Below are 57,347 nucleotides of genomic sequence, written 5' to 3'. Positions count from 1 at the left end.
GGCATTCGGGATGACCGCGCCCTTGACGTTGGTCGCCGCAGCACTCGCGACCGTCGCCATCATCGTCGCAAAAGACTTCTCGCCGCCAATGGCCAGCACCGGCATGGGGAGCGGTCCTTTGGCGAGGAAGGCCTTGTTGTCGATGGCGTCCTGATCGAAGGCGTGGAATTGCTCGAAGCCGGAGTGCATCGCACCGGGCAGGGCGTAGAAGCGTGTGTAATGCCGACGCGACGCTTCATCGAAATGCTTCGGATCCGCGGAGAACTCGTTCCAGAAGCGGTCGAGGTAAATGCGTTCGCGGCCTTTCACGAGACGTTCCATATCCGGGCCACCAAAGCGGAAGTGCCAAAGCAGCGGATTCTTCAGGATCTCTTCCCACGGGCCGACGCCGGGAATCGGTGCGTCCATCAGCACCAGTTTCGTCACCCGGTCGGGCTGCTCGGCGGCGAAGGCATACGCCACCATGTTGCCGATGTCGTGCGCGACGACATCCACTTTGCCGATCTTGAGCGTATCCAGAACGCCCGCGATATCACGCGCTTCGTTCTTCTTGTCGTAACCGTTCGCCGGATGATCGGACAAGCCCATACCGCGAAGATCGGGCACGACGACGGTGTGAGTCTTTGCCAGCCTCGCAGCCAGCGGTGCCCACATGTCGCCCGTCTCGCCGTATCCGTGCAGCAGCACGACCGCCGGTCCGTGGCCGCCGACGCGCACGTAGATCTTCGCGCCATTGGTGGCGATGGTCTGCTGTTTGAAATCCGGAGGAAACGAGAATTTGTCGGCGAACGCCGGCAAGGCATGGAGGGACGCAAGCAACAACACAAACGAAAGCAACTTTCGCATTTCTGACTCCCGTGGATGGATCGGATCGATCTGCTGCAGGTGCGGGTCGTGCCAGTGGTGCCGATGATGCGGATGGCGCGGATGTTCTCACACTTTATTTGGATTGTGCGAAGTCCGCGCCGACAGTGGGTTGCCACGGGGTTTCTTTTTCAATGGATGGAATAAGTCGAAGTCCTCCGACGTTATGTGAGTGAGACGGCGCTCGCAACTGCGCTCTCGATCCCCCCAAAACGAACTGGAAATGACTATGTCCAACACGCTCCTGTCTCGCCGTCAGATGCTCGCCAGCGGTTCGCTCGGCGGTGCCGCACTCGTCATGTCGAATCTTGGTTTTGCTGCGACGTCTTCGCAGAAGACCGCCAAGTCGCAAGGCAAGACGATTGACGAGGCGGCGCTACTCGCCTATCTGGGCGCGTCGCCGCAATCGCTGCCGAATCTGCCCTACGCGCAGGACGCGCTGGAGCCCGTGATCTCGGCACGCACCGTCGGCATTCACTATGGCAAGCATCATCAGGCGTACTTCACGAATCTGCATAAGCTGCTCGCCGACACGCCGCTCGCCACCGCAACGCTCGAACAGCTCATCCTGAAGTCGCACGGCCGCGAGGATATGGAGGACATCTTCAACAACGCCGCGCAAGCCTGGAATCACAACTTCTACTGGAAGTCGCTCAGCCCCGTACAAACCACGCCGGACGAGCGTCTCGCCCGCGCCATCGTCGGCAAGTTCGGCTCAACGGAGGCGCTGTCGAAGCAATTGCTGACGGTCAGCGCATCGCAGTTCGGTAGCGGCTGGGGATGGCTCGTCGTCGACAAGGGCGAACTGGCTGTCGTGAAGACGGGCAACGCCGAGACGCCGTTCACGCGTAGCGGTCAGTTGCCGCTGCTGACGGTCGATGTCTGGGAGCACGCGTATTACCTCGACTACCAGAATCGTCGTCCCGACTATCTGGCGGAGACGATTGCGAAGAAGCTGAACTGGACGTTCGCCTCGGCCAATTACGCGCGGATCTGAGATCGGGATTCAGCCGCGCACGATGCTTCCGCCGCAAATAGAGAGAGCCCTGACGTGTCAGGGCTTTCTTTATTTGCGTTGGCCGTCGGGCGGTTATTGCCAGAAGGGCGATGCGGCGCAGACGAGGCCAGCGAGGTACAGAGCGCCTTCGGCGAGCAGGGGCAGCAGGGGCATGGTGTTTCTCCTTGGGTGGGGCTCGTTGCGGTGTTGCGTGAGCCGTTGAATGAAGTATCCGAGTTATGGTCTCGCGGCGAAACTGAGACAAATACAAGTGCGTTTCAAAGGCCCCGTGCAACATGCCCATCAAGGCGAAAATCATCCGGCTGGTAAAATGCGCCTCCGCTGCAATTCGCTGCATCTCCGCTTCAACGTCATTCATGAAGTCTCAAACGCTTCGGGAACAGTGGCTCCCGAACCTCCCCGGTAACGTGCTTGCCGGGCTCACCACCGCCTTTGCGCTGGTGCCCGAGTGCATCGCCTTCGCGCTGGTCGCGCAGGTCAACCCGCTGATGGGCCTTTACGGTGCTTTCATCATTTGTGCGCTCACGGCCATCTTTGGTGGACGTCCCGGCATGATCTCCGGTGCGGCCGGGTCGATGGCCGTGGTGATCGTCGCACTCGTCGTCGAGCACGGCGTGCAGTATTTGCTCGCGACCGTGGTGCTCGGTGGGTTGCTGATGATGCTGTTCGGCCTGCTGCGGCTCGGCAAGCTGATTCGCATGGTGCCGCACCCGGTGATGATCGGCTTCGTGAACGGACTCGCGATCATCATCGCCATGGCGCAGCTCGAACACTTCAAGCAGGCGACGCCGCAGGGCACTGTGTGGTTGCACGGCGCGCCGCTCGCGATCATGTGTGCACTGGTCGCGCTGACGATGCTGATCGTCTACGTACTGCCGCGCTTGACGAAGGCGGTGCCACCCGCGCTCGTGGCCATCGTCGGCGTCGGAGTGCTCAGCCAACTGCTGAACCTTCCGACGCGCACGCTCGGCGACATGGCTCACATCGCGGGCGCGTTCCCGACGCTGCATCTGCCGCAAGTGCCGCTTACGCTGGAGACGCTTCGGATCGTCTTCCCGTACGCGCTGCTGATGGCCATCGTGGGCTTGCTGGAGACGCTGCTGACGTTCAACCTGACCGACGACATCACGCAGACGCGCGGACGCCCCAATCGCGAATGTCTCGCGCTCGGCGTGTCGAACGTCGTCTCGGGAATGTTCGGCGGCATGGGCGGCTGCGCGATGATCGGGCAGACGATGATCAACCTCAGCTCAGGCGGACGCACCCGTGTCTCGGGGGCGACGGCGGGCATCATGATCCTGCTGTTCGTGTTGTTCCTGTCGCCGCTGATCGAGCGGATTCCGCTTGCGGCGCTCGTTGGCGTAATGTTCGTCGTCGCGCAGCAGACCTTCGCGTGGGGATCGCTACGCGTGCTGGGCAAGGTGCCGCGCAACGACGCGCTGGTGATCGTCGCGGTGACGGTGATCACCGTCTTCACCGATCTTGCGGTCGCCGTGATGTGTGGCATCGTGATTGCAGCGCTGAACTTCGCCTGGCAACATGCGCGCGAGATTCGCGCCGAAGTGGTGGAGGGTGCAGAGGGTGTCGACGGCCAAGCGGTCGATGCACGCACGTATGTGCTACACGGTACGTTGTTCTTCGCATCGACGGCCAACTTTCAAGATCTGTTCCGACCGCTGTCGGACGTGCATGACGTCGTGATCGATTGCCGTCATCTGCACGTGGCCGATCACTCGGCCATCGTGGCGTTCGAGACGTTGCGTGAGCGCTATAGGAAGGCTGGCAGGAACCTGCGTTTCGTCAATCTTTCTTCACGTAATCAGCACATGCTTGAGCGCGCAGGTGTGCGTCTCGCCGAGGCCTGATGCGACGCCTCGCTTCTGCGTCATTTGAACGTGTGGAGGTACGCGATCAGGTCGGCGACCTTGCGTTCGTTGCCGATGCCCCAGAAGCGCATCTTGGTACCCGGCACGGTCTTTCCGGGATTGGCGATGAAGGCGGCGAGCGTCTTGTCGTCCCACAGGAGGCCGGATTGCTTCATCTCCTTCGAGTAATCGAAGTCCGCGAGACTGCCCGCGCGACGGGCCGCCAGCCCGTTGAGTTGCGGCCCGAAGCCTGAGGCTGCCATCGGGCCGACCGAATGACATGACGCGCAACGCGAAGCGAACAGCGCCTTGCCCGCTTCGATATCTCCCGCCGCGATGGCGGGCGCCGTGACGGCGGCCAGCGTCAGCGCAAAGAGACCGCCGCGCAGGCGTGCGGTGAACGAGAGCGATAGAGCGGGGCGGCAAGCGTGCGCGGTCATTGGATCGAGTAAGGAGAAGTGAGACGAAGCGGTGACGAAAGCAAGCCGCTAACTTACCCCTTTCCGTGAACCGCTGCCAGTGAATCAAAAGGGGGGGCGGTGCGGCATCGTGTCGCGCGTGTCGCGAGCGACGGGCTGTCCCTGCCGAGGCAAGGACGGCCCGTCGCATTACGCTATCGGCCCGACAGTGCTGCGAGTGTGGCGTGTGCCGTGAGCCTTAAACCGCGCCCTTGGTCACGCTGTCCGGCAGATCGCGGCCGTGGTACTTCTTGTAGATCTCGTTGAGCTTGCCGTTTTTCAGATTGGTCTTGACCCAGTTGTTGACCCAGTCCTTGAGCGCCGGTTGATTCTTGTTCAGCGCGATGCCCAGATCGAACTCCTTCTGCGCGAACTTCAGTTCGAGGTTCTTCGCCGGTGCGCGCTTCTGCATTTCGCCGAGATTCGACGGCGTGCTCGAGAAGATGTCCACCTGACCCGTCACCATCGACGTGATCAGCGTGGCGTCGTCTTCGTAACGCACGATCTGCGCGCCCTTGGCGTTCGCCGTGGTCAGCGTGTCGTTGACGGTCGCGCGCGTGAGGCCGATGCGCTTGCCGTCCAGATCGGCGTAGCTCTTGATGTTCATGCTCTTCGGTCCACCCACGATGATCGAGATCACGGCGTAGGGAATCGAAAAGTCGACCACCTGCGCACGCTCCGGCGTGATCGACAGGTCGGCCACCACGAGGTCGGCGCGGTTCGCTTGCAGCGTCGGCACGCGTGCGGCGTTCGTCACGGACACGATGTCGAGCTTCACGCCCAGGTCTTTTGCGAGCAGCTCAGCCGTCTCGACGTCCGAGCCGACCGGCTTCAGATTGGCGTCGGCGTACGAGTAAAGCGGCGTTCCCATGGCGATGGCCACACGAATCTTGCCCGCCTTCTTGATGTCGTCGAGCTGATCGGCAAGCGCTGCGTGGGCCATCGCGCCAAGCGCAACGGCGGCGCAGACCTGGGTGAAGAACGTCTTGAGTTTCATGCAATGGTCTCCTTCGGGTGATTGTTGTCTTGCAATGTGGACTGACGGGTTCCGGTGGGCTGCTTACAGACCGTTCGCGAGGAACGCGCGCAGTTCGGGGGTCTTCGGGTTGTCGAGCATCTCGCCGGGGCCGACTTCCCAGACCTTGCCCTGATGCATGTAGATGATCTGGTCGGCCACGCGCTTGGCAAACGCCATTTCGTGCGTGACGAGCAACATCGTCATGCCGTCTGCCGCGAGGTCTTCCATCACGCGCAGCACTTCGCCCGTGAGTTGCGGGTCGAGTGCGGACGTCACTTCGTCGAACAGCATGACCTTGGGCGACATGGCGAGCGAGCGGGCAATCGCCACGCGCTGTTGCTGTCCGCCCGAGAGTTGCTCGGGATAGCTGTCGGCCTTGTCCGAGAGACCGACCTGCGCGAGCACGCGCTTGGCAACTTCCTCGGCTTCGCTGCGCGCCATGCGCTTCACGTGACGCAGCGCCAGCATGATGTTCTCGCGCACGCTCAGGTGCGGAAACAGGTTGTAGCTCTGGAAGACGATGCCGACTTCGCGACGCAGCTGATGCAGATCGATGGATGGATCTTCCACGCGAATGCCGCACACTTCGATGGAGCCTTCGTCGATGGTTTCCAGACGGTCGATACAACGCAAGGCCGTACTTTTGCCCGAGCCGCTGGCGCCGATGATGGCGACCATCTGACCGCGCTCTACTTCGAACGACACGCCCTTGAGCACCGGGTTGTCGCCGAAGCGCTTGTGAATTTCATTGACCTTAACGATTGCCGACATTGAGCCTGTCCTCCAGTGATGCGCTCCAGCGGGAGAGTGGGTAGCACAGCACGAAATAAAACACCCCCACCAGCGAGAACACGAGGAAGGGCTGGAAAATCGAGTTGTTGATGATCTGTCCTGCGCGGGTCAGCTCGACGAAGCCGATGACCGAGGCGAGCGACGTCATCTTGATGATCTGCACCAGAAAGCCGATGGTCGGCGGCAGCGACAGACGCACCGCTTGCGGAATGATCACGAGGCGCAACGTCTGCCAGCGGGTGAACGACAGACACTCCGCCGCTTCCCATTGCGCACGCGGCATGGCTTCGACGCAACCGCGCCAGATGTCGCCCAGATAAGCGCTCGTGTAGACCATCAGCGCGAGGGCGGCGGCCACGATCGAAGGCAGCTCGAAGCCGTACACCGACAGACCGAAGTAGACGATGAACAGCAGAATCAGCAGCGGAATACCCTGAATCGCTTCGATGAACACTTGCGTGGGCAAACGCAGCCAGCGGCGCGGCGAGATGCGCCCAAGCATCACCAGAAAACCACCGGCCATGCCGAGCACGAAGGCCAGGGCAGAAAGCACCAGCGTCCAGCCGATGGACTGCACCATGTACCCGAGATAGGTGAACGAGAAATTGCCGATCATGAAGCGCTCCGTTGCGCGGTGTTGCCAGCGGACGTACCGGAGGCGTTCTGAGCTGCGCTGGCAGCCCCTGCTGCACGCGAGGCGGCAGCGCGGCGACGTGCGGCCTGAGCGGTTTGCGCGGCGGCGCGTCGCACGGTGCGGCGGCGCTTGAAGAAGTATTCGCCCGCCGCCCACGCCACGAGCTTCACGAGCAGCGACAGCGCCAGATAGAGCGCAGCCACGACGATGTAAGTCTCAAGCGAGCGGAACGTGTCCGATTGCACCGTATTCGCGACGGCGGTGAGTTCTTCTGCGGAGATCTGCGACGCAATGGCCGACGCCTGCATCATCAGAATGAACTGGGTCGTGAGCGACGGGTACACCTTCTCGATGGACGGCTGAAGCATCACGTGCCACGCAATGCGCCACTTCGAGAGCCCCAGGCACTCGGCTGCTTCGATCTGACCGCGCGGCACCGATTCGAGACCGGCGCGAATGATCTCGGCTGCATAAGCGCCGATGTTGATCACCATGGCGAGCACCGACGCCGTGAATGTCGGCAAGTGCACACCGATGCTGGCGAGACCGAAGTAGAGCAGGAAGATCTGAACGAGGAACGGCGTATTGCGGACCGACTCGATATAGATGCCGCACACACGCGAGAGCAGACGGTTGGGACTGCGTTTGGCGAAAGCGACCAGCGTGCCCAGCACGGTGCCGATTACGACCGAGAAGACGGTCATCTTCAGCGTGAGCCACGCGCCTTCAAGGAAAACCGGCCAGTAAGGAACCAGTGGGGCGAAATTCAACGAAAAATGCATGGCAAACGCCTGTCTCCGGTGACGTTCGGGGCCGACGCGCCAGGCAGCTATCGTTGCGGTTATGACTTCCGCAGCAGCCGTGGTGGGTCTTTCTTGTACGTCGTCATATAAGTGATGTGATTTTGCGCATCGCCCATCGGCGTTGTCAATAGCAATCCCTTGGGGGGATACCCTTGGCTATTGCCTTGATAGGACAAGGGTTAAAGCCGGTTTTAGACGGTGTGGCGGGGCGTCGCGGGTTGCGTGAAGTGCCCTCAACGTCGGGTTGATGGCGGGCGCACTGAAACCCTTGTCATCGTATCTCTTGATGTGAACATGGAGGGCGGCATTGCGGGACAAGCGGGCAGGGGTGCCGCATTGCACTGCGCCAGCGCTCTATAATCTCGCATCGCCGAAAACGCGGATCGATCGTCGTTTGACGGTTCACTGCCCGTACGTCCCGCTCGATATCACAACCATGACAGAGAGAAAACCGCTCGTGCTGCCCGCTGGTCGCTGTCCTGGAGAGGCCCGATGACGCTCTCCGCTACGGCGCTCGACGAACTCGACCGAAATCTGCTCGCGCTGCTGCGAGTGAATGCTCGTGAGAGCACGGCGAATCTGGCGCGACGTTTGGGCGTGGCGCGCACCACGGTGGTCGCCCGGCTCGGTCGGCTGGAGCAGGCTGGCGTGATCGCCGGTTATACGGTGCGCCTGGGGCAGGACGCCATTGGCGGCGGGCTGCAAGCCTGCGTGAGCATCAGCGTCCAGCCGCGCTCGGGGCGCGACGTGCTGCGACGCCTCAACAAGATGCCCGAGATCCATCTGCTGTGTTCCGTGAGCGGCGAGTTCGACTACGTGGCGTGGCTGCATGCCGCGTCGGCCGATCAGCTCGACGCCTTGCTCGACATCATTGGCGAGATCGACGGCGTGACCCGGACCACGACATCGGTGGTGCTCGCGCGCAAGATCGATCGGGGTGGGGTGCTGCCCTGAGCGACTTCCGTCCCTAATTCTTTCCTAACAATCGACGGTTATGGTGTCGGCCGCGTGGCAGATCGGTCCGTCACCGGGGCGTTAGGTAATTTTCCGTAACCGGATGCTAAGAATCGCCGGGCACCCCCGCCGGGGCTTACGCAAGCCTCAAAATTCCCCCATTTTTCCCGTTTCTCCCCGAGTTTCCTTGACATCGCCGGTTTGTCTGCCTGTGGCGATAGTGCTAAACTTATTGAGAATTGTTTGCATTAACTTCTCGACAAAACATTGGAGTGTGTATGCGCGTGAAATCCCTCGTGGCAGCGGTGCTGCTTGCCGGTGCGGCCACTATGGCTCAGGCCGCCGAATTCCCGATCGGCAAACCGCTCAATACAGCGGGCATGGAAATCAACACCGTGTACCTCCAGCCGATCACGATGGAACCGGCCGGCATGATGCGCGACGCCGCGAAGTCGGACATCCACCTGGAAGCCGATATTCACGCGATCAAGAACAACCCGAACGGTTACGCCGAAGGCGACTGGATCCCGGGTCTGGAAATCACGTACAAGCTTCAGAAGATGAAGGCGGACGGCAAGACGCCGGACGGCGCAGCGGTTGAAGGTCTGATGATGCCGATGGTCGCGAGCGACGGTCCGCACTACGGCGACAACGTGAAGCTGACGGGCATCGGCAAGTATCAGCTGACGATGGTCGTGAACGCACCGGGCACGCTGCAAGAGTTCGGTTGCAAGATGGGCGGCACGCCGGCAGCCGGTGCGCACGCAGCACATGGCGGCATGGGCCCGTGGTGCTTCGGCCGTCACGTCGACAAGGAAACCGGCGTGGGTCCGTGGTTCAAGCCGATCACGAAGACGGTCGATTTCACGTTCTCGGGTATTGGCAAGAAGGGCGGCTACTAAGCCGGGATAACCTGATGCAGCGTTGGTCAGCCGACCAGCGCTGTTTTCATTTGGAGCAGAAGGATGAATCAGCGCATCGCGCGCCTGCTGGCCACGATGGCGGCCGTGGTGGTGACCTTGTTCGGACTGGGCGCAGCGCAAACCGCGCGTGCCGACGACCTGCCCACCTTTAAGCTGGAAATGAACAACGGCAAACTCAATCCGGCACGTATCGAAGTGCCGGCCGGCAAGCGCATCAAGATCGAGGTGCACAACACCGGGACGAATGCCGTCGAGTTTGAAAGTCTGCAACTGCGCAAGGAAAAGGTGCTCGCACCCGGCGCGCAGTCGTTCGTCGTGATCGCCCCGTTGCAACCGGGCGAGTACAAGTTTTTCGATGACTTCCACCAGCAGGCGCAAGGCGTGATCGTCGCCAAGTAAGCCGGCAAGCGGAACGTTGTCGTTTCAGTCATACGGTAGTACACGCATTACAAAAGGAATCACACGATGGGTCAGGTCATGTTCATCGTCTGGCGCGAAAGCGTCGAGGCATTGTTGGTGGTCGGGATTCTGCATGCCTGGCTGGCCAACCCGGATCACGGTGCGAAGCGCGGCCTGCCCTATCTGTGGGCGGGGGTCGTGCTCGGCATCGCCGCAGCGGTCGGTCTGGGCGCCGCGCTCGTCGGCTTCACCGAAGTGCTTTCGGGCGACGCGCAGGATTACTTCCAGACGGCCATGGTGCTCGTGGCCTGCGTGCTGATCGTGCAGATGGTTTTCTGGATGAAGCGCAACGGGCGAACGCTCAAGCGCGACATGGAATCGTCGCTGCAGAAGAATCACGATCAGGGCACCTGGTGGGGCGTGCTGGTGCTCGTCGCGCTGGCCATTGCCCGCGAAGGCAGCGAAACCGCCATCTTCCTTTACGGTCTGGGCTTCGGCCAGGGCGGCAACGTGCCGATGTCGATGTGGCTCGCCGTGGCTATCGGCTTCGCGCTGGCGCTCGTCACGTTCTGGTTGCTGCAACTGGGCGGCAAGATCTTTTCGTGGCGTCTGTTCTTCCGCGTCACCGAAATCATGCTGCTGTTCCTCGCAGCCGGTTTGCTGGAGTCGGGGCTCGATCGCCTGATCTCGCTGGAGCTTGTACCGACGTTGGTCGACCAACTGTGGGATACTTCCGCGATTCTGGATGACGCCAGCCCGTTCGGCAGCCTCGTGGCTACACTGACTGGCTATCGCGCGCATCCGTCCGGCATGAATCTGTTGGTGTATGCGGTGTATTGGCTGTTCATGTGGGTGCTGCTCAAGCGGACAGGCGCACCGTCGGCCAAGCAGGTGAAGCCCGCGTAAGCGGGCGGTGCAAGCCGGGTGGCATTCCTCCCGGTGATGCACGTGAGTGCACATTGAAGCAGCACCGGACTGAACGGACACGCCGCACATGAGATCCGTCAATCCGCAAAGGTAATCCCCCGACGCAAGACCCGAGCAAGAGCTACGCATGAGCATCGCCATCACTGTCCCGAACCGACTGGCCCGACTGGGCCTCTTGATGCAACGCCACGGCAAGTTGATACGTGGCGTGCAGTGGGTCATCGTGCTGGTCTATGCGTTCCTGATCTGCGTGCCTGTCCTCATGCCGTTGCCTGACGAGACGGCGCACATCCTCAACAACCTCACCGTTTTCGCGCAGTTCACCTTCTGGGGCATCTGGTGGCCGTTCGTGCTGCTGAGCATGGTGCTGATGGGGCGCGTGTGGTGCGGTGTCCTGTGTCCGGAAGGCACACTCTCCGAATTCGCAAGCCGACACGGCCGGGGCCGCGCGATCCCGCGCTGGATGCGCTGGGGCGGCTGGCCGTTCGTCGCCTTCGCCGGGACCACGCTGTATGGCCAGATGGTCAGCGTCTACCAGTATCCGAAGGCGGTGTTGCTGGTGCTCGGCGGCTCGACCATCGGCGCGATGGTGATCGGTTATTTCTACGGACGCGACAAGCGCGTGTGGTGCAAGTATCTGTGCCCGGTCAACGGCGTGTTCGCACTGCTGGCGCGTCTTGCACCGTTCCACTTCAAGGTCAACGAAGACGCCTGGCGTCGGTCGTACAACACCAAGGGTCACAAGATCATCCCGATCAATTGCGCGCCGCTCGTGCCGCTGCGCAATATGAAGGGCGGTGCGCAGTGCCATATGTGCGGCCGCTGCGCCGGGCATCGCGACGCCATCGAACTCACGGGCCGCTCGCCCAGCGAAGAGATCGTGAAGTACGGCGCGACGGAGAACAACAGCGTCTGGGATAGCGTGCTGGTCAATTTCGGTCTGCTCGGTGTGGCCATCGGCGCATTCCACTGGACGGTGAACCCGTGGTTCGTCGCGACCAAGACGGAACTGGCGACGTGGCTGATCGACCGCGGCATCATGTGGCCGTTCGAGACGAATGCGCCGTGGTTCGTCTTCACCAATTACCCCGAACAGAGCGACGTTTTCAGCTGGCTCGACGGCGGCATGGTCGTGACCTACATTCTCGGCAACGGTCTCGTGCTGGGGCTGGCGTTCACGCTGATTTTCGCTCTGGCCAACCGGGCGATGGGCGCGTGGCAGACGTCGCGCTTCAATCATCTGGTGCAGTCGCTGATTCCGATTGCCGGTGCGGGCGTGTTCATCGGCTTGTCGGCGACGACGGTCAGCCTGCTGCGTGCCGAACACCTGCCGATCTACTGGGCGAACGACGTGCGCGCCACCATCCTCGCCGTGACCACGTTGTGGAGCCTGTGGCTGGGTTGGCGCGTGACCGGACGTCATGCGACGTCGATGGTGCGGCGTCTGGCGGGCATGGCCGGCATCGTGGCGGCGCTCGCGCTCGTCAACTGGCTCTGGCTGCTGATGTTCTGGATCTGGTAACGATCCGGAGCGGCTGGCGCCACCCGAACGAATCGCAGGGGCCGGAACGCCAATTGGCGAGCCTTCGGCCCGTGGCCTACAATAGCGCCACAAGTCTTCCTGTGTGACGCCCGCCCATGTTGCTCGCTCAACGTCTTCCGCTGTATTTCCGACTCGTTCGCCTCGACAAGCCGATCGGCACCGTGCTGCTGCTTTGGCCGACGCTTTGCGCACTATGGATCGCATCGAACGGACATCCCGATCCGCTGCTGATCGTGATCTTCACGCTCGGCACGTTTCTGATGCGCTCGGCGGGTTGTGCCATCAACGATTACGCCGACCGCGACTTCGATAAATTCGTCAAACGTACGAAAGAGCGTCCGATTACGTCGGGACGCATTCGCGCCTGGGAGGCGGTGGCCGTGGCCGCCACGCTCGCCCTCGTGAGCTTCTTGCTGATCCTGCCGCTCAACGCTCTGACCAAGTGGATGTCGATTCCGGCATTGTTCGTGGCGGGCACGTATCCGTACACCAAGCGCTTTTTCGCGTTGCCGCAGGCCTATCTCGGCGTAGCGTTCGGCTTCGGCATTCCGATGGCGTTCGCTGCCGTGCAGGATCAGGTGCCGGTGCTCGCATGGGTGCTGCTGCTCTCGAACGTGTTCTGGTCGCTCGCTTACGACACGGAATATGCGATGGTCGATCGCGACGACGATCTGAAGATCGGCATCAAGACGTCGGCCATCACGTTCGGACGCTTCGACGTGATCGCCGTCATGCTCTGCTACGTGGGCGCGCTGGGCATTCAGGCAGGCGTGGGCGTGTACCTCGGCTTTGGCTGGCCGTTCTGGCTGGGCATGGCGGTAGCCGTCAGCTTCGCCATCTATCACTACTTCCTCATTCGTGGCCGCGAGCGCATGCCTTGCTTCGCCGCGTTCCGTCACAACAACTGGCTCGGTGCTGCGGTCTTTGCCGGTATCGCCGGGCACTATTTGCTGACGGCGTAAGCCATCCGGTCGGCGCGAGAATGAAAACGGCGCGTGATTCGCCGTTTTCATGTCTCGTTCTCGTTCCTCGTTCTTCGCATCGCGATCTCACGCGGTGTCACGCGGCTTCGCGCGCTCCCGCCTCGCACGGTCTGGGCCGGTTTCGATACTTCTCGAGCAGTGCGTCGAGTACCGCCACCGTTGGCGGATCGGGTTCCCCATCGTAGCGCGCCGACGCGCAGAAATGCATCTGGAACGACTCGATCACGTTGCGCGTTGCCGTGTCCAGCTCACCGGTTTGCGGCGTGTCATAGCCGTACTCTCGCAACTTGGCCTGTAGTGCAGCGATGTTCCCGGTAAACGGTCGACGTCCCACATACCAGTCCACTGTGTCGGCGTCCGGCCACGCGCCGATGCCGTACTTAACGTGCAGATCTTTCCACGGAAACAAAGGGCCGGGATCGGTCTTGCGTCCCGGGGCAATGTCGGCGTGTCCGACGATCCGATCCGGTGCGATCTGATAGCGCCGCACGATATTCGCGACCAGTTCCGCGACGACGGCCACCTGAGCCTCCGGATATTCGTACCATTGCCGTCGCTCGAGTGGCGTTCGGTTATCGCTTGCCGGGAACCCCGGATTGACGATTTCGACGCCAATCGAGGAACCATTGAGCAGGCGCTCCCCCAACCACCAACTCACCCCCGCGTGGTGAGCGAGATGCGATTCCGGGACGAGATTAAAGACGGTAAAGCGACCGTCTTCACCCGCGGCGTCCGGGACAAGGTAATGCGAACTCACGGCGACCTTTCGATTGGGGTCGGTCAGGATTTCCAGCGCCCGGGCCAGATTCACCGCGGTGTAGTGCAGCACCAGCGTACGGATGCGAGGCGCTTGATTGGGCGAAGCGATCGACGTATCGATGTTGTAGCTCGACGGCGTGCAAGGGAGGGAGCCGCTGGCATGCAGCGTCCATGGAGATGCGGTAAGCGCGGCGGAGATGGCCGTCGCCCCGGTGAGGAATTTGCGGCGTGGGGACGGTACGGACGTCTCAAACGTGTCGTCCGGCGTCTGTCGAAAGTGAGGCATTGGCCTTCGGCATGACGTTGTGACGCTGGCAGTGTGGCCGTCGTCCCAGGCCGAAGACTTCTAGGAAACGCTCACGCCGGTATCGCGTTGTGCGATACCGGCGTGCGGATCGTACTCAGGCGACGCTGAGATGGCCACGCGGCCCATCGCAGGTACATCGCCTGCATGCCATCAGGCATCGCCCAGTTCGTCGCCGAGTTCCTTGGCGCGGGCGTTGGCGGCCTTCACGCCGCGTACGATGGCGGCCTTGATTGCGTCATTCTCGAACGAGGTGAGGGCTGCGAAGGTGGTGCCGCCCTTGGACGTCACGCGCTCACGCAGCACGCTGGCCGGTTCGGTGGAGTCGGCCGCGAGTTGCGACGCGCCCGTGAACGTCGCGATGGCAAGCTGACGACCCTGCTCGGGCGTGAAGCCCAGCTCGTGCGCCGCCTGCTCCAGCGCTTCGATGAAATAGAACACGTAGGCCGGGCCGCTGCCGGAGATGGCAGTGACGGCGTCGAGCTGGCTCTCCTTGTCGACCCACACGATTTCACCAGCGGCGCTCAGCACGCTTTCCGCACGCTTGCGCTGATCCGAATCCACGCCGGAGAGCGCGATTAGACCGGTGATGCCTTTGCCGATCAGCGCAGGCGTGTTCGGCATGCAGCGCACGATCTGGTTGTGGCCGCCGAGCCAGCGGGCCAGATCGGACGCGCGGATGCCCGCTGCGATGCTGATGACCAACTGGCCGTTCAGATGCGGCTGAAGCGCTTGTGCGACATCCTTGAGCACTTGCGGTTTGACGGCCAGTACGAGCGTGTCGAAGTCGCGCAGGCGGTCGTTCGGCGCGCTGGCGGTGTCGATGCCGTGCTGCTTGACCAGGCCCTCACGGGTCGATTCGTTGACGTCGATCGCGAGAATGTCGCGCGGTGCCGTGCCGCGCTTGACGAGTCCGCCGATCAGGGCATTGGCCATGTTGCCGCCGCCGATGAATGCAATTCTCATAACCATCCTTTGCGTTGCGTATGTCGTTGCGTGTAGTTCGTTGCTGCTGTGTTCGCGCCTCGCGTTTCAGGCCCGTGAGCCGTAATCGCGTGCGCCGAAAATCGCGGTGCCGATGCGCACCATTGTCGCACCCTCTGCCACGGCCGCTTCGAGGTCGCCCGACATGCCCATCGAAAGTGTGTCGAGCGCCAGACCCTCTGCGCGCAGGGTGTCGAAGAGTTCGTGCACCGCTTTGAATGGCTCGCGCTGACGCGATGGATCGTCTTCCGGTTCCGGAATCGCCATCAGGCCGCGCAGCGTGAGATTCGGCAGTGCCGCGATGGCGCGCGCGACAGCGGGCACCTCGTCGGGCGTCACGCCGCTCTTGCTCGCTTCGCCGCTGATGTTGACCTGAAGACAGACCTGCAATGGCGGCAGATCCGCCGGGCGTTGCGCACTCAGGCGTTCGGCAATCTTAAGCCGGTCGACGGAGTGGACCCAGTCGAAATGCTCTGCCACCGGACGCGTCTTGTTGCTTTGCAGCGGCCCGATGAAATGCCATTCCAGTGGTTCGCCTTCGACGCGGGCGTCGTCCGTCGCCGCGATCTTGTCGAGGGCTTCCTGCACGTAGTTCTCACCGAACGCCCGCTGACCGGCGGCGACCGCTTCGCGCACGGCATCCGCGCCGAACGTCTTCGAGACAGCAAGCAGACGCACGCTGCCTGCCGGTCGTCCGGCATCGGCGGTCGCGCGGGAAATCCGGGAGAGGACGTCGTCGAGATGTGCTGCGATGGTCGACATAAGACAAGTTCGGCGGGTTCGGCAGATTCTTCGGCAGGATCGGCGGGATCGGGGTTGAGCGAACGATTATAGCCGTGCACGCACCTGAGGTGCTACCCGGCAAATAACTAGGTGCTACCCGTGGCGGGTGTCCGACAAAAGCGCGAGGCAGACGCGCTGAGCGCCCGCCGGACCGGCGTTGTGGCAGACTGCGCGGTGCCAACATCCAAAGGGAGACGCCGATGAGCGCCCAACCGCAGCGCGTGTACGATTTTTCCGTCCAGACGCTCGCCGGCGAGTCCGTGAGCCTGTCGCAATATCGCGGCAAGGTCCTGCTGATCGTGAATACGGCCAGCGAATGCGGCTTTACGCCGCAATACGCCGGTCTTCAGACGCTCTACGAGCAACTCGGCCCGCGCGGCTTCGAGGTGCTGGCGTTCCCGTGCAACCAGTTCGGCAAACAGGAGCCCGGCGACGCGCAGGCGATTCGCAGCTTCTGCGATCTGCGCTTTCATGTGAGCTTTCCGATGTTCGCCAAGGTCGACGTCAAGGGCCCTCAGGCAGCGCCGCTCTACGACTATCTGACGCAGGAAAAGCGCGGCGTGCTCGGAACGAAGGCGATCAAGTGGAATTTCACCAAGTTTCTCGTCGACGCGTCGGGTAATGTGATCGCGCGCTATGCGCCGACCGCCAAGCCCGAAGCGATTCGTGCCGACATTGAGAGGTTGCTACCGGCTTGAGCCGTCGTTGGCCGAATCTGCCTGTCGACGCAGCGTTTGTCGGGGAACGGCCGGTCGCTCGCCGTGGATTTACCGGAAATGAAGTCCAAACCGCCAGAACAGGCGTTCGAGACGTCCTGCCAACTGCCGTCCCGGTGCAACGCCGGACGGTGACGCCGCCACTTCTTCCCGGCATGCGACTCGCGCGCCCACATCGCTCGCGAGCGTGATCCAGCCGCCGGTCTCCGTGACAAAGACGTGGCCCGCTGCCAGCGAGACATCGGTGCGCCAGACACTATTGGCCAGCCAGCGCGACGCCGGTGTGAGCACCACCCGGCCTTGCCCGACGTGCAGCACCGTGCCCTGGCTCACGTATCCGTGAAACGACTGGCCCGGCGCGAGCGTGACGTCGATGGGCAGAGGGGGCTGAGATGTGGAAGAGGGCTTGGCCATGATGGACTCCGGTGCAGTGAACAGACGACTACAGCGTATCGGCCGCGCCGCCGCCCCGGTAGGCACACAGTCCGGCTGTTTCGCCCGTAACAGATGGGCGTGAGGCAATCTGTTACGATCCCGAATCAGTAAATCTGTATCTGTTCTGGTGGTGCCTGATGCCGGATCATCTGCGCATGGACGCCGCCCGCTCAAACCTCTCCGACCCTTCTGTCTCCGACGAGACACCTGCCATGTCTTTGACGTCAGTTGCCCCGACGCCTGGCCTGACGCCCGCGTCGACACCTGAATCGACAGCGCCGTCTGCCGCCGCCGAAGAGCGCACGCCCCTCTACCGCCAACTGGCCGATCACTACCGTCACGCCATCGAAGCGGGCACGCTTGCCCCGGGCGCGCGCATGCCCAGCGTGCGTGCGCTCATGGAGCGCCATCAGGTCAGCCTGTCGACGGCGTTGCAGACGTGTCGTCACCTCGAAGCGCAGGGCTTGCTCGAAGCGCGTCCGCGTTCCGGCTACTTCGTGCGCACGCCCGCACGGGCGAGTGTCGTGCCGGTGGCTGAGCCGCGTCCTTGGGTGCCTGACCTGATGCAGTATGTGGGGATTAATCAGCGCGTGTCGTCGATCCTCGCGCGCGGTCTCCAGGCAGACGTCAAAGTCAATCTCGCGGTCGCGCACGGCTCGCCGTCTCTGTATCCGGTGAACGAACTACGGCAGGCGACCATGCGGGCGCTGCGCGATCACCCGTTGCTCTACGGCACCCCGCCGCCGGGCGGCGGCGAAGCGCGTTTCCGTTCGGCGATTGCCCGTCGGGCGCTCGAAGCGCGTATGAACATCAATCCGGAAGAGATCGTCGTCACGCACGGTTGCATCGAGGCGATCAACCTGGCGCTGCGCGCTGTGGCGAGTGCGGGCGATGTCGTCGCGGTCGAATCGCCCACGTACTACGCGCTGTTGCAGACGCTGGAGAGCATGGGCATCCGGGTGCTGGAGATTCCAACGAGTCCGCAAACCGGGATTTCGCTCGACGCATTGGAGCTAGCCAGTCAGACCTACGACAACATCAAGGCCGTGATTGTCGTGCCGCATTTCCAGAACCCGCTCGGTTCCGTCATGCCAGACGCGCACAAGGCGCAACTGGTGAAGTGGGCCGAATCGCGCGGTATCGCCATCATCGAAGACGACACCTACTCGTCGCTCGGCGACGACGGCAACATTCCCGCCGCGATTCGCTCATGGGACACGACGGGCAACGTGATTCACTGCGCGTCGCTGCACAAGACGCTCGCGCCCGGCATGCGTCTGGGCTGGATCGCCGGTGGCAAATGGCAGTGGCGGGTGGAGATGCTGAAGTACGCGCAGACGCGTCCGAACGAAGCGCTGGCGCAGATCGCGATGGGCGAATTCATGGATTCGCCGCGTTTCGACCGTCATTTGCGACGCCTGCGCGTGCAGTTGCGCGAACACCGCGGGGCGATGGCCGAAGCGATCGCCACGTACTTCCCGGCGGGCACTCGTCTGACGCAACCCGCCGGTGGCCTGAGTCTGTGGGTGGAAATGCCGGGGAGTGTGAGTTCCGAAAAGCTGTTCGACGCGGCGCTGGCGAAAGGCATTCGCGTCGCGCCGGGCAGCCTCTTTTCCAACTCGTCGCGCTATGACAACTTTTTGCGCATCAACGGCGGACAACCGTTCACGCGCGACGTCGACCGCGCCGTACGCACACTGGCATCCGAAGTCATTCGACTGCTGGACGCCACTGGCTGACGCGACCGAACGACTGAGCCTGTCAGAACTCGGAGTACATCCGTCCCGGATTGAAGATGCCAGCGGGATCGAACACGGCTTTCAGATTCCGATGGATGCGCATGACCGGTGCGGGCAGCGGCGTGAAGACACTCACGCCCGGCTCGCCGTAGCGGAACAGCGTGGCGTGTCCGCCATCCTGACGCGCGGCCGAGCGCACGATTTGCGCGTCGGCGTCCGTAATCCACCAGCGCTGCGCGCCGCCCCACTCGATGAGTTGCTTGCCGGGCAGACGGTGAGGTTCCGCTGTCGACGGCACCGCCAGACGCCACAAGGCTTGTCCGGGGCCCGCATCGGCAAAGAAGTTGTCGGTCTGCTCGCGAATGGCGTGCCAGAACTTCGCTGCATGAATGGCGTCGACCAGTTCGCCGCCCATCTTCACGCGCGCCGCCTTGATCGCTGCCGATGCCCCCGCCAGTCGAATCACCAGCAGATCGCTGCGCCACGCGCTGCCCGTGATCGGCAACGGCTGACCGCCCCATTCGTTGAGCTTGCGCACCGCGTCGATGGCGTTCATCTCGAATTGCAGGGTGAGTTCCGCGAACGGCTGCGGCAACACCTTCAGCGACACTTCCAGAATCAAGCCCAGCGTGCCGAGCGAGCCGGCGAGCATGCGTGAGACGTCGTAACCGGCGACGTTCTTCATGACCTGTCCGCCGAAATTCAGCACATGCCCGCGGCCGTCCATCAGCTTCGCGCCGAGCACGAAATCGCGCACCGACCCGACAGCGCTGCGACGCGGCCCCGCAAGCCCGGCGGCGACGGCCCCGCCAATGGTCGCGCCCGGGCCGAAGTAGGGCGGCTCGAACGGCAGCAACTGGTTGCGCTCGGCAAGCGCGGCTTCGATCTCGGCCAGCGAGGTGCCGCAACGCGCGGTGATGACCAACTCGGACGGGTCGTACGCGACGATGCCGCTGTAAGCACGCGTGTCGAGGACTTCACCGACGCGCTGCTGGCCGTACCAGGCTTTGGTGCCGCCGCCGCGAAGCTGGAGAGGTGCGCGGCGCGCGGTGGCGTGTTCGATGACGGCGCGGAATTGCTCGATGGTGTCGGTCGTGTCGGTCATCAGCTCGGTTCGGGCGGCGGGGTGGAGTCGGTCTGGTAAGGCCCGAGTTCGCTGCCGCAATGCTTGCAGAAGCGTGCGTCGGGGTCGTGTCCTTCGGTCTGGCACTGGCGGCAGGTGCGCGTAGTCACGGTCGTACGGCGCATGGCCAAATGAATCTCGGCGCCCATGATGCCGGTGGGAATCGCGATCACGCTATAGCCGAGCAGCATCACGAAACCGGTGATCGCCTTGCCCAGTCCGGTGACGGGCACGACATCGCCGTAGCCGGTCGTCGTCAACGTCACAATCGCCCAGTAGATGCCGACCGGAATGCTGGTGAAGCCGTGTTCGGGGCCTTCGATGATATGCATGAGCGTGCCGAAGATCACCACGATGATCGAGATGAACCCGAGAAACACGAGGATCTTGCGACGCGCGTTGTACAGCGCAATGCTCAGCACGCCCGCCTCGTTCACGTAGGCCGTGAGCTTCAGAATCCGGAAAGCGCGCATCAGTCGCAGCAGACGCACGTCGATCAGCCCATGCAGCTCCGGCACGAGAATCGCGAGATAGGTCGGCAGGATGGCGAGCAGATCGATGAGACCGTAGAACGACAGCGCGTAGCGCATCGGCCGGTGCGCGCTGATCAGTCGCGCAATGTACTCGGCCGTGAAGAGCAGCGTGAAGAACCATTCGAGAATGGCCATCGGCAGCGGCATCGTGGCCTGCACTGCCGGGACGCTGGACACCACGACCGTGAGCACCGACAGCACGATGGCGATCAGCAGGGCGATGTCGAACAGCCGGCCTTCGCGCGTGTCGGCTTCGAAAATGATGATGTAAAGACGCTGCCGCCAATCGTGCGGCAGCCACTCCGACAGCGGACGCATGTCAGAACCTCGGCAGATCGGGGTGCGGCAGCAGACCGCCGCGCACGTGCTGCTTGCCGTATTCGGCACAGCGCGCACGCGTGGGAATGCCCTTGTCCGGATTGAGCAGCCCGACAGGATCGAACGCGCGCTTCACGCCGAAGAACGCATCGCGTTCCTGCGCCGAGAACTGCACGCACATCGAGTTGATCTTCTCGATGCCCACGCCGTGTTCGCCCGTGATCGTGCCGCCGAGTTCGACGCACGCCTCGAGAATGTCGCAACCGAACGCCTCGGCGCGATGCCATTCGTCCAGATCGTTGCCGTTAAAAAGAATGAGTGGATGCATATTGCCGTCTCCCGCGTGAAAGACGTTAATACAGCGCAACCCATATTGTTGTTCCAAACCTTCGATGCGTTTGAGTAATGTCCCAATCGCACGGCGTGGAATCGTGCCGTCCATGCAGTAATAGTCCGGCGAGATGCGCCCGGCGGCGGGGAAGGCGTTCTTGCGCCCCGACCAGAAGCGCAGGCGTTCTTCCTCGCTGCGTGAAATCTGCAACCGCGTCGCACCCGAGGTGCGCAGCACGTGTGAGATGCGCAGGATCTCTTCGGTGACTTCTTCCGGCGTGCCGTCCGATTCGCAAAGCAGGATGGCGGCGGCCTCCAGGTCGTACCCCGCGTGGACGAACTCCTCGACGGCCTGCGTGGCCGGCTTGTCCATCATCTCCAGCCCGGCAGGGATGATGCCTGCGGCGATGATCGCGGCGACGGCGTTGCCGCCGGTCTCCACGTCGTCGAAGCTCGCCATGATGACCTGCGCCGTCTGGGCTTTGGGTATCAGCTTGACGGTGATTTCGGTCACGACACCGAACATGCCCTCGCTGCCGATGAAGACCGATAGCAGATCGAGTCCGGGCGCGTCGGGGCCGAGCGAGCCGAATTCGATGGCTTCGCCCGACATGGTGATGGCGCGCACCCGCAGCACGTTATGCACCGTCAGACCGTACTTCAGGCAGTGCACGCCGCCGGAGTTTTCCGCAACATTGCCGCCGATGGTGCAGGCGATCTGCGACGACGGATCGGGCGCGTAGTAAAGCCCGTACGGGGCAGCGGCTTCCGAGATCGCGAGGTTGCGAACGCCCGGCTGCACCGTCGCCGTGCGTGCATACGGATCGACTTCGACGATTTTCTTGAACTTCGCGAGCGAGAGTACCAGGCCGTCCGATATCGGCATCGCGCCGCCGGACAAGCTCGTGCCCGCCCCGCGCGGCACCACCGGAATGCCGAGCTGGTGGCACGCCTGCAAAATGCGCTGCACCTGCGATTCGGACTCCGGCAACACGACCGCGAGCGGCACGCGGCGATACGCGGCGAGGCCGTCGCACTCGTATGGCGTGGTGTCCTCGCGGCGATGGAGGATGCAATGCGGTGGCAGGATTCTGGCGAGCGCGTCGAGCAACTGGCGCTGGCGTGCAGCCAGCGCTTCGGCGTCGACAGGCGCGATGCCCGCCGGCGTTTCACCGGACGGGTTGGGCTGGCCTTGCGGGGTCACGGGCGCGTTCATGCGGCGCTCAGCCCGCAGCACGCAACCGGAAAATCTTGCCCGGATTGAGCAGATTGTGTGGATCGAGCGATGTCTTGATCGCGCGCATGACGTCGATGGCGTCTTCGCCATGTTCCGTCACGAGGAAGCCCATCTTGTGCAGGCCGACGCCATGTTCGCCCGTGCAGGTGCCACCCATGCGGATGGCGCGCTCGACAATGCGCTGATTCAGGCGCTCGGCTTCTTCGATGTCGGCCGGTTTGTCCGGATCGATGAGAATCGCGACGTGGAAATTGCCGTCACCCACGTGGCCCACGATCGGGCACGTCAGATAGGAGCCTTTGAGGTCTTCTTCCGTCTCGCCGACGCACTCGGCCAGACGCGAGATCGGCACGCAGACGTCCGTCGTCACCGCACGGCTGCCCGGCTGAAGCTGGAGCATCGCGAAGTAGGCGCTATGGCGCGCACTCCACAAACGGTTGCGGTCTTCGGTGCGCGTGGCCCACTCGAAACCGGTGCCGCCGTTGTCCTTGGCCAGTTCCTCGACCGTCTGCGCCTGTTCCTGCACGCCTGCTTCGCTGCCGTGGAATTCGAAGAACAACGTCTGCGTTTCCGGCAAGTCCAGCTTGGAGTGCTTGTTGATGGCACGCACGGCCAGCGCGTCGACGAATTCGACGCGTGCGACCGGCACGCCCAGTTGGATCGTCTGGATGGTGCAGTTCACGGCGTCCGTCATGCTCGGGAACGAGCAGATCGCGGCCGAGACGGCTTCGGGCTGCGGGTACAGTCGCACCGTGGCTTCGGTGATGATGCCCAGCGTGCCTTCACTGCCCACGAACAGGCGCGTGAGGTCGTAGCCAGCCGACGACTTGCGGGCGCGCGTGCCGGTGTGGATGATGCGGCCGTCGGCGAGCACCACGGTCAGGGCCAGCACGTTCTCGCGCATCGTGCCGTACCGCACGGCGTTGGTGCCCGAGGCACGCGTGGCGCACATGCCGCCGATGCTGGCGTCAGCGCCCGGATCGATCGGGAAGAACAGGCCCGTGTCGCGCAGCGCTTCGTTCAGTGCCTTGCGCGAAATGCCGGGCTGCGTGGTGACGGTCAGGTCCTCGGCGTTGATCGAAACGATCTGGTTCATCTCCGACAGATCGAGCGATAAACCGCCTTCGACCGCGAGCAGATGACCTTCGAGCGACGAACCCGCGCCGTAGGGGATGATAGGGACGTTGTGTTTCGCGCAGAGCTTGACGATCTGCGAGACCTCTTCCGTGCTGTGCGCGAAGGCGACCGCATCGGGCAACATCGGGTCGAACGGAGACTCGTCCCGGCCGTGATGTTCGCGCAGCGCTTCCTTGGTGCTCACGCGCTCGCCCAGCAGGGCTTGCAACTCGGTGAGCAGGGCGTCGGGGAACGGACGCTTTGCGGCGAACGGCAGATGGGGATGATTCACGGCTTTCTCCTTCGGGTCTCCGGGCCGCCACGGCCGGTGGGCGCAGGCGGACACCATATCGGGCGGGGTCTCGGGCGCGCGGTGCACGCCCTGACACCTCATGAGCGGGGATTTTACGCTGTGACGGCGTTTTTCCCCACACTTTGCGTCATATCATACGGACTTGCCGTATCTGAGTGCCATCGGAATTGGCTGAAAAATGGGCAGGCGATGGCTGTGCGGTCAATTTCAATCAAAAAGGCAGGTCGTCCGGTGCCCGAACAGGGGCCGGCGGGCAAGATGTGCCGCAAGGGGTAGGTGTCAGAAGATGGGGAATCGTTTGAGCAAGATCGTCACGCGTACCGGTGACGGTGGCAAGACCGGCCTGGGCGACGGCGCACGCGTCGACAAGTTCAGCCTGCGGATCGTCGCCATTGGCGAGATCGATGAGACCAATTCGCATATCGGCGTGCTGCTGTGCGAGGACCTGCCGCAGGACGTGCGGGCCATGCTGCTCGATATTCAGCACGACCTGTTCGATCTCGGTGGCGAACTGAGCATGCCCCGTCACACATTGCTGACGGATGCTCAGGTAGCCAAGCTCGACGAGTGGCTGGCGCACTACAACGCCGATCTGCCGCCGCTCAAGGAGTTCATTCTGCCGGGCGGCACGCGCGCCGCAACACTTGCGCACGTGGTGCGCACGGTGTCGCGCCGAGCCGAGCGGGCGATGGTGGCGCTGGGGGCCGACGAGACCGTCGCACCCGCCCCGCGTCAATACGTCAATCGTTTGTCGGACCTGATGTTCGTGCTCGCCCGTGTACTCAACCGTGCAGGTGGCGGCAGCGACGTGCTCTGGCAGCGAGAGCGTACGAAGGGCGAAGTCGAGTAAGAAGGCAGGGCGCTCACGCCTTCGCCGACTGCGGACATATTCAGGATGCAAAAAGGGCGACCGATGGTTCATCGGCCGCCCTTCGCTTGCTTACGTCTTCGCTGACTGATGTCGATCAGTTGCCAGCGCCGCGTGCCACGCGGCGGGCGCGCACGGCGTCGGCCAGCGTGTCGAGCACCTTCAGGCTGTCTTCCCAGTTGATGCAGGCGTCGGTAATGCTCTGACCGTAGGTCAGTTCCTTGCCCGGCACATGGTCCTGACGACCGGCAACGAGGTGCGACTCGACCATCACGCCGATGATGCGATCGTCGCCACCGGCGATCTGGCGGGCGATGTCGTCGCACACCGGGATCTGGTTCTCGTGTTTCTTCTGGCTGTTGGCGTGCGATGCGTCGATCATCACGCGCGCGGCCAGACCTTGCTTGGCGATGTCGTCGCAGGCGATTTGCACGCTGGCGGCGTCGTAGTTCGGCGCTTTGCCGCCACGCAGGATCAGGTGGCAGTCTTCATTACCTGCCGTCGAGACGATGGCCGAGTGGCCGCCCTTCGTCACCGACAGGAAATGGTGCGGCTGCGATGCGGCCTTGATGGCGTCCACGGCGATCTTCACGTTGCCGTCGGTGCCGTTCTTGAAGCCGACCGGGCACGACAGGCCCGACGCGAGTTCGCGGTGCACCTGCGATTCAGTGGTGCGTGCGCCGATGGCACCCCACGACACGAGATCGGCGATGTACTGCGGGCTGATCATGTCGAGGTATTCCGTGCCGGCGGGCAGGCCCATCTCGTTGATCTGGGCGAGCAGTTCGCGCGCCAGACGCAGACCGTCGTTGATCTTGAAGCTGTTGTCCATGTGCGGGTCGTTGATCAGACCCTTCCAGCCCACCGTCGTGCGCGGCTTTTCGAAGTACACGCGCATCACGATTTCCAGCTCGCCCTTCAGACGTTCGCGTTGCTCGACCAGACGCGCCGCGTATTCCAGCGCAGCCTTCGGGTCGTGAATCGAGCACGGGCCGATGATGACGACCAAACGGTCTTCCATGCCGTGCAGCACGCGATGAATGGCGCCACGCGAGCGATGGATGAGATCCGCGCTCTTTTCCGAGCACGGGTATTCGCGGATCAGGTGCGCCGGGGGCGTCAGTTCCTTGAGTTCACGAATACGGACATCATCGGTGTTGTGGGGAGGCATGTTTTTTCTCCTGGGCAGTTCGGACTGCGGTTCGTTTCTCGGGATTCGGGTCAAAAAAAAACCGCCAGACTCGCTGGCGGTTTTTCAGGATTCGTTCGGTGCTTACTGCTGCAACTGTCCCTCTCCATCCGCCAGCGGTGTGAGATACGCAAAAAAGTAAAAGTAAAACTTATTGGCGGTCATGAAGGATGTCTTGGACATTGCTTTGCAGGCGGTTTGCCGTGCACAGAAACAACTTTATACGCCTAATCGAATGACGCTGCAACCGCGTGGGGCCGCTGATCGGTGGGAAAACGCGCGGAATCTCCGTATTTTTGCGTGACGTTTTGCATCAAAAAATCACGTTTTTCTGAAAACATGCGAAAACGCCCGGTTTGACCCGGGCGCCTTGCTAAGCTTTACGCATTTTTTGCAGTGCGCAAACCGTGTCGATCAGGCCGTACCGCCGACCGTCATGTTTTCGATGCGCAGCGTCGGCTGGCCCACGCCCACCGGCACGCTCTGGCCTTCCTTGCCGCACACGCCCACGCCCGAGTCCAGCGACATGTCGTTGCCGATCATCGTCACGTCCTTGAGCGATTCCGGGCCGTTGCCGATGAGCGTCGCGCCCTTGACCGGGTACGTGATCTTGCCGTCCTCGATCATGTACGCCTCGGACATCGAAAACACGAACTTGCCGTTGGTGATGTCGACCTGACCGCCGCCGAAGTTCACGGCGTACAGCCCATGTTTGACCGACTTGATGATTTCCTCGGGGTCCTTGTCGCCACCGAGCATGTACGTGTTGGTCATGCGCGGCATCGGCAGTGCGGCATACGACTCGCGGCGGCCGTTGCCCGTGACCGGCATCTTCATCAGGCGCGCATTCAGGCTGTCTTGCATATAGCCCTTGAGAATGCCGTCTTCGATGAGCGTGGTGCACTGCGTCGGATTGCCTTCGTCGTCGATGTTCAGCGAGCCACGGCGGTTCGACAGCGTGCCGTCATCCACCACCGTGACGCCCTTGGCCGCCACACGCTCGCCCAGACGTCCGGAGAACGCCGACGAGCCCTTGCGGTTGAAGTCGCCTTCCAGTCCGTGGCCGATGGCTTCGTGCAGCAGCACGCCGGGCCAGCCCGGGCCGAGCACGACGGTCATCGCACCGGCCGGTGCCGGGCGGGCGTCGAGCTTGACGATGGCGCCGTCCACAGCTTCCTTGACGTACTTTTCGAGCAGGTCGTCGGTGAAGTAGGCGTAGTCGAGACGCGCACCGCCGCCGCTGTTGCCGATTTCACGACGGCCGTTGGATTCGACGATGACGGTGACGGACACGCGCACGAGCGGGCGCACGTCGGCGGCGATCACGCCGTCGCTACGGGCCACGAGAACGACGTCGTATTCACCGGCCAGACCGGCCATGACCTGCGACACACGCGGATCGCGCGCACGGGCGAGCTTCTCGATACGTTCGAGCAGCGCGACTTTGCCGTTGGCGTCGAGCGAGGCGAGCGGATCGGACGGCAGGTACAGCCCGTGGCCGGTGGCGCTGGCCAGCTTGCTGCCGACCTTCACGCGTCCGCGTCCGGCCGTGGCGATGCTGCGCGTGGCCGCTGCGGCGTCTTTGAGCGCAATCTCGGAGATGTCGTCCGAGTACGCGAACGCGGTGCGATCGCCCACGATGGCGCGCACGCCCACGCCCTGATCGATCGAGAACGAACCCGATTTGACGATGCCTTCCTCCAGGCTCCACGCTTCGCTGCGGGTGTACTGGAAGTACAGATCGGCGTAATCCACGCGGTGCGTGAAGATGTCGCCGAGCGCGCGTTGGAGATGGCTTTCGTCGAGGCCGTACGGCGTGAGCAGCAGCTCGCGGGCCGTGGCCAGATTCTGGATGCCGGTGTCGATGATTTTCATGCGGTGTCAGGCCAAGGAAATGTATTCGGTAGATGAGGGCGAATTCGTCGAAGTCAACATGGCGAAATCAACGCGGTGCGGGGTGCAGGTGCGGGACATATCGGTCAGCCCTGCAGCACGCGGTGACGCCAGGCGGGCAGACTCTGGCGAACGCCGACCAGCCGGGCCGGATCGATCTCGCCCACGACCACGCCAGCGCCTTCCGCTTCGCGCTGGGCGACGATCTCGCCCCACGGGTCGATCAGCATGGAATGCCCCCAGGTGCGCCGCCCGTTCTCGTGGTGCCCGCCCTGCGCGGACGCCAGCACGTAGCACTGGTTTTCGACGGCCCGCGCACGCAGCAGCAATTCCCAGTGCGCACGGCCCGTGGTGTAGGTAAAGGCGGCGGGTACGACCATGAGCGTACAGTCGCCCATCGCCCGGTACAACTCGGGAAAACGCAGGTCGTAGCACACCGACAGGCCCACGCGCCCGAACGGCGCTTCAAACGTGCGTACAGCGTCGCCGGGACGAATGGTGCGCGCTTCGTCATAGGCTTCCTCGCCTTTGACGAAGTTGAACAGGTGGATCTTGTCGTAGCGCGCGGCGGGTGCGCCGTCCGGTGCGAAGACCAGCGTCGTGTTGAGCACCCGCTCAGGCTCCGGCGCGGCCAGCGGCAGCGTGCCGCCGATCAGCCAGACGCCGTAGCGGCGCGCCGTTTCCGCCAGAAAGTCCTGAATCGGACCGCTGCCCGGCGTTTCGCGCAGTGCGAGCTTGTCGGTGTCGCGCTGGCCCATGTAGCAGAAATACTCCGGCAACAGCACCAGCTCGGCCCCGGCATCTGCCGCTTCGGCCACCAGACGGGCGGCTTCGCGCAGGTTCCGGTCGACGTCGGGCGCGCTCACCATTTGCGCGGCAGCCACGCGAACGGACGCGCCGGTCGGGGCGGGCTGGACGGTTGACTTCGTATCGGGACTCGTCATGGATTGCTGATGTCGGGGGCTCAGTTGCCGCGCATGCCGGCCGGAGAGGCGACGCCCGAGGCGTTGTTGAGCGCTTCCGGCCGGGTTTCCGGGGATGCATCGATCTTACTCTTATTGCCGGAGGCCTGTCCGATGACCGGATTGTCCCAGGAGCCGGTGACGTGATACGTCGTCGAGAGTGTGCGCGAGAGCTGATCGCCCAACGCCAGTTGCGCGAAGAACGAGCCGATGCCCAGCGCCGGGTTGATGATCGCAAACGCCAGCGATGCCGACGCCGCGTTGATCTTCGGCAGCACCAGTGCATTCAGGTCCTGCGTCTCGCGCGCGAGATCGGTGTGGCCGTCGATCTTGATAGTCGCCATGCTGGCGTTGATCGTCAGATCGTTGGTATTTGCCACGCCGCCCTGCATGGTGACGTTGCCGTTGATGCTGTCGAACGGCAGACCGCTACCGATCACGCTGTTGAAGTCGAAGGTCAGAATCTTGGCGAGCGTCTGGACCGACAGAATGCCCAGCAGCTTCGCCAGCCCCGGATCGGCCTTCAGGATCTGCCCGCGCTTGAGCTCGATGGCCACGCGCCCGCCCAGCGTCGGGTAGTCGATCGCGTCGGGGCCGCCGCGCCAGCCGAAGCGGCCGGAGACGGTGCCTGAGCCGTCCTTGAGCGTCTTGGGCAGGCCCAGACGGTCGAGCAGACCGCCAGCGTCCTTCACGTCGAGATTGAAGTCGAGCACCGTGCGGCGTGGCACGTCGTCGTCGTCCTTGCCTGCTGCGGCTGCCACGGCGGCGCGACGGCGCGACGTACGCCAGTTGCCCTTCACATCCAGCGTGGCGGCGCTGTTGCTCAGCGACAGCTTGGTGAGTTGCCAGACGGGCACACCGTCCTCGATGTCGTTGTGCGCGTTGAGTTGCAGGCGGCCGAGCGGCTTGTCGCGCAGCACGAAATCATTGGCGACGACGTCGATGGCGGGGAATTCGTCGCTCGGCTCGTCGAGCACTTGCGTGAGCACGTCGCTGCCGTGGTCTTCGCGCGGAATCACGAGTTTCGCCAGACGTGCACGGATCGCGCCCGACGGGTTCTTCTCGTCCGGCGCGTGCCATTCGGCAAATCCGGAGACGAGTTCGGAGGCGAGGCTTACCTGCCAGTCGCGGTCGTTGCGCTGCGCACCGACCACCAGTTCCGGCCACTGACGCGACAACAGGCGAACCTGCTTCGCATGCAGGGCGAGACGCGTCGGCAGATACGGCGTGAGGGCACCGAATTCGTCGCGCGCGGCGGCTGCCGTCGTGGCGGGGGCGGGGGGTGTGCCTTGCGTGCCGGGCGTGACGGCGGTGCTGCTGAGCGACGCGATCACGCTGCGCCATGCATCCACGTCGAGCGTATCGAACTGGGCGCTCGCCTGCACGCCTTCACGCGGTGCGGGCACAGGCTGGTTAATGCCGATGCCGCCGCGCAGTACTTCCACGCGTGCGCCATTCGAACCATTCGTGGCGCTACGTTGCTGAACGTAGTTGCCCTGCACGCTGCCCACGGCGAAGTCGAGCGTGTCGGTGCGGCGTCCCCCCGGATTCATCTGCGGACGCATCGTGAAGCGCGCAGGCAGCGACGACTCGGCGCTCTTGCCCAGCGGCGCGGGCAGGTTCACGGCGAGACCGGCCAGTGTGGACTGCACCGCCAGATCCGTCATGCCCTGACGCACCGTTACCGTGGCGGTGTAGGGCGTGCTGCCCGTCATGCGCTTGGCCAGTTGCGCCAGCGTGGCGTTCTCGCGATTCTCGCGCAGGCCCTGTGCGCTCATCTGACCGTTGACGTTCAGGACGATGGTGCCGTCGTCGCGACTGCCGCCAGACGCGCGTACGTCGCCGCCAAGGAACGTGCCGCGCAGGTTGTCGAGCGAAATGCCGCGCTCGGTGAACGCGAGTTCACCGTCGACCGCCCCGAACATCGGCAATCCGTTGATGAGCGTCACGTCGTTGCGCAGGAAGCGCGCGCGGCCGGTGACTTTGGAGCGGTCGGTGTGATCGAGCGGCATCGACAACTGCATGGCGAGCTGTGTGTTGCCGTTCGCGCGCGTCTCGTCGGTGAAGTCGCCGATCCAGTGCCCCACAGGGCTGGTGTTCAGATATTTGACGAAGTCCGCCGCCGGCCCGCGCGCATCGCCCTTGAGCGTGAGCGTGGAGTCGTCCTGCCCGATGTTGTTGATGTCGCCCTGCACCTGCGTGAGCGTTACGCCGTATACCGAGCCGTTGTCGATGGCGATGTGCAACTTGTCGGCGTCAAAGCGCAGATTGCCGCGCACCTTCTCGAACGCGGGCCAGACTTCCGTATGACCGGGGCGCAGCGGCGACGGATTGAACGTCACGTCCACGAGCGGGATGTCGATGCGGAACTTGCCGCCGCCCTTGCCGTACGGGAAGTCTTCGAGATCGCCTTGCACCGCGAACGGTGCGTTCTGCACGGTGCCGGCCAGCAGCGCGCGTTGCAGATAGTCGCGCACGCTCGCGCCGATATCGGTGGGCAGGTAGCGCGGTACGGCATTGGCGTTCGCGCGCACGATATTGCCCTTCAGATCGACGATCCCGTTGCCCTTGCCGCCGTTCTGCCACGTACCGCTCACGTCCCCCGTCAGTTCGGCGTTTTGCAGATGCACGGCATCGACACGCACCTGCACGTTCGCCGGGGCGTCGCGCTTGGTAGCCGAGTGCGACACGCGCCATGACGTGCGCGCTGTGAGCGTATCGAGGTCGAGGCGCGGCTGGTCGAAGCGGCCGGGGAAGTCCAGCGTGGCGTTCTTCGAATTGAGCGTGAGGCTGCCGCGCGACTGATCCGCGTCGATATGACCGCTCAGATTCGCGAAGCCGGGGCGTCCTGCGTTCGGCGAGTTCGGCCGGGCAGGGGGATGCTGGCTCGGCGCACTGTCGATGCCGAGACTCTCGAAATCGGCGACGACGCGGTAACGGTCGCGCTCGGGCGGGAGTTGCTTGATGCCCGGCAGATCGCGCCAATTGCCCGGCCCGTGAGGCTTAGGTGCCTGATAGCTGACGTCGAAATGGGCGAGTCGTCCACGCGGACGGAAGCTGGCGAGCGTGTCGCGAGTTTGGGCGTCGATGGGCAGCGACGGCACGAGCGCCATCGCGGCACCGATGTCGAAGCGTTGACCGGTGAGCGCGACTTGCAAGCCCTGATCGTCGCTGGCGGGTAGGTATTTGGCGCTCAGGTCCGGCACGTCGAGCGTCGGACGTCCGGCTGCCTGCAAGGTGAGTTCCCGTGCGCGCAGATTCCAGCCCGCGTCGGCCTGAGCACCGGCACGCGTGACGTCGATACGGCCTTGCGTGGCGTCGAAGGTCAGCGGCGGCAGGTTGTCCGCCAGTTGTACTGACGTATTGGCCCCGGCCGCGCGCAGCGTCGCGCCGGTGACGACGCCATTGTCGAAGTCGACCCATGCACGCGCCGCGACGCGGCCGCGCGAGTCTTTGCCCGGCAAATCGACGTAACGCGCCAGCTCTGACAGGTCGAGTGTGCCGACTTCGCTGTAAATCTGGCCGCGCCAGCGTTTGACTTCGCCGGGGCGGGCGAACAGCGGGTTGGTGAAGCGTGCGCGTATATCCAGCGGCGCGACGATCCCCTGCGGCGGGTTCGCCTGCATCCCAAAGCGGTGCTCGAAGCCGCGATTGCGCAGCATGGCGTTGACGTTCGTGACGACCACCTCGGGCACGTCGCGCGTGGCGTCGCGCCAGCGCACGGTACCGTTGCGGATTACGACGCGCGCCTGACGCATGATCCAGTCGGCCCCCTGGGCATCGCTCGTCTTGCCGCCGCCCGTCACCGGCATCCCGGCGACGAGGATGGAGCCGTCGACGCGGCGCTCGATGGTCACGTCCGGCTCGTGCAGCGTGAGGTTCGACAGACGCAGGTCGAAATGGATCAGGCTGGTCCAGGAGAGCACAGCGTCGAGGCGGTGCAGTGTGAGGCTCGGCTCCACGGGCGGCGGCGCGCCCGGCGGGGCGTAGCTCACCGGCGAGTTGTCCGTGGAAGCAGTGGTAGCGGGCGCGGTACTGGCCGAAGCGGCTGAAGCGGCTGAAGCGGCTGAAGCGGCTGAAGCGGCTGAAGCGACCGAGGCTAGCGGAGCGCTGGCGGCCTTGTTCCGATGCAACGGTGCGACCACGCGGGCAATCGTCGATGCCTTGGGCGGGGTGCCTTGCGTCGGGGGCGTGATGCGTACGTCTTCCAGCGTCAGGTAGGGATGCCAGCCGCGCCAGACGGCGTCGATGCGCCCGATCGTGACCGGCAAACCGATGGCGCGCGTGGCTGCCGCCTCGATTTGAGGGCGATAGTCGGACACACGGGGAAGGATGACGTACCGGGTCGCGAGGATGACTGCGCCAAGACCGAAATAGACGATGACGACGAGCGCCAGCAGCCATTCCAGACCCAGTCGCAAGCCACGCGGCAGTGACGAGAACCAGGACCGGGTCGCGGTGGGCGAGGCGGGCGGCTTACGGTCGGTCATGCTGCGCGTCTACGAGGGAATGTGGTAGTTTCTGTGGCAAAGACTGTAACACAAGCCCAAGGCCCTCCGATGGCCCTGCCGTAGGAGAAAAAACGTGTGATCCGGCGTTTCATCACGCACGGGTAAGCATGCGAAAGTCTCTTCATTCTCATTGCAGACCGGAACCCCTCCAGTGAGTTCATCCGAAATTCCGATCGATATTCAGTCCTACTCGCGATATGCCGCGCGCATGCTGGCGTCCCGCCCCGCGCTGGCCGAGGCCTTGCCGACGCTCGCCGAGCACCCCGTCGACGCGCGCTGGCTCGCCCGCCGCTTCGAAGCCATCACCGGCACGCTGCTGACGCCGCCGGACCAGCCGTCCGGCATTTCCGGTGTGGACGAGGCTGCGCTGGCACGCGCCTTGCGCATCCTGCGGGTCGAAGCGCTGTGCGCCGTCATGCAACGCGATCTCGACGGCCGTGCTGAGTTGTCCGAAGTGACGGAGGCCATGTCGGCGCTCGCCGAGTTCGCTGTGCAGGCGGGCATTGCGGTGCTCTCGCGCGACCTCGAAGCCATTCACGGTGTGCCGCGTAACGCGGAAGGGGAGCGTCAGACGCTCGGCGTCGTCGGCATGGGCAAGCTCGGCGGTCGGGAACTCAATGTCTCGTCCGACATCGACCTCATCTTCCTATATGAAGACGATGGCGACACAACCGCGCCTGACGGTGCCGATGCGGCCGCCGCCGGTCGCCTGCGTCTGCTATCCAATCATGAATTCTTCACGAAACTCGGCCGCAAGCTGATCGGACTGATTTCGGAGCTTACACCAGACGGCTACGTGTTCCGGGTGGACATGCGCCTGCGCCCCAACGGCGATTCCGGTCCTCTGGTGTGCAGTCTGCCGATGCTCGAAGAGTATTTCTACGTGCAGGGCCGCGAGTGGGAGCGCTACGCGTGGATCAAGGGACGCCTCGTGTCCGAAGTTGCGAGCGAGCCCGGCCGCCGGATCGAGCGACTGCTGACGTCGCTGGTGCAGCCGTTCGTGTTCCGTCGCTACCTCGATTACGGCGTGATCGGCGCGATTCGCGCGTTGCAAGAGCAGATTCGCCATGAGGCGGAGCGTCGCGCGCGGGCCAAACCGGCGCGCATCAACGACATCAAGCTCGGACGCGGCGGCATTCGCGAAGTGGAATTCTCGGCGCAGGTCTTCCAGTTGATTCGCGGTGGGCAGGAGCCGGAACTGCGCGTGCGGCCGACGCTCGCGGTGCTGGGCGTGGCGGCGCGGCGCGGGTGGCTGGCGCAGAACGTGGCGGAAGAACTGTCCAACGCCTACGTCTTCCTGCGCAAGCTCGAACACCGCATTCAGTATCTGGACGACGCGCAGACCCATATCCTGCCGTCGCCCGGCGACGACCGCCTCGCGGTGGCGCGCGCCATGGGTTTCCCTGACGAAGCGACCTTCATGACGGTGCTCGACGAGCATCGCGAATTCGTCGCCGGTCAGTTCGATGAGATTTTCGCGGACAAGGCCAACGGCAGCGGACAGAAGGGCGCGGGGTCGGGCACGGGCGACTGCGAGTGCCCGCCGGAACTGTGGAGCGAATGTCTGGCCGACGAAGCGCAGACGGGCGACCTCGGCAATCAGCTTACGCGTCTGGGCTTCAACGACGCCGAAGGTGCGCTCGACCGATTGCGCGCCGTGTGGACGTCCTCGCGCTACAAGGCGCTGGGCGAGATCAGCCGGCGTCGCTTCGACCAGCTCGTGCAGCGTGCCGTGGAAGGTGCGGCGGGCACCGGCGAGCCGGACGCTGTCCTCGGCCGCATGCTCGATCTGCTCTCGACCATCAGCCGTCGCAGTTCGTATCTCGCGCTGCTCACGGAGTATCCGCGCGCGCTGGAGCGCGTGGTCAAGGTGCTCGCCGGGTCACGCTGGGCGGCGGGTTATCTGATCAGCCATCCGCAACTGCTCGACGAACTGCTCGACGACGAAGCGCTTGCCGCGCCGTTCGACTGGCCGTCGTTCAAGACACAACTGCTGCTGAGCCTGAACGCGGCGGGGGCGGCGGGCAACGTCGAAGTGCAGATGGACATTCTGCGTCGCGCACACCACGCCGAAGTCTTCCGAATCCTGCTGCTCGATTTGCAGGGGACGTTGTCGGTGGAGGCCATCGGCGACCGTCTCTCGGAACTGGCGGACATCATCGTCGACGTGACGATCTCGACGGTCTGGCCGCACGTCGCGACGCGTCATCGCGAGGTGCCGCGCTTCTCGGTCATCGCCTACGGCAAGCTGGGCGGCAAGGAACTGGGCTACGCGTCGGACCTCGATCTGATCTTCCTTTACGACGATGACGACGACCGCGCACCGGACGCTTACGCCGCGCTCGCCCGCCGTTTCGTGACGTGGCTGACCACGCATACGGGCGCGGGCATGCTGTTCGATGTCGATCTGCGACTGCGCCCGAACGGCTTGTCCGGCCTGCTGGTCACGAACATCGAGAGTTTCCGTCAGTACCAGTTCCGCGAAGGCAATGCCAACACGGCGTGGGTCTGGGAGCATCAGGCGCTCACGCGCGCGCGTTTCTGCGCGGGCGACGAGACCATCGGCGCGACGTTCGAGAACATTCGTGCGCAGGTGCTGGCCACGCCGCGTGAGGCGTCGGCGCTGGCGCAGGAGATCGTGGCGATGCGCCGCAAGGTGCTCGAAGGGCATCCGAACGGGACGAAGTTGTTCGATCTGAAGCACGACCGGGGCGGCATGGTGGATATCGAATTCACCGTGCAGTATCTGGTGCTGCTGCACTCGGGCGCGCATCCGGCGCTGCTGCGTAACGCGGGCAACATCGCCTTGCTGCGCGAGGCGGCGCAACTGGGACTGATCGATACCAAGCTCGCGGAAGACGCGGCGGCGGCGTATCGGTTGTATCGCAAACGTCAACACAAGTTGCGGCTGGACGGGGTGGAGGCGGCACGCGTGCCGGGCGCGGACGTCGAGGCAGAACGTCAGGCCGTGATGGCGCTATGGGATTCTGTGTTCGCAGACGCGGGGCCGGTTTGACTGTCTGACGCTTGGGCGGCGCTTGAACGCACAGGCTTGAAAAACAACGGGCGGCCGATGATGGGCCGCCCGTTGTTTATTGAGGAATGTCGATGTTCTCGACGCCGCTCAGAGTGCCAACATCTCCCGCGCGTGCTTGCGCGTGGTCGCCGTAATCTCCACGCCGCCCAGCATCCGCGCGATCTCCTCGACGCGTTCGGTGCGACCCAGCGGCTCGATCTCGCTCATCGTCGTATCGCCGTCGCTGCGTTTGCTCACTCGCAGATGCTGATGGCCGAGAGCGGCGACCTGCGGCAGGTGGGTCACGCACAGCACCTGACGTCCCTGACCTAATTCGCGAAGCAGGCGACCGACCACTTCGGCCACCGCGCCGCCAATCCCGGAATCGACTTCGTCGAAGATCAGCGTCGGCGTGAGACTCGCGCTGCTGGCGATCACCTGCAACGCGAGGCTGATGCGTGCGAGTTCGCCGCCCGAGGCAACTTTGGCGAGCGGACGCGTCGGCACGCCGGGGTGTCCGGCAACGAGAAATTCGACCGTCTCCAGCCCGAACGACTGCGGCTCCGGCGTTGCCGTGAGTGCGACTTCGAAGCGTCCGCCGGGCATCGAGAGGTCTTGCATCGCTCGGGTGACTTCGCGTGAGAGCGAGGCCGCCGCTTTGGCGCGGGCCTTCGACAAGTCCTTCGCCAGCTTGAGAAATTCGGCCTGCGCGGCGTCGGCTGCGGCCTGCATGGCCGCCGTGTCGGCCGATGCCGTCAATTCTTCCAGTTGCGCGCGACGCTCTGCCAGCTCGGCGGGCAATTGCTCGGGTGTCACACGGAATCTGCGCGCGGCTGAATGCAGGGCGTCGAGTCGTTGCTCGACAACCGCCAGACGCTCCGGATCGAGATCGATGCGTTGCGCGTAATGGGTGAGTGAATGGACCGCTTCGCGAAGCTGAATCTCGGCAGGCTCCAGCGCAGCGAGCGTGTCGGCCAGCCCGGCGTCGATCTCCGCGAGTTCGCGGATCTGATGCACGACATGACCAAGCGAGGGGACGATGGCACCGTCGGCTTCGGCGAGCGCGTCGAGCGCGCCTTGCACGCCGTTGATGAGACTCGCTGCGTGAGAGAGCCTGCGATGCTCGGCGCTCACGTCGTCCCATTCGCCTTCCTGCGGACCCAGCTTGTCGAGTTCGGACGTCTGCCATTCGAGACGCTCGCGCTCCAGTTGCAGTTCGCGGTCGCGCCCATGCGCCTCCTCGCAGCGCTTGACGAGACGTCGCCACTCCTTGTGAGCGGCGGCGGTATCGGCGGCGAGGGTGGTCGCGCCTGCGTGCGAGTCGAGCAGGCGGCGTTGCGCGTCGGGGCGCAGCAACTGCTGGTGCGCGTGCTGGCCGTGAATGTCGACGAGCATTTCACCGAGTTCGCGCATTTGCGTGAGCGTGGCGGGGGTGCCGTTGATGAAAGCGCGCGAGCGACCGCCGGCGTCGAGTACACGGCGCAGCAGCACACCGCCGTGTTCTTCGAGCGTGAGCGCCTGCGCTTGCAGCCAGGCTTCGAGATCGGGGCGCGCTTCGGCGTCGGCGGCGAATTCAGCGGTGATGTCGGCGCGCGTTTGCCCGTTGCGCACCATGCTGGTGTCGCCGCGCTCGCCCATCGCGAGCGCCAGCGCATCGATCAGAATCGATTTGCCCGCGCCGGTCTCCCCCGAAAACACGGTGAAGCCGGCGGAGAATTCCAGATCGAGACGATCGACGATCACGAAATCGCGAATCGAGAGACTGCGTAGCATGGGATGTCGGGTGAGGCGTGGAGTCAGTTCTGCGGCGTATCTTCGTCGGAGATATGCTCGTTCCAGTGCAGCTTGCGGCGCAGCGTCGCGTAGTAGTTGTAGCCGACCGGATGCAGAAACGTCACCTGATGCTGGGAGCGGCCGACCAGAATCTGGTCGCCCTGGCGCAATTCGGCAAACGATTGCATATCGAAATTGGCGCCGACTTCGCGACCGCCGGTAATCGTGATGACGATGTCGCTCGAATCCGGCAGCACGATCGGACGGTTCGACAACGCATGCGGTGCGATCGGCACGAGCACCACGCCGCCGAGGCGCGGATGCAGGATCGGGCCGCTCGCCGACAAAGCGTAGGCCGTCGAACCGGTGGGCGTAGCGACGATCAGGCCGTCGGAGCGCTGCTTGTACATGAAGCGGCCGTCGACGTCCACGCGCAGCTCCACCATCCCCGAGATCCCCGAGCGGTTCACGACCACGTCGTTGAACGCCAGCGTCTCGAAGAGCGTCTGGCCGTCGCGTTCGATGCGGGCGGCCAGAAGAGTGCGTTGTTCGGCTTCGAAATGCCCTTCGAGCATGGCGGGCACGACCTGACGCATCTCGTCGAGCGGAATGTCGGTGATGAACCCGACGCGGCCGTGGTTCACGCCGATGAGCGGCACCTTCGATGCGGCCAGTTGACGGCCGACGCCGAGCATCGTGCCGTCGCCGCCGACGACGACGGCCACGTCGGCCTGCGTGCCGATTTCCTGGATGTCGAGGGTGCGGTATGGATCGGCACCTGCGCCGATGTTATGCGCGGTGTCGCGCTCGAAGACGACATGATGCCCACGCTGGGCGATGCATGCCGCTAGCGTGAGCAATGGTTCGGCGACGCCGTCGGCATGGTACTTCCCGACGAGCGCCACAGTCTTGAAGGGGCTCCCAGTTTTCATGCCGCCATTACACCATAAGTCGATGACAGCAACCATCGCCAACGCACGGCCTGCAACGGTTCCTGTGGCCATGCAGAGCGAGGCCCGATTTAGGGGGAACAGGCCCCGCGTTTCGCGTTACAATTTTTGCCATGCTAGATCAACGTGCGCAAACGCTTCTCAAAACCCTGATCGAACGGTACATCGCAGATGGCCAGCCGGTCGGCTCGCGCACGCTCTCGCGGTTCTCGGGCCTCGACCTGTCTCCCGCGACGATCCGCAACGTGATGTCCGATCTCGAGGCGATGGGTTTCGTGGCCAGCCCGCATACGTCGGCCGGTCGCGTGCCGACGCCGCGCGCTTACCGTCTGTTCGTTGACACGATGCTCGCTGTGCGCCCGCTCGAAGAGGCCGTGCTCCAGCTTTCGACGCAGGTGCAGACGAGCCTGCAACCGGCCGGACCCCAACAGCTGGTGGCTTCCGCCGCACAGGTGCTCTCGCATCTGTCGCAATTCGCGGGCGTGGTGCTGACCCCGCGACGCAGCCAGACTTTCCGTCATATCGAATTCCTGCGTCTGTCCGACAAGCGCGTGCTGCTCATCATCGTCACGCCCGACGGCGACGTGCAGAACCGCATCATCCTGACGGAAAAGGATTATTCTCCGGCGCAACTGGTCGAAGCGGCAAACTACCTGAACGCCAACTTCGGCGGTCACAGTTTCGACGACGTGCGCACTTACTTGCGTGGCGAACTCGATGCTCTGCGCTCGGACATGAGCGCGCTGATGCAGGCCGCCGTGCAGGCGGGCAGCGACGCCATGGCCGACACCACGCGCGAGAGCGTACTGATCTCGGGCGAGCGCAACCTGCTGGGCGTGGAGGATCTGTCCTCGAACATGGAGCGTCTGCGCAAGCTGTTCGACGTGTTCGAGTCCAAGACCGGCCTGCTGCAACTGCTCGACGTGTCGAGCCGCGCGCAAGGGGTGCAGATCTTTATCGGCGGCGAGTCGAGTCTCGTGCCGATCGAGGAGATGACGGTTGTCACGGCCCCGTACGAAGTCGACGGCGAGGTCGTCGGTACGCTCGGCGTGATCGGGCCGACGCGCATGGCGTACGAGCGCGTCATCCCCATCGTCGACATCACCGCCAAGCTGCTCTCCAACGCGCTCAGTCATCACTGAGCGGTGCGCTGGCGCGTCCGCGCATTTGGCCTATCCGCCGATTCGCCCATTCCCGGTTACAACCCCGTAGCATTCCTTTACACGCTGTCACACACGGCAGGCTTAGGCTTGAAGCGTCACTTGCGGCGAGGTCATCTGAAGTTGTCATCGGGCTCGCCGGAGGATTCGGACAGAGCAACAAGGTGGCTGAACGCCAACGCCTGCAAGCCGCGCACGGCATGCCCACCGAAAGGGCCCGGAGTGTTTATGAAATCCCTGATTTCCTGGCGGACGACGGTTCGCTCCCTTGGCGTCGGGCTGGCGCTGGGTCTGCTGGGCGCGGTGGGTGCGCCGGCGGTGGTGATGGCGCAGGCACAGGCGCAGAGCGCCGATCCGCCGGGGCGCGTGGCGCGTCTCTCCGAGTTCGACGGCACCGTCACCTACGCCCCCGCAGGCACGAGCGACTGGCGCTACGCGGACCGCAACCGTCCGCTCACGACGGGCGATGCCATCTGGGTCGACCGCAATAGCCGGGCCGAGATGCACGTGGGCGGCACGGCGGTGCGCATGGGCGCGTCGACCAGCCTGACGCTGTCCGCCGTCACCGACCAGAATGTGCAACTGAACGTAACGCAGGGCACCGTCGGTGTGCGCCTGCGCAGCTTCGATCCGAATCAACCGTACGAGATCGATACGCCGAATCTGGCATTCGTGCCGCAACAGGCCGGTGAATATCGTGTGGATGTCGATCCGAACGGGGTGACGACGGTGAGCGTCTCGCGCGGTGCGGGCACGGCGTACGGACAAGGGGCGTCGGTCCCGCTCCAGCAAGGTCAACGGGTCGCGTTCGTCGGTCAGAACCTGACGCAGCAGCAGACCGGCCCGCTCACGGCCGACGCTTTCGATCAATGGATGCGCGATCGCGACGCACGTGAAGACGCCTCCGTCTCCGCGCGTTACGTGCCGCGCGACATGACCGGCTTCGAGAGTCTGGACGACTACGGTTCGTGGCAGGAAACGCCGAGCTACGGCGCGGTGTGGGTGCCGTCCAACATGCCTTCGGGCTGGGCGCCTTACCGCACGGGGCATTGGGCCTGGGTCGACCCGTGGGGCTGGACTTGGGTCGACGATGCGCCGTGGGGCTTCGCGCCGTATCACTACGGGCGCTGGGCTTACGTGGATGCCCGCTGGTGCTGGGTGCCGGGGCCGGTGGCAGTGCGTCCGGTGTATGCGCCGGCGCTGGTCGGCTGGGTCAGCGGCAGCAGCGGCGGGAACCAGTGGGGTGTTTCGTTCGCCGCCGGGGGCGTGGGACTCGCGTGGTTTGCGCTTGGGCCCCATGACCCGTACCGTCCCGCGTATCACGCCAGTTCGTCGTACATCACGAACATCAATCGCTCGACGATCGTTCGTACGACCAATATCACCAACAACATCAACGTCAACAACATCTACGTGAACCGCAATGTGCGGGGCGCTGTGTCGACGATGCCCGCGCAGGCGTTCGTGCAGGGACGCCCCGTGGGTGCGCCGACGGCTCTGGCTGCACCGCGTGGTGCGCAGACGTGGCGCGTCGGCAATACGCCGGGCGTGGCCCCGGTGCAGCAAAGCGTGTTCGGCAACAGCCGTCCGGCAGCAGGTGCGCCGCCTGCGGGCGTGTTCAACCGGCAGGTGCTGGCGACGCGCGCGCCGGTCGCCCGTGGCATGCCGTCGCGTGAGCTGACGAGTCAGTTGCACGCCGTGCCGAACGCGGGTGGTGCGCCGCTGGTGTTCGGTCAGAACGGGCAGCAGGTGCGCAATCTCGGCGCGGGCGGTCCGAATGGTCCCAATGGCCCCAATGGCCCCAATGGCCAGCCACGCATCGCCCCCCGTGTGACGGTCGTCAGTACGCACGGGCCGGTCGGTGCGCCGATTGGGGCGAACGGTGCGATGCCTGCGCAGCCTGCGCTGGGCGCGACCGGTGCCGTCGGGGCGACGGCGGGCCATGGCGGCTTGCCTGCAACCGGCGCCGTGCCGCCGATGCACGGCGCGCCGGGAGTGCCCGGACAACCGGGCGTCCCGGGGGCACCGGGCCATGCGGGCGTACCGGGTCAGCCGGGCGTGCCCGGAACGCCGGGTGTTCCGGGTGAACCCGGCTATCCGGGACACGGCGTTTATCAGAATCGTCCGGGGCAATCGGCGGTGCAATCCCAACCGACCGAGCGTCAGCCCGCGCCCTCAGGTGTTCCGCATCCGCCGGGCGTGAACGGTGCTGTTCAGGGGCAGGCGCAGCCGTCGGCACGCGGCGAAGCGCCGCAAGCCGTTCCGCAGCCGGGGCACGACGCCGCGCAGCGTGAGATGCAAATGCGTCGCCAATCACCGCAAGCGCCGCAGTCACCTGCTGTCCAGCCGGAGGCGCGCGGCGGACAAGCGACGCCTGCGCCGCAACGTCAGCAACAGCAACCGGAGGCGGCTGAACCGGCCCGCCGTCCGCAGCAATGGCAGACGCAGCCGCGCCCGGAGCCGCAGCAGTTCCAGCAACCGAGGCCGCAACCGCAGGTGGAACGGGCGCAGCCGCGTCCCGAACCTCAGCCTCAACAACAAGCGCAGCCGCAGCAGCGTCCGCAGCCTCAGCCGCAAGTCGAGCGTATGCCGCCGCGCCCGCAGCCGCCGGTGGAGCATGTGCAGCCCGCGCCGCGTCCGCAACCTCAGCAGGAACGTCCTCAGGCGCAGCCGCACCCGCAACCCACGCAGCGTGAGGGCAAACCGGAAGGGGCGCGCGCGCCCGCACATGAGGAACATCCGAGTGCCGACCATCGGTCGTCTCACGACGACGAGCATCGGCACGGCTGATGGCGCGCTTGATGGCCCGTCTGCGCAGATGACCGTGATTCCCTCCGTCCGGCTGTGGACTGGCCGACGGAGGGGGCATTCCGGCAGTATCGACAGGCATGACAGACCCCGGATGGGCCGCGTGTTTGCGGTAAAGTACGTTCCATGCGCTTCGATCCCGAACCTATTTCGCATGGCCAGTCCGGCAAGACCGCCGTACTGCTGATTAACCTCGGTACGCCCGACGAGCCGCGTCCTGCGGCCGTACGCCGATACCTGCGCGAGTTCCTGTCGGACCCGCGCGTCGTGGAAATCCCGTCGCTGGTGTGGCAACCGTTGCTGCGGCTGGTGATTTTGCCCTTCCGCTCACGTCAGTCGGCGCAAAAGTATGCGACGGTCTGGACCCGTGACGGCTCGCCGCTCAAGGTCAACACCGAGCATCAGACGAACGCCCTGCGCGCGCTGCTGCACGCGAACGACTATGATGTCGTGGTCGATTACGCGATGCGTTACGGCAATCCGTCGATTCCCGAGCGCATTCGTGCGTTGCGCCAGAACGGCGTCGAGCGGATTCTCGTCCTGCCGCTCTATCCGCAGTATTCGAGCAGCACCACCGCCACCGCGAGCGACGCCGTGTTCCGCGTGCTCGGCCGTCTGCGCAATCAGCCCGACGTGCGCACGGTGCGCGACTATCACGATCATCCCGCGTACATCGAGGCGCTGCGCCAGCAGGTCGAAGGCTATTGGCTGCAAAACGGCCGACCGGACTTTGCCGCCGGTGAACGTCTGCTGCTGAGCTTCCACGGTGTGCCGCGCCGCACGCTCGACCTCGGCGATCCGTATCACGATCAGTGCGTGAGGACGGCGCGCCTGCTCGCGGCCGCCCTCGGTCTGGACGAGACGACGTGCCGTCTCACGTTCCAGTCGCGCTTCGGCAAGGCCGAATGGCTCCAGCCGTACACCGCCCCGACGCTCGAAGAACTCGGTCGTGGCGGCACGCCGCGCGTCGACGTGTTCTGCCCGGGTTTCACGTCCGACTGTCTCGAGACGCTCGAAGAAATCAATATGGAAGGACGTCACGCTTACCTCTCGGCGGGCGGCAAGTCGTTCCACTTCATTCCCTGCTTGAATGGCGCGAGCGCCTGGATTACGGCGCTGGGCGAGATCGCAGCGCGTCATCTGCAAGGCTGGCCGGTGCTCTCGCCGCAGGGCGAGGCCGATGCCTCGGCGGCTGCGGTGGCGTCGACGCGTCAGCGTCAGGTGGCGGCCGTGGCCGCATTCGAGGAAGCCAGTGCGGCCGCTGCTGCCGCCGCGCAGGCGCAGATGCAGACCTCGTTGCCGTCTGAAGGCGCGCACGGAGAAGCGGGAGCACGGTCGTGACGGTCAAGGTAGACGATTCTCCGCACGCCGCTACGCGGATCGACAAATGGCTGTGGGCGGCGCGTTTCTTCAAGACGCGCTCGCTCGCCACGCAAGCGGTCGACCGTGGCCGTGTGCTGTGCAACGAAGCCCGCGTGAAACCGGCGCGCGACGTGCGTCCCGGCGATGTCGTGTCGGTCGACAACGGCAGTACGCGCTGGGAAGTGAAGGTCAAAGCGATCGCCGAGGTGCGCGGCTCCGCGCCGGTCGCGCAGTCGCTGTACGAAGAGACCGAAGCGAGCATTCAGGCGCGTGCCGACGAGAGCGAGCGCCGACGTCTGTTCCAGGAACCGGCGGCGCAGATGCACGGCCGTCCGACCAAGCGCGACCGCCGCCGTCTCGGTGGCGTGGGCGAGTAGGATCGTCCGCCCCGTCTCTCAAGCTTTTCAACGCCTGAATGAACGCCGCCGCTGGCAAATTGCGCAGCGGCGGGCAGGGGGTGGAGCGTGAATCAGGTGTTCCGTCTCAGTCGACTCAGGCGATTCAAGCGACTCAGTCGGAACCGTCCGGGGAACGGCACCGCGCACGACCGCAAAGGATCATGCACCCCGGGGGCGATCAGCGTGTTGGGATTCCGGTAGTCGAATTCGACGAATGCCCCGTCAGGCCCGGCACTTCCACATAGTGATGCAGCACCGCCCGCACGCCACCATACTCGGTGTCGCGCCGGGTGACTGCGCCGGACAGGCAGATCGTAATCGTCACCATCGTCACCAACGCAAGGATGAAGACAACAGCCAGTGGCAGCTTCATGATGCGCTCCTTGAGAACACTTCACCGGACGGGGGGTGTCCGGTGAGCGGCCGGGTCCGTCGAATGGTTAATCGGATAGGCACATCCATTCGCCGGACCATTATTCATGTTAGGTCGCAGCAACGGCCGATACAATAGAGGACTCGTAACGCGTGTAACCGGATATTTACCGGCACGCGGCGCGCACCGATGTGGCGCACAGAATGCCCGCCCGCTCTTGAAATCGGTGTGAACGCCCCTACTATCCAAAGGGATTTGAACCGGCGGCGCATCGTCGTGGTGCGCTGCAAGAACCTTTTGACGACTCAACTCATGACTGAACAGCAAAACACCCCCGACCAGCCGATTCCGTCCCAGGCCGAAGCGGCCCCGACCGACGCTGCGGGCGCGAACGACGCGCTGCCCTCGGTCGAGGCGCAACTTCAGGCGGCTCAGGCAGAAGCGGCGGCCATGCGCGACGAGGCGCTGCGCGCCCGCGCCGAGATGGAAAACATCCGCCGCCGTGCGGAAGAGGAAGTGTCGAAGGCGCGTAAGTTCGCCGTCGAAAGCTTTGCCGAGAACCTCCTGCCGGTCATCGACAGCCTCGAAGCGGCCGCTGCCGACAAGAGCGGCGATGTGGCCAAGCTGCAAGAAGGCGTGGCGCTGACGCTGCGTCAACTCGTGTCGGCGCTGGAGCGCAGCAAGGTGTCGGTCATCGACCCGGCCGGCGCGAAGTTCGATCCGCATCAGCATCAGGCTATCTCGATGGTGCCGGCCGAACAGGAGCCGAACACGGTCGTGGCCGTGCTGCAAAAGGGTTACCTGATTGCCGACCGTGTGCTGCGTCCGGCATTGGTGACGGTCGCCGCAGGCAAGTAATTCAAGGTCATCCGGCCACGGCGGGCGGCACAACACTTCCATCATGGAGACGTTTGTCGCAGGCCATTGGCCCGAATGACCGGGCGCAGGCAACGACACCGAATGTGGCGGCGCTGCCGGTGCCAAGGCACCGATTCGAAGGCTTACCATCATGGCAGGCGATCTTACGGGCATGAAAGGGGTGGACGGCACGGCGTTCGAGGCGTTCTCGATGCAGGCGCTGACGGCCGCGACGTTCGACGAAGGGCTGAGCACGGCGGGGGACGACCTCGCCGTGGTGTTCTTCTGGGGCGTCGATTGTTTCAACTGTGAAGTCGCCAAGAAGACCATGCTCGCGCAGCGCGAGGCCATCGAAGCCCTTGGGCTGCGCTGGTTTCACGCCAACGTGTACGCGGATATGGCGCTGGGTCGCCGTTTCGCGCTGCATGGGGTGCCGACGTTTTTCTTCTTCCATGCGGGGAAGAAGCTGGGCCGGGCGACCGGCTGGCAGGGCCTGCCCCAGTTCCGGCTGGCGGTGGCCGCCGCACGCGAGAAAATCGCGGCGGCGGGGGGCAAAACCGGGCTGCAAGAAGGGTCTTGAAATGTTCCCGGCTGCACCCATATCCCGTGCAGATCAATGAATTGAATGGGCGACACGCCCGACGGAAAGACGCAAAGGACGCTAGGAGAAATTTAAATGGGCAAAATCATCGGTATCGACTTGGGCACCACGAACTCGTGCGTGGCCGTCATGGAAGGGAATCAGGTCAAGATCATCGAAAACGCGGAAGGTGCTCGCACCACGCCGTCGATCATCGCCTATATGGACGATGGCGAGATCCTGGTCGGTGCGCCGGCTAAGCGCCAGGCCGTGACCAACCCGAAGAACACGCTGTACGCCGTCAAGCGCCTGATCGGCCGCCGCTTCGAAGAAAAAGAAGTGCAAAAGGACATCGCGCTGATGCCCTACAAGATCGTCAAGGCCGACAACGGCGACGCCTGGGTTGAGGCACGCAACGAAAAGCTGGCCCCGCCGCAGATTTCCGCCGAAGTGCTGCGCAAGATGAAGAAGACCGCCGAGGACTACCTGGGCGAGCCGGTCACGGAAGCCGTGATCACGGTGCCGGCGTACTTCAACGACAGCCAGCGCCAGGCCACGAAGGACGCAGGCCGCATCGCCGGTCTGGAAGTCAAGCGCATCATCAACGAGCCGACCGCTGCCGCACTGGCTTTCGGTCTGGACAAGAAGGAAGGCGGCGACCGCAAGATCGCGGTGTATGACCTGGGTGGCGGCACGTTCGACATCTCGATCATCGAAATCGCGGATGTGGACGGCGAACACCAGTTCGAAGTGCTGTCGACCAACGGCGATACGTTCCTGGGCGGCGAAGACTTCGACCAGCGCATCATCGACTACATCATCGGTGAGTTCAAGAAGGAACAAGGCGTCGATCTGTCGAAGGACGTGCTCGCGCTGCAACGCCTGAAGGAAGCCGCTGAAAAGGCCAAGATCGAACTGTCGTCGAGCCAGCAGACCGAAATCAACCTGCCGTACATCACGGCCGACGCCTCGGGTCCGAAGCACTTGAACCTGAAGATCACGCGCGCCAAGCTCGAAGCGCTGGTCGAAGAGCTGATCACGCGCACGATCGAACCGTGCCGCACGGCGATCAAGGATGCCGGCGTCAAGGTCAGCGACATCGACGACGTGATTCTGGTCGGCGGTATGACGCGTATGCCGAAGGTGCAGGAGAAGGTGAAGGAGTTCTTCGGCAAGGACCCGCGCAAGGACGTGAACCCGGACGAAGCCGTGGCCGCAGGTGCCTCGATTCAGGGCTCGGTGCTGTCGGGCGACCGTAAGGACGTGCTGCTGCTCGACGTCACCCCGCTCTCGCTCGGTATCGAAACGCTGGGCGGCGTGATGACGAAGATGATCACGAAGAACACCACGATCCCGACGAAGCACTCGCAAGTGTTCTCGACGGCGGACGACAACCAGCCGGCCGTGACGATCAAGGTGTATCAGGGTGAGCGCGAGATGGCCGCCGGCAACAAGTCGCTGGGCGAGTTCAACCTCGAAGGCATTCCGCCGGCAGCACGCGGCACGCCGCAGATCGAAGTGACCTTCGACATCGACGCCAACGGCATTCTGCACGTCGGCGCGAAGGACAAGGCAACCGGCAAGGAAAACAAGATCGTCATCAAGGCGAACTCGGGCCTGTCGGACGCTGAGATCGAGCAAATGGTGAAGGATGCCGAGCTCAACGCCGAAGAAGACAAGAAGGCACGCGAGCTGGCCGACTCCCGTAACCAGGGCGACGCACTGGTGCACAGCACCCGCAAGGCGCTGACCGAGTACGGCGACAAGATCGAAGCTTCGGAGAAGGAAGCCATCGAATCGGCGATCACGGCACTGGAAGAATCGCTGCGCGGTTCGGACAAGGCCGACATCGATGCCAAGGTCGAAGCGCTGGGTACGGCAAGCCAGAAGCTCGGCGAGAAGATGTATGCCGACATGCAGGCGCAAGCCGGTGCTGCGGGTGCCGCAGGTGCCGAGCAGGGCAAGCCGCATGACGACAACGTCGTCGACGCCGAAGTGAAGGAAGTCAACGACAAGAAGTAAAGCGTGCATGGCGCGCGGGGCATCGAAAGTTGCACCGCGTGTGGGCCGGGTATCGAGGTTCTCCGCAAGGGGAATGTCGACCCGGCTTTTTGCCTGATGGCGACATGCGCCAACATTGGAAAGAGTTATGGCCAAACGTGATTACTACGAAGTCCTTGGCGTCGCCAAGAACGCCTCGGACGAAGAGATCAAGAAGGCGTATCGCAAGCTGGCGATGAAGTACCACCCGGACCGCAATCCGGACAGCAAGGACGCCGAAGACAAGTTCAAAGAGGTCAAAGAGGCCTACGAGATGCTCTCCGAGCCGGAGAAGCGCGCGGCGTACGACCAGTACGGTCACGCGGGCGTCGATCCGAGCATGGGCGGCTTCGGCGGTGCGGGCGGTCAGGGCTTCGGCGGCTTCGCAGACGCGTTCGGCGACATCTTCGGCGACATCTTCGGTCAGGGCGGCCCCGGTGGTCGTGGTGGCCGCGGCGGTCCGCAGGTGTATCGCGGTGCCGATCTGCGCTACAACATGGAGATCACGCTGGAGCAGGCCGCAAACGGCTTCGACACGCAGATTCGCGTGCCGAGCTGGGACGAATGCGAGATCTGCCACGGCAACGGCGCGAAGCCGGGCACGAAGCCCGAGACCTGCCCGACCTGTAACGGGGCGGGTTCGGTGCGCATGTCGCAGGGTTTCTTCAGCGTTCAGCAGACCTGCCCGAAGTGCCACGGCACGGGCTCGTACATTCCTGAGCCCTGCACCAACTGCCACGGCTCGGGCAAGATCAAGAAGACCAAGACGCTGGAGATCAAGATCCCGGCGGGTATCGAAGACGGCATGCGTATTCGTTCGTCCGGCAACGGCGAGCCGGGTGTGAATGGCGGGCCGGCGGGCGACCTGTATGTGGAGATCCACATCAAGGCGCACAACGTGTTCGAGCGCGACGGCGACGATCTGCATTGCCAGATGCCGATTTCGTTCGCGACGGCGGCGCTCGGCGGCGATATCGACGCACCGACGCTGCACGGCAAGGCCACCTTCGAAGTGCCCGAAGGCACGCAGACGGGCAAGACGTTCCGACTGCGCGGCAAGGGCATCAAGGGCCTGCGCGCGAGCTATCCGGGCGATCTGTACGTGCACGTGCAGGTGGAAACGCCTGTCAAGCTCAACGATGCGCAAAAGCAGATGCTGCGCGACTTCGATGCTTCGCTGAAGGAAGGCGGTGCACGCCACAGCCCGCAGTCGAAGGGCTGGTTCGACCGCGTCAAGCAGTTCTTCGAGTAATTCCATGCAAAGTGAAGCGCCCCTGGCCGCGTTCGCGCTGTTGGACGACAGTGCGGATCCGGCCGGTGGGGCGCGTCTGTACACCGGGCTCGTACGCGAGGTAACTTGCGACGAGCCCGCTGTGCTTTCCGACGCGCTCCGCGAAGTGGAAGACGCCACGCGTCACGGCCTGCACGCCGTGCTGCTGGCCGATTACGAATTCGGTGTGCGCCTCGGTGGCGTGCATACGGTCGCGACGCGTCGTGCGCCGGGCCAGTTCCGCGCCATGCTGTTCTCCGGGATGCAGCGGCTCGACGCCGCGCAGACGCAGGCGTGGCTGGCGCGTCAGGAGTGGGTGGACGCCGGAGGCGATGCCGACGCGTGGCAGGACACCGGTGAACGTGTGACCGCCGCCCCCGCCGTTGCAGGCATCGGCGCATTGCAGAGCGACGTAAGCGATGCGGCCTTTGACGACGCCATCGCCCGTATTCACGAATGGCTCGCACAAGGCGAGTGCTATCAGATCAACTACACGTACCGTCTGAATTTCGACGCGTTCGGCTCGCCAGTCGCGTTGTATCGTCGCCTGCGCGCGCGTCAGCCGGTGCCGTACGGCGCACTCGTGATGCTGCCCGGCGCACGAGGCGTTGCCGGTCGCGCGATTCTTTCGTTGTCGCCTGAGTTGTTCCTGCGTCATTCGCGCGGTCAGGTGGAGGCACGTCCGATGAAGGGAACGGCGCCCGCGTGCGGCGATGCCACTATTGACGCACAGCGCAGCGCAGCCCTCGCCGCCGACGAGAAGAACCGCGCCGAGAACCTGATGATCGTGGACTTGCTGCGCAACGATCTCGGACGTCTCGCGACATCCGGCTCGGTCAAAGTGCCGAAGCTGTTTGAGGTGACGCGCTTCGCCAGCGTCCTGCAAATGACGTCGACCGTCACCGCAACGTTGCCGGACACGACCTCGATGGCCGACGTGCTGCGCGCCTTATTCCCTTGCGGTTCGATCACGGGCGCCCCGAAGCATCGGACGATGCAGTTGATCGGTGCGCTGGAAACGTCGCCGCGCGGTCTTTACACCGGGGCCATCGGCTGGCTCGACGCGCGCAGTGACGATCCGCAGGCGCTGGGCGACTTCTGCATGTCGGTTGCGATCCGCACGCTCGAACTCGACGCGCCGGGCGCGAGCGGCCTGCGTCGCGGACGCCTGGGCGTCGGCGCGGGGATCGTGCTGGACAGTAAAGCCGATGAAGAACGCGACGAGTGCCGCCTGAAGGCGCGCTTCCTGAGCGCACTCGATCCGGGCTTTGAACTCTTCGAGACGATGCAGGCGACCCGTGCCTCCGGCGTCCCCCATCTCGGACGGCATCTGTCGCGCTTGCAGAAGTCGGCGCAATACTTCGGCTTCACGTTTGACGAAGCGGCGTTGCGCGAACAAATCGACGCGGTGGTCGCAACGCTGAGTGAAGACGATATCCATCGCGTACGCCTCGCGTTGTCTCACAACGGCACGGCGGCGATCACGCATGGTGTGCTCACACCGCTGCACGGCGACAGGGTGAAGGTGCTGTTGGCCGATGCCTCTCAAACGACGCGCGCGGACGATCTGTTTCTGCGCCACAAGACCACTGTGCGCGCGCGTTACGACGCCGCCTGGAAAGCGGCCGAAGCGCGAGGCGCGTTCGACGTGTTGTTCTTCAACGACCGGGGCGAATTGACGGAAGGCGGGCGCAGCACGGTGTTCGTCAGACTTAACGGCATCTGGATGACGCCACCGTTGTCTTCCGGCGTGCTGCCCGGGGTGATGCGCAGCGTGCTACTGGACGACCCGTCGTGGGCCGCCGTCGAGGCGGTCGTCACGCGCGACGACTTACTCACCGCGCAGGCCATCGTCGTGTGCAATGCGCTGCGAGGCGCACTACCGGCGACGATCGCGGCCACGACCGCCACCTGACACAGCGGCGCGCCAATACCCTCGACGCGCCGCTATCCTTCACTTCCTTCAGCTTCCCTGACGCGCTGCCATCTGCGGCACGAACAGGTCGCTCCACTTCGCCGGACGCGTCTTGATCGTGCCCGCGCGGCTCATGAACTCGACGTACTGCATCAGCCCGTTCGGCGTCGTCGTGAATTGCAGACCGGGGTCGGCCAGCATCTGCTCGATCTCCGCTTGCGGCAGGTTGATCTTGGACACGCGAAGGAACGTCTGCGCCGCGCCCACGTGGTCCTTGGCGATGTACGCCGCGGCCTCTTCCTGCGCCGCCAGAATGGCCTGCACCAGCTTCGGATTCTGGACGGTGAACTGCTTGGGCGCGAATACGACGTCGATGGTGATGTTACCCAGCACGTCCGTCGAATTCAGCACGCGCTTGATGCGCGGATCTTTCAGTTCCTGATACGAGAACGGCGGCGAAGTGAAGTGCGCCGTGATTTCCGTCTTGCCCGAGAGCAGCGCGCTCACAGCTTCCGGATGGCTCAGGCTGACCGTTTGCGGATCGAGCTTTGCGTAGTTCTCGATGCCGAACGTCTTGGCCACGGCCATTTGTAGCAGCACGGCAGACAGCGACGTCTTGATGCCCGGAATCGCGATCTTGTCCTTCGACGTGAAGTCCTTGAGCGACTTGATGTTCGGATTGTTCGTATTGAGCCAGAGCGGACCCGTCGACAGCGCGGACAGACCAATCACCTCCGAGCGCGGAATGCCGTGCGCCTTCGACCAGAGCGTGACGAAACCCGGCGCGCCCGTGCCCGCGACGTCGAGGTTGCCCGCGAGCATGGCGTCGTTGATGACGTTGCCGCCGTCGAGAATGGTCCAGGTCGTCTTCACATCGCCCAGCCCCAGCGCCTTCGCGTGCTTCTCCACGAGATGCTGATCGCGCATGACCATGAGCGGCAGATACAGAATGCCGTAGCCATGCGACAGGCGGACGGTGCTCGCTTCGGCGTGTGCCACGTTGCCGAGCGTTGACAGGGCAGTCGTCGCGGCGAGTGTGAGTGCGCTTGCCCAGCGGGTGAAATTGCGTCGGTTCATGATGTTGTCTCCGTGTTGTTCGAATTATTCATGCCCATGAAAAAGGGCGTCAATCGGAGCAGGCCGAAAATCCGGTCCGCTCCGAGTGTCAGTGCTGCATACCCCAGCGGTGCAACGTGCGCTTCTCGATGCGGGCGAACAGCAGGTTCTCGACAGCCAGCCCGATCAGGATCACGAAGAACAGCCCGGCGAAGACGTTGGCCGTCTCCAGCGAATTGCGGTTCTCGAAGATGTACCAGCCCAGGCCACCCGAGCCGGACGACACGCCGAACACGAGTTCGGCAGCAATCAGGGTGCGCCATGCGAACGCCCAGCCCACCTTCAGGCCCGTGAGAATGCTCGGGAACGCCGCCGGGATCAGCACGTGCTGCACCAGCGCGAAGCGCTTAAGACCGTAGTTCTGGCCCACCATGCGTAGCGTTTTCGACACGCCCCGGAACCCGCTGTGCGTGTTGAGCGCCACGGCCCACAGCACCGAGTGCACGAGCACGAAGATCACGCTGCCGTTGCCCAGTCCGAACCAGATCAGTGCCAGCGGCAGCAAGGCGATGGCTGGCAGCGGGTTGAACATCGCGGTGAGCGTCTCCAGCAGATCGTTGCCGATCTTCGAACTGATGGCGACCGTCGTCAGCACCGCAGCGAGTGCGATCCCGATGCCGTAGCCGATAAGCAGCGTCTTGAGCGAAACCACGGCGCGCAGCAGCAACACGCCGCTCGTCAGACCGCTTGCGAACGCGGCGACCGTATCGGTGAAGCTCGGGAACAGCAGGGCGTTGTCGAGCCAGCGTCCGTAGATTTCCCAGATGATGGCCAGCACACACAGAATCACAGTCTTGCGCAGCCAGCTCAGTCGATAAAGGGTCTCGAAGGTGGAGAGCGGGCGCTGGATCGACGACAGTTCGGCCTGCACCGGTTCGAGCACGAACTCCGGACGGTAGACGGGTTCGATCGGGGCAGGGGATGCCGACGTGGCGGATTGCGAAGGGATTGCATTCATGGCCGTCATCCTCAGTGGGTCGCGAACAGCAGTTGATCGATGCGGGTCTCAAGCTCGCTCTGATGCGCCGTGCCGAGTTGTTCGGGGGCGATGCTGTTGAGTTCTGCCTTGACCTGACCCGGATGCGGCGAGAGCAGCAAAATGCGTGTGCCGATGCGGATCGCTTCGTCGATGCCGTGCGTGACGAACAGCACGGTGAAGCGCGTGTCGTCCCACAGGCGCAGCAGTTCGTCCTGCATCTTGCGGCGGGTGAGGGCGTCGAGCGCGGCGAACGGCTCGTCCATGAGCAGGACGTCGGGCTCCATTGCCATGCCGCGTGCAATGGACACGCGCTGCTTCATGCCGCCGGAGAGTGTGTGCGGATAGCTGTCGATAAACTTCGCCAGACCGACTTTCTCGATGTAGTGGGCGGCGCGCTCAGCGGCGTCGCGTCCCTTGAGGCGTCCGCTGGCCGTGAGCGCAAACTCCACGTTCTGACGCACGGTTTTCCACGGCAGGAGTTGGTCGAACTCCTGGAACACCATCATGCGGTCCGGGCCGGGTTCGGTGATCGTGCGGCCTTTGAGGCGGATTTCGCCGTGAACCGGCGGCAGATAACCGCCGATGGCCTTGAGCAACGTCGATTTGCCGCAGCCCGACGGGCCGAGCAGCACGAAGCGGTCGCCCGGGTAGACGTTGAAGCTCACTTGCTGGGCGGCGGTGACGAGATAGTCGTCGGTCTTGTATTGCAGCGTGACGGCGTCGATTTCGAGCAATGGCGGCACTGCGGGCGAAGTCGTCCCCGCAGCGCCCGCATGGGGGGCGTTGTGCATTGCGTGTCTCCTGAAGAATGCGATAGTGCTTTTTTGTAGTCGGCTCGATACTAAGTAGCGAAGCTGTAGCGAACCTGACATCGGGCCGCGCCACGGCCCGAATTCAGGGGAAACACTGAGGTGGCTCACTGGGATTTCCGAGACAATCGCGCTCAGAAGACGAAAGCCTCAGGAAGATTAGGAGACGAGAAGACCATGCGCATCATGCTGGTGGAAGACACCGCCGATGTCGCCGAAGCGATCGCCACGCAATTGCGCAGGCTCGGCCACGCGCTCGATTGCGAGACCGACGGGGCGGTTGCCGCCGGCCGCATCGGCGACGACTACGACCTGCTGATCCTCGACGTCATGCTGCCGCATGTCGACGGATTCGAGTTGCTCAAACGCGTGCGCGAGCGCGGCCTGTCCACGCGCGTGCTGATGCTCACCGCGTGTGCCGAGATCGAGGAGCGCGTGCGTGCGCTCGATCTCGGCGCGGACGATTACCTCACCAAGCCCTTCGATTTCCGCGAGCTCGAAGCGCGTGTGCGTGCGTTGATGCGCCGCACCGGGCAGGACGCGACCAATCGTCTGACCTGCGCCAATCTGACGCTCGATCGCAAGAGTCGTGGCGTCGAAGTGGACGGCCAGCCCATCGAACTCACGCGCCGTGAAGTCACGCTGCTGGAAATTCTCGCCGGACGCCCGGGGCGTATTTTCGGCAAAGACGAATTGATGGATCGTTTGTACGGCGACGAGCCCGCGCCGAATGCGAACGCCATCGAACAATACGTCGCCCGTCTGCGCAAGAAGCTGGCCAGCGCGCAATTCCAGATTCGCACGCTGCGCGGGCTGGGCTACCAACTCGTCCTGTCATGATCGTCCCCGGTCGCTCTCTTTACCTGCGTCTGGTGATCCGCATGGGTGCGGTGCTGGCGTTCGCCGTCGTTGCGGTGCTGCTGGGCATCTGGTTTTCGACGCGCGCCGCCGTCGACCGGGCCTACGACCGCTGGTTGCTCGGCAGTGCCTTGCAGGTGGCCGAGAACACCTGGTACCAGAACGGTGAAGTGAACGTCGATGTACCGCTTGCGGCCTTTTCCGCGCTCGCTCCCGGCGATCAGATCTTTTACACCGTGCTCGATCCGAACGGCCGGTCCGTGGCGGGTGATTCGGAGTTCCGTCCGCCGATTCCGTGGGACAAGCTGGCTGACGGTCCTCTCGTGGTCGACGGCACGTATCAGGAGATGCCGATCCGCATCGCCGTCGTGGGACGGCGCATGCCGGTGACGTCGCCCCATCCGTGGGCGGTGGTCGCGCTGGCACACACGCAGAATGCGCGCGAACGCTTCACACGCGGGTTGGCCGACAACACGTTGCTCATCACGATTGCGACCGGTGTGCTGACGATGCTCGCCGCGTTGTGGACGCTGCGTCAGGCGCTCGCACCGCTCAAGCAAATCGAAGCGGCGATACGCGCGCGGGATCCGAACGACCTTGCGCCCCTTGCCGTGACGGTGCCTGCGGAAACGCTGGCGCTCGTCGGTGCGATCAACGACTTCATGCAGCGGCTCGCGACGTCGCGAGCGTTGATGCGTCGCGTGATCGGCGACGCGGCCCATCAACTGCGAACGCCGGTGACTGCGCTTACGGCGCAAGCGGAAATGCTGACGCAGACGCAGGACGAGGCGGCGCGTCAGACGCACATCGCCCGCATTCAGAAGCAGGCGCGCGGACTGGGTGGGCTGATCCATCAACTGATCAATCACGCGATGGTGCAGCATCGGGCGGAGAGCGTCGCGCCGATCCCCGTCGATCTGAACGAACTGTTGCAGACAGCGATGCGCGAGACGTTGTCGTACGCCACGCGCGATATCGACGTTGCGCTGCATGCGCCGGAGGAGCCGTGCATGATCGTCGGCGACGAGTTGAGTCTGCGTGAGGCGATCAAGAACGTGCTGGTCAACGCGGTGGCTTACGGCGCACCGCATCGTCTTCATGTGGACGTGACGCGTGTCGGCGATCAGTGGCGCTTGCGATTTTTCGACGACGGACCGGGCATCCCGGAGCAGGAGTGGCAACGCGTACGCACCCCCTTCTCATCGCGCGCGGACGGACGCGAAGGCGCAAGCCTGGGCCTGGCGATGGTCGCGGAGGTCGTGCATGCCCACGGAGGACATATGAGCTTCGAGCGTGTGGATGGCGAGGGCTTTGCCGTCATCCTGACGTTGCCGGTCGCGGCATAAAAAAAGCGGCTCATCGCTGAACCGCTTTTTTCTCGTCCTCGCGGACGTTGCCTGCATCCGATCTCAGAAGCTATGTTCCAACGTCGGGAACGTGCTGTGCTTCACCGCTTGCACGTAAGCTTCAATCGCCGCCGCAATGCTCGGCTGGCCGTCCATGAAGTTCTTCGAGAACTTCGGCGACTTGCCGGGGAACACGCCGAGCATGTCCTGAAGCACCAGCACCTGACCATCGCAGTCGACACCCGCACCGATACCGATGGTCGGCATCGTCGGCAGTTCCGGCGTCACACGCGTGGCAAGCGCGGCGGGAATCGCTTCGAGCACCACGAGTTGAGCACCGGCCGCTTGCAACGCGCGTGCGTCTTCAAGCAGTTGCACCTGCGCCGCGTCTTCACGACCCTGCACCTTGAAGCCGCCGAACGCGTGCACCGATTGCGGCGTC

The 57,347-nt window shown here is 64.1% G+C and carries 47 protein-coding genes and 1 pseudogene (2 of these 48 only partly in view); 23 read left to right on the top strand and 25 right to left on the bottom strand.

The window, feature by feature from the left end; all coding sequences use genetic code 11:
- Positions 1 to 846, bottom strand: the 5' portion of a protein-coding gene (locus tag PCO31010_RS11880; protein WP_150664442.1) for an alpha/beta fold hydrolase. 66 nt of this gene lie to the left of the window's left edge; the window shows 846 of its 912 coding nt (coding positions 1-846); it begins with the start codon at positions 844 to 846; its stop codon lies off the left edge, out of view.
- 427 nt (positions 847 to 1,273) lie between these two features.
- On the opposite strand from PCO31010_RS11880, the gene PCO31010_RS11875 reads away from it, so the two are divergent.
- Together PCO31010_RS11875 and PCO31010_RS11870 are read left to right on the top strand one after the other, a co-directional pair.
- Positions 1,274 to 1,861, top strand: coding sequence for a superoxide dismutase (locus PCO31010_RS11875; protein ID WP_373275416.1), 588 nt, complete (start codon positions 1,274 to 1,276; stop codon positions 1,859 to 1,861).
- 377 nt (positions 1,862 to 2,238) lie between these two features.
- Complete coding sequence (locus PCO31010_RS11870; protein ID WP_150664440.1) at positions 2,239 to 3,747, top strand: SulP family inorganic anion transporter; 1,509 nt, start codon at positions 2,239 to 2,241, stop codon at positions 3,745 to 3,747.
- Positions 3,748 to 3,767: 20 nt separating this feature from the next.
- On the opposite strand, the gene PCO31010_RS11865 is transcribed toward PCO31010_RS11870, so the two are convergent.
- The 5 genes from PCO31010_RS11865 to PCO31010_RS11845 form a co-directional block, all read right to left on the bottom strand.
- The gene (locus tag PCO31010_RS11865) at positions 3,768 to 4,187 is read right to left on the bottom strand and encodes a c-type cytochrome (RefSeq protein WP_174984657.1); all 420 of its coding nucleotides are present in this window, start codon (positions 4,185 to 4,187) and stop codon (positions 3,768 to 3,770) included.
- A 217-nt stretch (positions 4,188 to 4,404) separates the two neighbouring features.
- Positions 4,405 to 5,202: a transporter substrate-binding domain-containing protein gene (locus PCO31010_RS11860; protein ID WP_150664439.1), complete on the bottom strand. Its 798-nt coding sequence runs from the start codon at positions 5,200 to 5,202 to the stop codon at positions 4,405 to 4,407.
- Positions 5,203 to 5,265: 63 nt separating this feature from the next.
- Positions 5,266 to 5,994, bottom strand: coding sequence for an amino acid ABC transporter ATP-binding protein (locus PCO31010_RS11855; protein WP_039401080.1), 729 nt, complete (start codon positions 5,992 to 5,994; stop codon positions 5,266 to 5,268).
- Positions 5,978 to 6,631, bottom strand: coding sequence for an amino acid ABC transporter permease (locus PCO31010_RS11850; protein ID WP_039401077.1), 654 nt, complete (start codon positions 6,629 to 6,631; stop codon positions 5,978 to 5,980). The genes PCO31010_RS11855 and PCO31010_RS11850 overlap by 17 nt, the downstream gene beginning before the upstream one ends.
- Positions 6,628 to 7,431 (bottom strand): amino acid ABC transporter permease, encoded by an 804-nt coding sequence (locus tag PCO31010_RS11845; RefSeq protein ID WP_150664438.1) that lies wholly within the window; start codon positions 7,429 to 7,431, stop codon positions 6,628 to 6,630. The genes PCO31010_RS11850 and PCO31010_RS11845 overlap by 4 nt, the downstream gene beginning before the upstream one ends.
- A 513-nt stretch (positions 7,432 to 7,944) precedes the next feature.
- Here PCO31010_RS11845 and PCO31010_RS11840 point away from each other — a divergent pair.
- From PCO31010_RS11840 to ubiA, 6 genes are all read left to right on the top strand, one after another.
- Positions 7,945 to 8,406 (top strand): Lrp/AsnC family transcriptional regulator, encoded by a 462-nt coding sequence (locus PCO31010_RS11840; RefSeq protein ID WP_039401071.1) that lies wholly within the window; start codon positions 7,945 to 7,947, stop codon positions 8,404 to 8,406.
- Between the two features lie 278 nt (positions 8,407 to 8,684).
- Positions 8,685 to 9,308, top strand: a complete 624-nt coding sequence (locus PCO31010_RS11835; RefSeq protein ID WP_046293028.1) for an iron transporter — start codon at positions 8,685 to 8,687, stop codon at positions 9,306 to 9,308.
- A 96-nt stretch (positions 9,309 to 9,404) separates the two neighbouring features.
- On the top strand, positions 9,405 to 9,728 hold the full coding sequence (locus tag PCO31010_RS11830) for a cupredoxin domain-containing protein (protein WP_150576456.1): 324 nt from the start codon (positions 9,405 to 9,407) through the stop codon (positions 9,726 to 9,728).
- Between the two features lie 66 nt (positions 9,729 to 9,794).
- Positions 9,795 to 10,634 carry an FTR1 family iron permease gene (locus PCO31010_RS11825; protein ID WP_150664437.1) on the top strand — a complete coding sequence of 280 codons (840 nt, stop codon included), beginning with the start codon at positions 9,795 to 9,797 and terminating at the stop codon, positions 10,632 to 10,634.
- Positions 10,635 to 10,782: 148 nt separating this feature from the next.
- Entirely contained in the window at positions 10,783 to 12,177 is a 1,395-nt protein-coding gene (locus tag PCO31010_RS11820) for a 4Fe-4S binding protein (protein WP_174984655.1), read from the top strand.
- A gap of 116 nt (positions 12,178 to 12,293) precedes the next feature.
- Positions 12,294 to 13,160: a 4-hydroxybenzoate octaprenyltransferase gene (ubiA, locus tag PCO31010_RS11815; protein ID WP_150664436.1), complete on the top strand. Its 867-nt coding sequence runs from the start codon at positions 12,294 to 12,296 to the stop codon at positions 13,158 to 13,160.
- A 97-nt stretch (positions 13,161 to 13,257) separates the two neighbouring features.
- Here the strand turns inward: ubiA and PCO31010_RS11810 are convergent, their stop codons facing one another.
- From PCO31010_RS11810 to PCO31010_RS11800, 3 genes are all read right to left on the bottom strand, one after another.
- Positions 13,258 to 14,226: an N-acetylmuramoyl-L-alanine amidase gene (locus PCO31010_RS11810; protein ID WP_150664435.1), complete on the bottom strand. Its 969-nt coding sequence runs from the start codon at positions 14,224 to 14,226 to the stop codon at positions 13,258 to 13,260.
- 171 nt (positions 14,227 to 14,397) lie between these two features.
- Entirely contained in the window at positions 14,398 to 15,210 is an 813-nt protein-coding gene (gene proC, locus PCO31010_RS11805; protein WP_046293025.1) for a pyrroline-5-carboxylate reductase, read from the bottom strand.
- Between the two features lie 66 nt (positions 15,211 to 15,276).
- On the bottom strand, positions 15,277 to 15,990 hold the full coding sequence (locus PCO31010_RS11800) for a YggS family pyridoxal phosphate-dependent enzyme (RefSeq protein ID WP_150664434.1): 714 nt from the start codon (positions 15,988 to 15,990) through the stop codon (positions 15,277 to 15,279).
- Positions 15,991 to 16,211: 221 nt separating this feature from the next.
- On the opposite strand from PCO31010_RS11800, the gene PCO31010_RS11795 reads away from it, so the two are divergent.
- Complete coding sequence (locus PCO31010_RS11795; protein WP_150664433.1) at positions 16,212 to 16,709, top strand: glutathione peroxidase; 498 nt, start codon at positions 16,212 to 16,214, stop codon at positions 16,707 to 16,709.
- A gap of 69 nt (positions 16,710 to 16,778) precedes the next feature.
- On the opposite strand, the gene PCO31010_RS11790 is transcribed toward PCO31010_RS11795, so the two are convergent.
- Positions 16,779 to 17,141 carry a hypothetical protein gene (locus PCO31010_RS11790; RefSeq protein ID WP_150664432.1) on the bottom strand — a complete coding sequence of 121 codons (363 nt, stop codon included), beginning with the start codon at positions 17,139 to 17,141 and terminating at the stop codon, positions 16,779 to 16,781.
- A 233-nt stretch (positions 17,142 to 17,374) separates the two neighbouring features.
- Here PCO31010_RS11790 and PCO31010_RS11785 point away from each other — a divergent pair, with 233 nt between their 5' ends.
- Positions 17,375 to 18,901 carry an aminotransferase-like domain-containing protein gene (locus PCO31010_RS11785; protein WP_246184563.1) on the top strand — a complete coding sequence of 509 codons (1,527 nt, stop codon included), beginning with the start codon at positions 17,375 to 17,377 and terminating at the stop codon, positions 18,899 to 18,901.
- Positions 18,902 to 18,923: 22 nt separating this feature from the next.
- Here the strand turns inward: PCO31010_RS11785 and glcE are convergent, their stop codons facing one another.
- The 4 genes from glcE to PCO31010_RS11765 are packed head-to-tail and all read right to left on the bottom strand — an operon-like array spanning position 18,924 to position 23,850.
- A complete protein-coding gene (glcE, locus tag PCO31010_RS11780; protein WP_150664431.1) occupies positions 18,924 to 20,006 on the bottom strand; it encodes a glycolate oxidase subunit GlcE in 1,083 nt (360 codons plus the stop codon).
- Complete coding sequence (locus PCO31010_RS11775) at positions 20,006 to 20,875, bottom strand: ion transporter (protein WP_150664430.1); 870 nt, start codon at positions 20,873 to 20,875, stop codon at positions 20,006 to 20,008. Before PCO31010_RS11775 ends, glcE begins: the two co-directional genes overlap by 1 nt.
- 1 nt (position 20,876) lies before the next feature.
- Complete coding sequence (locus PCO31010_RS11770; RefSeq protein WP_246184562.1) at positions 20,877 to 22,421, bottom strand: FAD-linked oxidase C-terminal domain-containing protein; 1,545 nt, start codon at positions 22,419 to 22,421, stop codon at positions 20,877 to 20,879.
- A 7-nt stretch (positions 22,422 to 22,428) separates the two neighbouring features.
- A complete protein-coding gene (locus PCO31010_RS11765) occupies positions 22,429 to 23,850 on the bottom strand; it encodes an FAD-binding oxidoreductase (protein WP_150664429.1) in 1,422 nt (473 codons plus the stop codon).
- A gap of 307 nt (positions 23,851 to 24,157) precedes the next feature.
- Here PCO31010_RS11765 and PCO31010_RS11760 point away from each other — a divergent pair, with 307 nt between their 5' ends.
- Positions 24,158 to 24,721: a cob(I)yrinic acid a,c-diamide adenosyltransferase gene (locus PCO31010_RS11760; protein ID WP_150664428.1), complete on the top strand. Its 564-nt coding sequence runs from the start codon at positions 24,158 to 24,160 to the stop codon at positions 24,719 to 24,721.
- Positions 24,722 to 24,836: 115 nt separating this feature from the next.
- Here PCO31010_RS11760 and aroG read toward each other — a convergent pair whose 3' ends face one another.
- The 4 genes from aroG to PCO31010_RS11740 all read right to left on the bottom strand — a co-directional run bounded on the left by aroG (position 24,837) and on the right by PCO31010_RS11740 (position 33,273).
- On the bottom strand, positions 24,837 to 25,910 hold the full coding sequence (gene aroG / locus PCO31010_RS11755; protein WP_150664427.1) for a 3-deoxy-7-phosphoheptulonate synthase AroG: 1,074 nt from the start codon (positions 25,908 to 25,910) through the stop codon (positions 24,837 to 24,839).
- Positions 25,911 to 26,342: 432 nt separating this feature from the next.
- On the bottom strand, positions 26,343 to 27,803 hold the full coding sequence (gene tldD, locus PCO31010_RS11750; RefSeq protein ID WP_150664426.1) for a metalloprotease TldD: 1,461 nt from the start codon (positions 27,801 to 27,803) through the stop codon (positions 26,343 to 26,345).
- A 104-nt stretch (positions 27,804 to 27,907) separates the two neighbouring features.
- Positions 27,908 to 28,765, bottom strand: coding sequence for a carbon-nitrogen hydrolase family protein (locus tag PCO31010_RS11745; protein ID WP_150664425.1), 858 nt, complete (start codon positions 28,763 to 28,765; stop codon positions 27,908 to 27,910).
- A 20-nt stretch (positions 28,766 to 28,785) separates the two neighbouring features.
- On the bottom strand, positions 28,786 to 33,273 hold the full coding sequence (locus PCO31010_RS11740; RefSeq protein WP_174984653.1) for a YhdP family protein: 4,488 nt from the start codon (positions 33,271 to 33,273) through the stop codon (positions 28,786 to 28,788).
- A gap of 172 nt (positions 33,274 to 33,445) precedes the next feature.
- Between PCO31010_RS11740 and glnE the strand changes: the two genes are divergently transcribed.
- Entirely contained in the window at positions 33,446 to 36,310 is a 2,865-nt protein-coding gene (gene glnE / locus PCO31010_RS11730; protein WP_150664422.1) for a bifunctional [glutamate--ammonia ligase]-adenylyl-L-tyrosine phosphorylase/[glutamate--ammonia-ligase] adenylyltransferase, read from the top strand.
- Positions 36,311 to 36,418: 108 nt separating this feature from the next.
- Here glnE and recN read toward each other — a convergent pair whose 3' ends face one another.
- Entirely contained in the window at positions 36,419 to 38,083 is a 1,665-nt protein-coding gene (gene recN / locus PCO31010_RS11725) for a DNA repair protein RecN (protein WP_150664421.1), read from the bottom strand.
- Between the two features lie 23 nt (positions 38,084 to 38,106).
- Positions 38,107 to 39,087: an NAD kinase gene (locus PCO31010_RS11720; protein WP_246184561.1), complete on the bottom strand. Its 981-nt coding sequence runs from the start codon at positions 39,085 to 39,087 to the stop codon at positions 38,107 to 38,109.
- Between the two features lie 59 nt (positions 39,088 to 39,146).
- Here PCO31010_RS11720 and hrcA point away from each other — a divergent pair, with 59 nt between their 5' ends.
- From hrcA to PCO31010_RS11700, 4 genes and pseudogenes are all read left to right on the top strand, one after another.
- The gene (hrcA, locus tag PCO31010_RS11715; protein ID WP_150664420.1) at positions 39,147 to 40,175 is read left to right on the top strand and encodes a heat-inducible transcriptional repressor HrcA; all 1,029 of its coding nucleotides are present in this window, start codon (positions 39,147 to 39,149) and stop codon (positions 40,173 to 40,175) included.
- A gap of 246 nt (positions 40,176 to 40,421) precedes the next feature.
- On the top strand, positions 40,422 to 42,983 hold the full coding sequence (locus PCO31010_RS27080) for a DUF6600 domain-containing protein (protein WP_150664419.1): 2,562 nt from the start codon (positions 40,422 to 40,424) through the stop codon (positions 42,981 to 42,983).
- 144 nt (positions 42,984 to 43,127) lie between these two features.
- Positions 43,128 to 44,177, top strand: a pseudogene (hemH, locus tag PCO31010_RS11705) (ferrochelatase); the annotation flags it as partial.
- 161 nt (positions 44,178 to 44,338) lie between these two features.
- Positions 44,339 to 44,740, top strand: coding sequence for an RNA-binding S4 domain-containing protein (locus PCO31010_RS11700; RefSeq protein WP_150664417.1), 402 nt, complete (start codon positions 44,339 to 44,341; stop codon positions 44,738 to 44,740).
- A gap of 199 nt (positions 44,741 to 44,939) precedes the next feature.
- Here PCO31010_RS11700 and PCO31010_RS11695 read toward each other — a convergent pair whose 3' ends face one another.
- Positions 44,940 to 45,134, bottom strand: a complete 195-nt coding sequence (locus tag PCO31010_RS11695; protein ID WP_373275332.1) for a hypothetical protein — start codon at positions 45,132 to 45,134, stop codon at positions 44,940 to 44,942.
- A gap of 312 nt (positions 45,135 to 45,446) precedes the next feature.
- Between PCO31010_RS11695 and grpE the strand changes: the two genes are divergently transcribed.
- The 5 genes from grpE to PCO31010_RS11670 all read left to right on the top strand — a co-directional run bounded on the left by grpE (position 45,447) and on the right by PCO31010_RS11670 (position 51,797).
- Positions 45,447 to 45,992 (top strand): nucleotide exchange factor GrpE, encoded by a 546-nt coding sequence (gene grpE, locus PCO31010_RS11690; RefSeq protein WP_150576196.1) that lies wholly within the window; start codon positions 45,447 to 45,449, stop codon positions 45,990 to 45,992.
- A gap of 151 nt (positions 45,993 to 46,143) precedes the next feature.
- Positions 46,144 to 46,572, top strand: a complete 429-nt coding sequence (locus PCO31010_RS11685; RefSeq protein ID WP_246184560.1) for a thioredoxin family protein — start codon at positions 46,144 to 46,146, stop codon at positions 46,570 to 46,572.
- 96 nt (positions 46,573 to 46,668) lie between these two features.
- Entirely contained in the window at positions 46,669 to 48,594 is a 1,926-nt protein-coding gene (gene dnaK / locus PCO31010_RS11680) for a molecular chaperone DnaK (RefSeq protein ID WP_150576198.1), read from the top strand.
- A 127-nt stretch (positions 48,595 to 48,721) separates the two neighbouring features.
- Positions 48,722 to 49,864 carry a molecular chaperone DnaJ gene (dnaJ, locus tag PCO31010_RS11675; protein WP_039401022.1) on the top strand — a complete coding sequence of 381 codons (1,143 nt, stop codon included), beginning with the start codon at positions 48,722 to 48,724 and terminating at the stop codon, positions 49,862 to 49,864.
- 4 nt (positions 49,865 to 49,868) lie between these two features.
- Positions 49,869 to 51,797 carry a chorismate-binding protein gene (locus PCO31010_RS11670; protein ID WP_150664415.1) on the top strand — a complete coding sequence of 643 codons (1,929 nt, stop codon included), beginning with the start codon at positions 49,869 to 49,871 and terminating at the stop codon, positions 51,795 to 51,797.
- A 48-nt stretch (positions 51,798 to 51,845) separates the two neighbouring features.
- Here PCO31010_RS11670 and PCO31010_RS11665 read toward each other — a convergent pair whose 3' ends face one another.
- The 3 genes from PCO31010_RS11665 to PCO31010_RS11655 form a co-directional block, all read right to left on the bottom strand.
- Positions 51,846 to 52,874 carry an ABC transporter substrate-binding protein gene (locus tag PCO31010_RS11665; protein ID WP_150664414.1) on the bottom strand — a complete coding sequence of 343 codons (1,029 nt, stop codon included), beginning with the start codon at positions 52,872 to 52,874 and terminating at the stop codon, positions 51,846 to 51,848.
- 88 nt (positions 52,875 to 52,962) lie between these two features.
- Entirely contained in the window at positions 52,963 to 53,871 is a 909-nt protein-coding gene (locus tag PCO31010_RS11660) for an ABC transporter permease (protein ID WP_174984651.1), read from the bottom strand.
- An 11-nt stretch (positions 53,872 to 53,882) separates the two neighbouring features.
- Complete coding sequence (locus tag PCO31010_RS11655) at positions 53,883 to 54,683, bottom strand: ABC transporter ATP-binding protein (RefSeq protein ID WP_039401014.1); 801 nt, start codon at positions 54,681 to 54,683, stop codon at positions 53,883 to 53,885.
- A gap of 195 nt (positions 54,684 to 54,878) precedes the next feature.
- On the opposite strand from PCO31010_RS11655, the gene PCO31010_RS11650 reads away from it, so the two are divergent.
- Both PCO31010_RS11650 and PCO31010_RS11645 read left to right on the top strand, forming a co-directional pair.
- On the top strand, positions 54,879 to 55,541 hold the full coding sequence (locus tag PCO31010_RS11650) for a response regulator transcription factor (RefSeq protein ID WP_150576202.1): 663 nt from the start codon (positions 54,879 to 54,881) through the stop codon (positions 55,539 to 55,541).
- Complete coding sequence (locus PCO31010_RS11645; protein WP_150664413.1) at positions 55,538 to 56,905, top strand: sensor histidine kinase; 1,368 nt, start codon at positions 55,538 to 55,540, stop codon at positions 56,903 to 56,905. The genes PCO31010_RS11650 and PCO31010_RS11645 overlap by 4 nt, the downstream gene beginning before the upstream one ends.
- Positions 56,906 to 56,968: 63 nt before the next feature.
- Here PCO31010_RS11645 and panB read toward each other — a convergent pair whose 3' ends face one another.
- A protein-coding gene (gene panB / locus PCO31010_RS11640; protein ID WP_150664412.1) for a 3-methyl-2-oxobutanoate hydroxymethyltransferase crosses the window boundary here: on the bottom strand, positions 56,969 to 57,347 show its 3' portion. 440 nt of this gene lie beyond the right edge of the window; only the last 379 of its 819 coding nucleotides appear in the window; the start codon falls outside the window, past its right edge; it ends in the stop codon at positions 56,969 to 56,971.

Source organism: Pandoraea commovens (assembly GCF_902459615.1).
Classification (GTDB): Bacteria; Pseudomonadota; Gammaproteobacteria; order Burkholderiales; family Burkholderiaceae; genus Pandoraea; species Pandoraea commovens.
The sequence above is the reverse complement of the archived record's forward strand: the minus strand, read 5'-3'. Positions and strand labels throughout refer to the sequence as shown.

Excerpts from the sequence above, each read along its gene's own strand:
- PCO31010_RS11685 (WP_246184560.1), top strand. The coding sequence starts at position 46,144 with ATGGCAGGCGATCTTACGGGCATGAAAGGGGTGGACGGCACGGCGTTC.
- PCO31010_RS11825 (WP_150664437.1), top strand. The coding sequence starts at position 9,795 with ATGGGTCAGGTCATGTTCATCGTCTGGCGCGAAAGCGTCGAGGCATTG.
- PCO31010_RS11665 (WP_150664414.1), bottom strand. The coding sequence starts at position 52,874 with ATGAACCGACGCAATTTCACCCGCTGGGCAAGCGCACTCACACTCGCC.
- PCO31010_RS11795 (WP_150664433.1), top strand. The coding sequence starts at position 16,212 with ATGAGCGCCCAACCGCAGCGCGTGTACGATTTTTCCGTCCAGACGCTC.
- PCO31010_RS11865 (WP_174984657.1), bottom strand. The coding sequence starts at position 4,187 with ATGACCGCGCACGCTTGCCGCCCCGCTCTATCGCTCTCGTTCACCGCA.
- grpE (WP_150576196.1), top strand. The coding sequence starts at position 45,447 with ATGACTGAACAGCAAAACACCCCCGACCAGCCGATTCCGTCCCAGGCC.
- PCO31010_RS11740 (WP_174984653.1), bottom strand. The coding sequence starts at position 33,273 with ATGACCGACCGTAAGCCGCCCGCCTCGCCCACCGCGACCCGGTCCTGG.
- dnaJ (WP_039401022.1), top strand. The coding sequence starts at position 48,722 with ATGGCCAAACGTGATTACTACGAAGTCCTTGGCGTCGCCAAGAACGCC.
- PCO31010_RS11650 (WP_150576202.1), top strand. The coding sequence starts at position 54,879 with ATGCGCATCATGCTGGTGGAAGACACCGCCGATGTCGCCGAAGCGATC.
- PCO31010_RS27080 (WP_150664419.1), top strand. The coding sequence starts at position 40,422 with ATGAAATCCCTGATTTCCTGGCGGACGACGGTTCGCTCCCTTGGCGTC.
- recN (WP_150664421.1), bottom strand. The coding sequence starts at position 38,083 with ATGCTACGCAGTCTCTCGATTCGCGATTTCGTGATCGTCGATCGTCTC.
- proC (WP_046293025.1), bottom strand. The coding sequence starts at position 15,210 with ATGAGAATTGCATTCATCGGCGGCGGCAACATGGCCAATGCCCTGATC.
- PCO31010_RS11835 (WP_046293028.1), top strand. The coding sequence starts at position 8,685 with ATGCGCGTGAAATCCCTCGTGGCAGCGGTGCTGCTTGCCGGTGCGGCC.
- PCO31010_RS11785 (WP_246184563.1), top strand. The coding sequence starts at position 17,375 with ATGTCTTTGACGTCAGTTGCCCCGACGCCTGGCCTGACGCCCGCGTCG.
- PCO31010_RS11810 (WP_150664435.1), bottom strand. The coding sequence starts at position 14,226 with ATGCCTCACTTTCGACAGACGCCGGACGACACGTTTGAGACGTCCGTA.
- PCO31010_RS11720 (WP_246184561.1), bottom strand. The coding sequence starts at position 39,087 with ATGGCCACAGGAACCGTTGCAGGCCGTGCGTTGGCGATGGTTGCTGTC.
- PCO31010_RS11775 (WP_150664430.1), bottom strand. The coding sequence starts at position 20,875 with ATGCGTCCGCTGTCGGAGTGGCTGCCGCACGATTGGCGGCAGCGTCTT.
- PCO31010_RS11830 (WP_150576456.1), top strand. The coding sequence starts at position 9,405 with ATGGCGGCCGTGGTGGTGACCTTGTTCGGACTGGGCGCAGCGCAAACC.
- glcE (WP_150664431.1), bottom strand. The coding sequence starts at position 20,006 with ATGACCGACACGACCGACACCATCGAGCAATTCCGCGCCGTCATCGAA.
- PCO31010_RS11660 (WP_174984651.1), bottom strand. The coding sequence starts at position 53,871 with ATGAATGCAATCCCTTCGCAATCCGCCACGTCGGCATCCCCTGCCCCG.
- PCO31010_RS11645 (WP_150664413.1), top strand. The coding sequence starts at position 55,538 with ATGATCGTCCCCGGTCGCTCTCTTTACCTGCGTCTGGTGATCCGCATG.
- tldD (WP_150664426.1), bottom strand. The coding sequence starts at position 27,803 with ATGAAAATCATCGACACCGGCATCCAGAATCTGGCCACGGCCCGCGAG.
- PCO31010_RS11845 (WP_150664438.1), bottom strand. The coding sequence starts at position 7,431 with ATGCATTTTTCGTTGAATTTCGCCCCACTGGTTCCTTACTGGCCGGTT.
- PCO31010_RS11870 (WP_150664440.1), top strand. The coding sequence starts at position 2,239 with ATGAAGTCTCAAACGCTTCGGGAACAGTGGCTCCCGAACCTCCCCGGT.
- PCO31010_RS11670 (WP_150664415.1), top strand. The coding sequence starts at position 49,869 with ATGCAAAGTGAAGCGCCCCTGGCCGCGTTCGCGCTGTTGGACGACAGT.
- PCO31010_RS11855 (WP_039401080.1), bottom strand. The coding sequence starts at position 5,994 with ATGTCGGCAATCGTTAAGGTCAATGAAATTCACAAGCGCTTCGGCGAC.
- PCO31010_RS11860 (WP_150664439.1), bottom strand. The coding sequence starts at position 5,202 with ATGAAACTCAAGACGTTCTTCACCCAGGTCTGCGCCGCCGTTGCGCTT.
- aroG (WP_150664427.1), bottom strand. The coding sequence starts at position 25,910 with ATGCCTCCCCACAACACCGATGATGTCCGTATTCGTGAACTCAAGGAA.
- PCO31010_RS11840 (WP_039401071.1), top strand. The coding sequence starts at position 7,945 with ATGACGCTCTCCGCTACGGCGCTCGACGAACTCGACCGAAATCTGCTC.
- PCO31010_RS11760 (WP_150664428.1), top strand. The coding sequence starts at position 24,158 with ATGGGGAATCGTTTGAGCAAGATCGTCACGCGTACCGGTGACGGTGGC.
- hrcA (WP_150664420.1), top strand. The coding sequence starts at position 39,147 with ATGCTAGATCAACGTGCGCAAACGCTTCTCAAAACCCTGATCGAACGG.
- PCO31010_RS11695 (WP_373275332.1), bottom strand. The coding sequence starts at position 45,134 with ATGAAGCTGCCACTGGCTGTTGTCTTCATCCTTGCGTTGGTGACGATG.
- PCO31010_RS11770 (WP_246184562.1), bottom strand. The coding sequence starts at position 22,421 with ATGAACGCGCCCGTGACCCCGCAAGGCCAGCCCAACCCGTCCGGTGAA.
- PCO31010_RS11820 (WP_174984655.1), top strand. The coding sequence starts at position 10,783 with ATGAGCATCGCCATCACTGTCCCGAACCGACTGGCCCGACTGGGCCTC.
- PCO31010_RS11800 (WP_150664434.1), bottom strand. The coding sequence starts at position 15,990 with ATGTCGACCATCGCAGCACATCTCGACGACGTCCTCTCCCGGATTTCC.
- PCO31010_RS11745 (WP_150664425.1), bottom strand. The coding sequence starts at position 28,765 with ATGACGAGTCCCGATACGAAGTCAACCGTCCAGCCCGCCCCGACCGGC.
- dnaK (WP_150576198.1), top strand. The coding sequence starts at position 46,669 with ATGGGCAAAATCATCGGTATCGACTTGGGCACCACGAACTCGTGCGTG.
- PCO31010_RS11790 (WP_150664432.1), bottom strand. The coding sequence starts at position 17,141 with ATGGCCAAGCCCTCTTCCACATCTCAGCCCCCTCTGCCCATCGACGTC.
- PCO31010_RS11655 (WP_039401014.1), bottom strand. The coding sequence starts at position 54,683 with ATGCACAACGCCCCCCATGCGGGCGCTGCGGGGACGACTTCGCCCGCA.
- PCO31010_RS11850 (WP_039401077.1), bottom strand. The coding sequence starts at position 6,631 with ATGATCGGCAATTTCTCGTTCACCTATCTCGGGTACATGGTGCAGTCC.
- ubiA (WP_150664436.1), top strand. The coding sequence starts at position 12,294 with ATGTTGCTCGCTCAACGTCTTCCGCTGTATTTCCGACTCGTTCGCCTC.